We start from the raw sequence: 56807 nt of genomic DNA on the forward strand, positions 1-56807 counted from the left end.
TGTGCTTCCGCGGTCAGCGGCGGGCCCGGCGGCGCAGGACGACGCCGAGCGCGGCGAAGGCGACGGCCATGACGAGGCCGCCGATCAGGAAGGGGGTGCTGCCGATCGCGGTGCCCCAGGCGGCGAGAGCCGCCCAGAGCGCGGCGAGGACGAAGGCGGTCGGGGGAGTCATCGTCGTCCTCATTCGTCGATCCAACCCCCTCCGTCTTGGATTCGCGACGCCGGGCGCCATCGATCCGTCAGGAACGGCGGTGTTGGCGCGAGTCGGGCGACCATTGGTGACGGGTCGGCGCGGCGGGGCGGCGGTCAGCCGACCGTGACCGGGGCGGCCGACGGGCGGCGCCCCTCCTTCATCCAGACGAAGAAGCCGAGCAGGGTGAAGGCGCCGTAGAAGACGTACATCAGGCCGGAGGCGTAGTAGCCGGCCGAGAAGAGCAGCGGGACGCCGACGATGTCGACGGCGACCCAGATCAGCCAGAACTCGACCCAGCCCTTGGCCATGCCGTAGGTGGCGAGCAGCGAGCCGATGAAAATCCAGGCGTCGCTCCACACGGGCTCGTAGGAGCCGAGCGCGCGGAAGACCGGGGTGAGGATCGCGGTGCCGCCGACCATGCCGAGCACCAGCAGTCCGCGGGTGCGCCAGGAGGCCCAGCGCGGCGAGATCAGCGTGGTCGCGTCGCTGGGGCGGTGCGTCCAGCGGTACCAGCCGTAGATGCTGACGATGATGAACATGATCTGGCGGCCGGCCTGGCCGAGCAGGTTCACCGGGTTCGGGGTGTCGAACAGCGCGCCCATGAAGACGGTGAAGAGCAGCGCGTTGCCGAAGATGCCGACGGGCCAGGCCCAGACCTTGCGCCGCATGCCGCCGAGGGCGCTGAGGAGGCCGAAGACGTTGCCGATGACCTCGCGCCAGAGCACCGTCTGGTCGCCGATGACGATCTGCGCGTCGAACAGCCAGTCCACGATCTGCACGGGGGAGCCTCCATCGGGCGTGTCGGAGCCCACCCGTGCAACCTCCGGCGGGGCGCTGTCATTCCGCGTGGCGCCGATTCGACGGCTGCTGGTCCGTTGTGCAGGGTGCCGTCCGTTGTGCAGGTGATCCGGCGCGGGGCGCGCGTGCCGAGCGGGCCCCCGCGTATTCTGCGCGCGATCACCTGCAGACCGGACCGGGTCCCGTCCGCCGTGCGCGCTGTGGTCCGTTGTGCAGGTGATCTCGTACCGGGAGCGCCTGCCGGGTGGACGTCAGCGCGATGTGGGCGCGTTCGCCTGCAGATCGGACCTAGGGGCTGCTCGGGGTGGGTGGCGGTCCGTTGTGCAGGCGATCCGGCACGGGGCGCGCGTGCCGAGCGGGCTTCAGCACGTTGTGGGCGCGTTCGCCTGCAGATCGGACCTAGGGGCTGCTCGGTGTGGGTGGTGGTCCGTTGTGCAGGAGATCTTGTACCGGGAGCGGCTGCCGGGTGGGCGTCAGCGCGTAGTCGGCAGGATCGCCTGCAGATCGGACGCGGGTCGGCAGGACCTCCGCGGGCTACGCGGCGACGAGCGAGTGCTCCGCGAGCAGTGCGACCGAGCGCAGGCGGGCGGGCGTCGCGAGCGAGGCGTGGGCGACGATGACCTCGTCGGCCTCCGCCGAGCGCGCGAACTCGGCCACGTAGTCCGCGACCTGCTCGCCGGTGCCGACGCCGGTGTAGTGGGTCATGCTCGCGACGTGCGCGCCGACCGGGGCGGTCAGCAGGTGGTCGAGCTCCTCCTCGGAGAACTGCTGGTCGACGGGGATCTGGCCGCTCTGGCGCAGCAGCATCATCAGGCGGGCGCGCTTCATCTGCGCGAACTGCTCCTGCGCGTCCTCCTCGCTGTCGGCGGCGATGGCGTTCACTCCGGCGATCACGTAGGGGGCGTCGAGCTGCTCCGAGGGGCGGAAGCCGCGGCGGTACTCGGCGACGGCCTGGTGCAGCGCATCCGGCGCGAAGTGCGAGGCGAAGGCGTACGGCAGGCCGAGGGCGGCGGCCAGCTGGGCGCCGAAGAGCGACGAGCCGAGGATGTAGAGGGGGACGCGGGTGCCGGCGCCGGGCGTCGCGCTGACGCCGGGGATGCGCGACTCGCCGGCGAGGAAGCCCTGCAGCTCGAGGACGTCCTGCGGGAAGCGCTCGGACGAGTCGTGCTCGCGGCGGAGGGCGCGGAACGTGGCCTGGTCGCTGCCGGGGGCGCGGCCGAGGCCGAGGTCGATGCGGCCCGGGTGCAGCGTCTCGAGGGTGCCGAACTGCTCCGCGATGGTCAGCGGGGAGTGGTTGGGCAGCATGACGCCGCCGGAGCCGAGGCGGATGGTCGAGGTCTGCGAGGCGACGTGCGCGATCAGCACGGAGGTGGCGCTCGACGCGATCGAGGCCATGTTGTGGTGCTCGGCGTACCAGACCCGCCGGTACCCGCTCCGCTCGGCCTGCTGCGCCAGAGCGACGGAGGCGGCGAAGCTGTCGCGCGCGGTCTCTCCGGGGGCGATGGGGGCGAGGTCGAGGATCGAGAGGGGAACGGTCATGAGAGAGCCAACGCGGGCGGCGGCCTCCGTGTTCCCGCGGCGGCGGTATCGGGTGGTCGGTTGCCCGGGGAGTCGGCTCCGGCTCGTGGAACCGGCTCGGGCTCGCAGGATCAGCCTGTTCTGGCGTGCCGAAGGTGGCTTCGCGTGCCGGACGTGCCGGGGTGGCCGCCGGGCGACCTTCGGCTCGTGGTTTCGACTCGGGCTCGCGGGATCTGCGGTTTCGAGCGTGCCGGAGGTGGATTCGCGTGCCGGACGTGCCGGGGTGGCCGTCGGGCGACCTTCGGCTCGTGGTTTCGACTCGGGCTCGCGGGATCTGCGGTTTCGAGCGTGCCGGAGGTGGTTTCGCGTGCCGGAAGTTCGGGTGTGGCCGGTGGGTCGACCTTCGGCTCGCGATTCCCGCTCCGGCTCGCGGGATCTGCAGGTTTCGGCGTGCCGGGGGTGGTTCCGCGTGCCGGAGGCGCGGAGGCGGCAGGGGCGGCGGCGCGGGACTCGCGCAGAACATCAGCTGGGCGACGGTCTCATCTCCCATCAGCGATGAGACCGGCTCTCAGCTGATGTCGTGCGGAGGACCGCGGCCGCACCCCCGCGCGGATCCGCCCGGTCAGCCCTCGATCGGCAGCAGGATGCCCTTCACCGTCTCGTCGGTGGCCAGGAACTCCTGCACGGCCGGGTCCTGGAAGGCGGCGACGAGCTTCTCGATGTTGGCGGTGTCCTTGTACTTCGAGCCGATGGTGAGCTGGCCGGCGAAGTCGTCGGGGGCCTGGGGCGCGAAGATCTGCTTCTCGATCGGGATGTCGGCGGCGAGGTAGTACTCGGTGTAGCCGACGGCGGCATCGAGGTCGGGCAGGGCGCGGGACTGGGCGGCGAAGTCGAGCAGCGTGAACTGCAGGTTCTTCGGGTTCGAGGCGATGTCGTCCTGGGTCGCGGTGCCGGGCTCCGTGCCCTCCTTCAGCGTGATCAGGCCGGCCGACTGCAGCAGCCAGAGGCCCTGGGCCTCGTTCGCCGGGTCGGAGTAGAGCGAGATCGTGCCGCCGTCGGGGATCTCGGAGACGTCGCCGTACTTGTCGCTCCAGAGCCCGAAGCCCCAGCGGAAGACGGGGGTCGCCGCCTCCTCCTCGAAGTCGGGGTTGGCCTCGAGCACCTGGCCGAGCCAGAGCTCGTGCTGGTAGACCGTCGCGGCCACCTCGCCCTCGCTGACGGCGCGGTTGATCGTGTTGCTGTCCGAGAGGCCCTTGAAGGCGACCGTGATGCCGTAGCGCGGCGCCACCTCCTCCGCCACGAAGTCCACCAGGGCCTGCTCCGAGGCGTTGCCCTCGGCCGTCGCGACGTAGAGGGTCGCGCCCTCCTGCTCGTTCGCCGACACGGCGGGCGAGAGCAGCGGCACGGCGACGACGGCTCCGACGCCGACCACGACGACGGCGGCACCGGCGATCCAGGGCCAGCGGCGCTTCCTCTTCAGCTCGAAGCCGAGGTCCTCGGGCCCGGACTTCGCAGCGCCGGACTTCGCAGCGCCGGACTCCTCGGTGCCGGACTTCTCGGAGCGGGGGTTCTCAGGGCCGTGGTTCTCAGTGGACATGGCAGTGCCTTTCGAGCGGTCGCGGCCGGACTGCGGCGCGCGGGAGGGACGCCCGGGCGGAGGGCCCGGGGCGGGATCAGGGGAGCTGCGGCTAGACCGTGACGGCGACGCGCGGGGCCCGCCGGGACCGGGAGGCGCTCGGCGTGGTCGCGCGGACCAGGGCGTCGCCGGTGAGCTGCACGACGGCGACGGTCGCGACGAGGATGACGATCGTCGCGAGCATCACGGTGGTGTCGAAGCGCTGGTAACCGTAGGTGACGGCGACGTAGCCGATGCCGCCCGCGCCGATCGTGCCGGCGATGGCGGAGTACTCGATCATCGCGATGGTGTTGATCGTCAGACCGCCGAGGATCTGCGGCACCGCCTCGCTGAGCTGCGCCGAGCGGATCACCTGCAGCCGCGACGCTCCGGAGGCGCGGGCCACCCGGGTCAGCGCGAGCGGCACGCTGCGCAGCGCGTTCTCGACGATGCGGGTGAAGAAGGCGATGCCGGCGATCGACATCGGCACGACGGCCGCCGCGATGCCGATGTTGGTGCCGGTGATCAGCCGGGTGAACGGCATGATCGAGGCCATCAGGATGAGGAACGGCAGCGACCGGCCGATGCTGATGATCCAGCTGAGGCTCTGGTGCGCGGCGCGGTTCTCGAACAGGCCGCCCGGAGCGAGGTTGTGCACGGCGGCGCCGAGCGGGACGCCGACGAGCACGACGATCAGCATCACGATGCCGACCATGATCAGCGTCTCGCCGAGCGCGGGGAGGACGAGCGCGGGGATGTCGGCGAGCGGGACCTTGTTGTCGAGGCGCAGGGCACCGAGGGCCGCCGAGGAGATGAGCGCGCTCATGCCGCCGCCTCCTCGACGAGGGCGTCCGACCGGACCGCGCTCCGCCGCACCGACAGTCCGAGAGCGTCGGCGGCGTGCGCGAGCCGGCGCTCCTCGACCGGCCCGAGGCCGATAGTCGCGTGGCCGACGGCGCGTCCGTCGACGGTCTCGATGGCCGCGCCGAGCAGCGCGACCGGACCGACCGCGTCGGACAGCCGCGTCACCCAGTCGGCCGGCACTCCGTCGCGGGCGTAGCCGACGACCCACTCGTCGAGCCCCGCGCCCGGCAGCACCGACGGGCGCACCGGGTTGAGCGCGAGGCCGAGCGGCGAGGACGCGTCGCGCAGCAGGTCGACGAGGCGTCCCGACTCCACGATGCGTCCGTGATCGAGGCGCGCGACGGAGTCGGCGACCTGGCGGACCGTCTCCATCTCGTGGGTGATGAAGAGGATCGACAGGCCGAGGTCGTCGCGCAGCTCCTTGAGGAGCGTGGTGATCGCGGTGGTCGACGCGGGGTCGAGGCCCGAGGTCGCCTCGTCCGAGAGCAGGACGGAGGGGCGCAGGGCGAGGGCGCGGGCGATGCCAACGCGCTGGCGCTGGCCGCCGGAGAGCTGGTGCGGGTAGTAGCGGGCGCGGTCGCCGAGGCCGACGCGCTCCAGCAGCTCGGCGACGCGGCGCTTCGTCTCGGCCGCGGTGACGCCCAGGTATTCGAGCGGGAGGGCGACGTTCTGCTCCGCGGTCCGGCGGCTGAAGAGGCCGTCGGACTGGAAGACGGTGCCGATGCGGCGGCGGGCGACCCGCAGCTCCGCCTCGGACAGCTGGGAGAGCGCGTCGCCGTTGACGACGACGGTGCCGGAGGTGGGCCGCTCGAGCAGGTTGACGCAGGCGGCGAGCGTGCTCTTGCCGGCGCCGCTCGGCCCGACGACGGCGAAGATCTCGCCGGTGCCGACCGAGAAGTCGAGGCGGTCGAGCACGGTCACGGCGTCGGCGCCCTGCCCGTAGACCTTGGTGAGCTGCTCGAGGCGGATCATGGCGTCGGTCCTTCCGGGAGGGTGCGCGGGCGCGCCGGAGAGCGCCCGGTACGGGGTGGGAGAGGGGGCGCGGGGTGCTCGGAGACGGCGTCCGCGTCGGTGTGCTGATGATGATGGCGGGGTGCGGCGGGCGGGCGCGACGGCGGCCGACGCTCGCCGTAACAGAAGGCGCGCGCGGCGCCCGATCGGCGCCGATCCGCGGCTCTTCACCGACGGGTGTCGGCGAACGAGGGGGCGGAGCGGGGCGGACTCGCGCAGAACATCAGCTGAGAAGGGGAGGCCTCCTCTGTGGGGCGAGGCCCACCCGTCTCAGCTGATGTTGTGCGGCGGCGGCGCGTGGGCGGGCTCGCCGAGGGCGCCGGTCAGCGCAGTGCGTCGAGGACGGCCCGCTCGTCCCGAGGCTCCAGGCCGGACCGGCGGGGCCGGTCCAGTCCGCGGGCGCGCTCGTCGTCGAGGACGCGGCGCAGCGTCTCCACGGGCGGACGGTGGCGGCCGCCGGCGCGGAGGTACGAGGCGGTGCTGCGCCGGCTGAAGCCGACCGCCTCGGCGGGCAGCCACAGCGGGAGCGACCGCGGGCCGGCCCAGTAGCCGACCTCGTGCGCGAGCAGGGTCTCGTCGTCGGCGGGCACGACGTCGCCGCGGAAGGCGGCGAGCTCGGCGGCGGTCGCGAGGAGGTCGGACAGGGGCGCGGCCGGGCCGAGGGCGTCGACGGCTCCGGTCACTCCCGCCGAGCCCGCCGCGTGCAGCCAGTCGGCGAGGTCGTCGACGTCGATCGCCTGCGCGAAACGGCCGTCGGTCTCGGGCGCCAGGACCGTGCCGCCGCGGGCGAAGCGGGCCGGCCAGTACCCCAGCCGGTCGCTCGGGTCGCCGGGCCCGGCGATCAGGCCGGGGCGCGCGATCAGCAGCCGGCCGCCGAGGGCGTCGGCGGCGGCGCGCTCGGCCAGGACCTTCGCGTCCGCGTACTGCCCGGGGTCGGCCGGCTCGACCAGGGCGGCGGACTCGTCGGCGTCGGGCCGCTCCACGTCGGCGTACACGGAGACGGAGGAGACGAGCGTCCAGTGCGCGGCGGCCGGCGCGAGGCGGTCGAGGGCCGGCCCGACGAGCTCGGGAGCGTGGGCGAGCTCGACGACCTCGTCCCACTCGCCGCGCAGGCCGTCGTAGGCGCCCGGATCGCGCCGGTCGATGCGAAGATGCCGCGCGCCGCCCGGAACCGCTCCCGCCTCGCCGCGGGCCACGCAGGTGACCTCGTCCCCCGCCGCGACCGCCCGCTCCGCGAGACGGCGCCCCAGCCATCCGCTGCCACCCAGGATCAGGACTCTGCGCATGCCCCCACTGAACCGGATCACCGCTCCGCTCCGCAGCCGTGTCCGCCGGCAGCGGAACGGTTCAGCACACGAGCAGCGCGAACGTCATCCCTCTGCCTCCCCGTTCATCCAGCAGCGCGACGTTCTGCGCCAGATGAGCCGGTACCTCTCTCCCGTCGTCAGGATTCTCTCCCGAGAGCGCCGATCCGAGGTGCGAAGTCGTGCCCTCGAATTCAGCGCCACTTGATGCCGTTGACAAGCGGGGGTAGATTCCATGACCAAGCCGCAGAAGTATCGCGACGTGGCGAAGTTCCTCCGCTCGCAGGGCTGGGAACGGCTCCGCGATGCGAAGGGGTCCCACGAATGGTGGGGAGACCCGGACGGGAAGGGCCGGATCAGCATTCCAGCGCACGGCGAGGTGTCGGCGGGAGTGGTCCGGCAGATCGTCGCCGTCTTCCCCGCGACGCCGCCGAGCTGGCGATGACACGAGAACGAGGAGGTCGGTCGGCATGACCGAGGAGACGATCGCTGCCCGCGCACACCGGGAGGGCCGCTGGTGGGTGTTCACGATCCCCGCGCTGACGAGCGCCGGTCCGACCGGAGCGGAGATCGTCGCGATGGGACAGTCGCGCTCACTCAAGGATCTCGACGAGGACGTGCGCGACGTCGCCGCGCTCTGGCTGGATCTCGAGAGCTGGGACGGCGCAGTCGACGTCGTGATCGAACTGCCGGCCGAGGTGTCCGGGCTGCTCTCCGAGGCCGAGTCGGCGGAGCGCGAAGGGCGGGCGGCGATGGCCCGCAGCGCACGCCTCCGCCGGGAGGCCGCCCGGTCCCTGCTCGCCGATCACCGGCTGACGCAAGCGGAGGCGGCACGAGTGCTCCAGATCACCCCGCAGCGGATGAGCCAGCTCGTAGCGCCGCGGAAGACGTCGGACGAGTCCAGACGCTGAAGGCACCTCTGCCGCGGCGACGCTCAGCGCGCGAGCAGCTCGCCGTGGGGCATCGAGAGCCAGCCGTCCTCGTCGGCGGCCCAGGCGCGCCAGGCGGCGCTGATCGCCTCGAGCTCGGCCTGGGTGGCGAGGCCGCGCTCGAGGGCGACGGTGGCGAAGGAGGAGGAGACCGCCCGGTCCGCCCACATGCCGCCCCACCAGGCGCGGTCCTCCGCGTTCTCGAACACCCAGAGCGACGCGGTGACCTCGACGCTCTCGAAGCCGGCCACCCGCGCCCAGGCCTTCAGGCGCCGGCCTGCGTCGGGCTCGCCGGCCGAGGCGCGGTGCACCCGCTGGTAGAGCGCGGCCCAGGCCTGCAGGCCCTCGGTGAACGGGTGGATCAGCACGCCGGCGTAGTCGACGTCGCGGGCGGCGACGAGGCGGCCGACCCGGCCCCACTCGCGCAGCGCGTCGATCGGACGGGTGAGGTGCTGCAGGACCTGGTGCGCGTGCACGACGTCGAAGGAGTCGTCCGCGAACGGCAGCGCGTAGGCGTCGGCGACCGCGAACTCCGCGGGGGAGTCGAGGGCCGCCGCCTGCGCGATCACCTCGGCCGAGGCGTCCACGCCGAGCACCCGGCCGGGGGCGACCCGCTCGGCGAGGTCGACGGTGATCGTCCCCGGGCCGCAGCCCACGTCGAGGATCGAGACGCCGGGCGCGAGGTGCGGCAGCAGGTAGGCCGCGGAGTTCTCCACGGTGCGCCAGCGGTGCGAGCGGAGGACGCTCTCGTGGTGGCCGTGCGCGTAGCGGCCGGTCGCGGCCGGGGCGGCGTCGGGCGGGCTGGTCTCGGTCGAGGCCGGGCTGTTCTCGGGGTCCATGCCCGCCATTGTGCCCGCCGGCGCGCTGCCCACGCCGCGGACGCTCCTGCTGGCGACCGCGGCGAGCGACGCCACCACGATCACCGCCGCACAGCCGAGCAGGACGGCCCGCGTGCCGACGAGGTCCGCGAGCGGCCCGACGAGCGCCTCGCCGAGCGGAACGGCGAGGAACGAGCCGACCATGTCGTAGGAGTAGACCCGGGCCAGCGCCTCGCGCGGCACGTGGGTCTGCAGCGACTGGTCCCAGGCGATGGCGAACACCTCCAGCGCGACGCCGCCGAGCGCGAAGGCGACGATCAGGGCGGGGAGCGCGGGGACGACGCCGAGGACCGCGACCGGGACGGCCGTCACCGCCATCAGGGCGACCCCGATGGCCAGCGCCCGCCGCGGCCGCCAGCGCAGCGCGAGGACGGCGCCGATCGCCAGGCCGACGGTCTGCGCGGCGATCACCAGCCCCCAGGCCGCGCGGCCGAAGGACTGGTCGGCGATCACCGGCCCGAGCACCGTGGTCGCGCCGACGAACGCCGCGTTCAGCACCGTGAACTGGGCCACGACGATCCAGACCCAGCGCCGGCCGGAGAACTCCCGCCAGCCCTCGCGGAGGTCGGCGAGCACGGAGCCGGGGGCGCCCGCGCGAGTCGAGGCGGGCAGCCGCAGCCCGGAGTAGAGGAGAGCGGCGAGCGCGAACCCGGCCGCATCGATCGCGAGCCCCCACCCCGGCCCGACGAGCGCGACGACGGCCGCCCCGCCCGACGCGCCCACGATCGTCCCGGCGGTGAGGCCGAGGCGGAGCAGCGCGTTCGCGGGGCGCAGCTCGCCCACGGGGACGGTGTCCGGGACCAGGGCCGACGCGGCGGGCAGGCTCACGGCCGCGACGGCGCCGTTCAGAACGCCGAGCACGACGAGGGCGGGGATGCTCGCGGTCCCGCTGATCACCAGGGCGGCGACGACCGCCTGGGTGCCGGCGGCGGCGAGCGAGGTGCCGACCAGGATCACGGAGCGCGGCAGCCGGTCGGCGAGGACGCCGCCGAGCAGCAGCACGGCGACGTTGGCGAGCGAGCGCGCGGCGACGACCAGGCCGAGGTCGGTCGCCGAGCCGGTCAGGTCGAGGACGGCGAAGGCCAGGGCGATCGGCGCGACGGCGTTGCCGAGCACGGCGGTCGTCCGGGCGGCGAGCAGTCGGCGGAACGGGCGGTGCGCGAGGGGGCCGGGCCGGGGAGTCCCGCGCGGAGTCACGGCCGCCGCAGCGGGAACAGCGCGGTCGTCATCGACACCGGCACCGTGCCCGGGCACCGGGGCGGCCGGGCCGCCGCGTGCAGCAGCGCCGACGCCTCGCCGACGTGGCGGACGACCCGCCGCCAGGTCTCCGGGTCGACCCAGAGCTCGGCGTCCGTCGAGAGCTGCGGTCCGTCGGCGCGGGCCGCGGATCGGCGCCGCAGCTCCTCGATCAGCGCCTCCAGGTACAGCTGCCGGTCCTCCGCCGGCCCGGCCTCGACGGTCGCGGTCACGTCGAACGGCCGCCCGGAGGACTCGTGCCGGTAGCGCTTCGCCTCACCGCCGCGCAGCCGCACCGTCTCGACCACCCGCACCAGCCCGGCCCGCTCGAGGACCCGGAAGTGGTAGCTCGCGGTCGCCTGCGAGAGGCCCAGCTCGCGCGCGGCCTCGGCGGCGCTCGCCGCGGCGCCGGTCACCAGGGACAGCAGCCGGAGCCGGATCGGGTGGGCGGTGGCGCGCAGCTCCTCGAGAGTGGACATGCGGCCATCGTCACGCGGGGCCCCGCACACCGTCAAACGGGTCTTTGGGGGTCGCCGTGCCCCGCGGAGCCGGAGAGGGCTACTGCGAGAGCTCCCGGTCGAGCCGGTCGAGGAGCACCTCGAGCGAGATCTCGAACTCCTCGTCGCTGTGGTCCTCGCTGAGCAGGCCGCGCAGCCGCCGGACCTCGGGCGCGACGTCGAGGGAGACGTTCCCGTCGCCCTGCGGGATCGTCGCGTCGCCCTCGTCGAGCGGGAGGTCGGTCGGCGAGGTCTCGGCGCCCTGCACCACGGCCTGCAGCAGCAGCTGGCCGAGCAGGAAGCTGCTGAACGAGCGGTAGGCGCCGACGGCCTGCGCGTCGGTGAGCCCGCTGCCGGTGAGCGAGCGGAGGAAGGTGTTCACGGCCTCGATGCTGCGCAGCGGCGGGCGGAGCCAGGGCGCCGCTGGGTGCCGGGTCGCGACCAGCGGGAAGGCCCTCGGGTGGTCGGTCGCGATGCGCCGGACCTCGTGGGCGGCCGTCTGCAGGAACTCCTGCCAGTGCCGGCTCTCGGCCTCGTCCAGCCGCACGGTGAGCTCGCGCATCAGCAGCGCGATGACGCCCTCGAGGAGGTCCTCCTTGCCGTGCACGTAGCGGTAGAGCGACATCGCCTCGACGCCCAGCTCCTGCGCGAGGGTGCGCATGGAGAGCGCCTCGGGGCCGGTGCGGTCGATCATCGCGAGCGCGGTCTCCACGATGAGGTCCCGACTGAGCTTGCGGGCGGGGGAGCCGCTCCGCTTCGGCTTCTCGCTGTCGGTCATGCACCGCGCCTTCCTGCAGTGCCCGCCCGCCCGGATACCAGGTGCGGCGCCGCGAAGGCAAGCACCTCCACCGTAACAACGCTTACACCGTAAGCTCTGACCAGGCTTACGCTGTAAGTGTGCCGCTGCCGGACCGTGCTCCCTGCGATCCCCGCGCCGGTCCGCCTCCCCGAGGAGCGCGCACCACCCCGCAGAACCCGCTGCGCCGGTGGCCGCGCCCCGTTTCGCCTCCGCCCCGCACCAGCGACCCCGCGGCACCGTCCCGGGAGAGAAGAGAGAGCACCATGATCGACAGCAGCAGCATCGACAGCCTGATCGGCGCCGACGTGCACGGCAGCGACGACGCCAAGATCGGCACCGTCGGCCAGGTCTACGTCGAGGACAGCACGCAGACCCCGACCTGGGTCACCGTCCGCACCGGCCTGTTCGGCTCCTCGGAGTCGTTCGCGCCCCTCGCGGACGCGAGCTACGAGGGCGGCGTCCTCCGCGTCGGCTACGAGAAGGCCTTCGTCAAGGACGCCCCGCGCATCGAGGACGACGGACAGCTCTCCGCCGACGAGGAGCAGGCCCTCTACTCGTACTACGGGCTCGGCGGCACCGACGCGGCGCCGACCGAGGCGCCCCTCTACGACCAGGACGCCGACCGCGGCGCCGGCACGGACAGCGGCGTCGACCGCACTGCCGACAGCGCCGCCGACCGCGACCGCGGCACCGAGGGCCACGACACCTCGGGCCCGACGACCGACGACGCGATGACCCGCTCCGAGGAGCGCCTGCGCGTCGGCACCGAGCGGGTCGAGGCCGGCCGCGCCCGCCTGCGCAAGCACATCGTCACCGAGCAGGTCTCGAAGACGGTCCCGGTCAGCCACGACGAGGTCACCCTCACCCGCGAGCCGATCACCGACGCGAACGCCGGCGACGCGCTCGCCGGTCCCGACCTCAGCGAGGAGGAGCACGAGGTGATCCTCACCGAGGAGCGCGTCGTCACCGCGAAGGAGACGGTCCCCGTCGAGCGCGTGTCGCTCGGCACCGAGACCGTCACCGAGCAGCGCACTGTCGACGCCGACGTCTCGCACGAGGAGATCGAGCTCGTCGAGCCCGAGGCCACCGGCACCCGCACCTCCGCCGAGGAGACCGTCGCCGACCGCGACGCGCGCTCCTAGCGATCCCCGCGGCGGCCGCTGGGCAGCTCCGCCCACCGGCCGCCGCACCAGCACCATCCCGCACGACCCCCTGCACCACCCTCATCCGTCCTGCTCCGGACCGTGCCCGAAAGGCTCCCCCATGGATCTCCCCGCCGCTCTGCAGAACGGACTGGCCGCGGTCATCGCGTTCGTCCCGCTCGCGCTGCTGTTCCTGCTCATCCTCATCGTCGGCCTGATCGTCGCCAAGCTCATCGAGAAGGGCCTCTCGCGCCTGCTCACCAAGGTCGGCTTCGACCGCGCCGTCGAGCGCGGCGGCATCAAGAAGGCGCTCGCGAACTCGACGCTGGACGCCTCCGACATCGTGTCGAAGATCATCTACTACACGCTCGTGCTCTTCGTGCTGCAGTTCGCCTTCGGGGTCTTCGGCCCCAACCCGGTCAGCGACCTGCTGCAGGGCATCATCGGCTTCCTGCCGAAGATCATCGTGGCGATCATCATCGTCGTCCTCGCCGCCGCGATCGCCGCGGGTGCCAAGGGCCTGATCCAGAACACCCTGGGCGGTCTCTCCTACGGCAAGGCCCTCGGGAACATCGTCGCGGTGTTCATCCTCTTCCTCGGGGTCACCGCGGCTCTCAACCAGATCGAGGTCGCGACGACGGTCACCACGCCGATCCTCATCGCCGTCCTCGCGATCATCGCGGGCGTCATCATCGTCGGCGCCGGCGGCGGCCTGATCAAGCCGATGCAGCAGCGCTGGGAGGCGATCCTCACGAAGGCCGAGGAGGAGGCGCCGAAGATCCAGCAGGAGGCGCAGAACGCCCCCTCCGTCACCGAGCAGGCGAAGCGCGCCGCCGACCAGGCGAAGCAGGCCGCTCCGGCGACCACCGCGCGCCGCCCCCGCTAGGCGCACGACCGCACCACCCGCACCACCCGCGGCCGGCTCCGCTCGCTCCGAGCAGGGCCGGCCGCGTCCGCAGCAGATCGAGGGGACCGCATGAGCGCGACACCGACCGAGCCGACACCGACCGAGCCGACCGCGTCCGAGCCGGCGCCGACCGCCGAGGTGGTCCTGCACGAGGAGCGCCTCCTCGTCGGCACGCGCAGGCACGCCACCGAGCGCGTCCGGGTCAGGCGGGTCGTCGTGACCGAGCAGCGCACGATCACGGTCGAGGTCCGCCGCGAGGAGCTGCGCGTCACCCGCGAGCCGATCGCCGACGGCCCGCCGCTGCCCGACGCGATCGCGGCGGCCCCGCAGGAGCCGATCGTCGTGGTCCTGCACGAGGAGCGGATCGCCCTCACCCGGACCGTCGTCCCCGTCGAGCGCGTGACGGTGCGGGTCGAGTCCGTCGCCGGCGCCCGCGACGTCACCGCGTCGCTGCGCCACGAGGTCGCCGACGTCGAGTCGTCGACGGCGCGGGAGCAGGAGAGCTCCGACCTGTTCTGATGTCGGCCCCCGCCGCTACGGTCGAGCGATGACCTGGTCTCGCTCCGACTCTCCGGTTCCCGCTGTCTCCGCCGAGGAGTGGGCCGAGCTCCGCGAGCGCGTCCGCCGGACCCGCTGGTCGCCGGAGTGGCCGGTCGAGGGCTGGTCGGCGGGGACCGATCAGGCCGAGCTGCGGCGGCTGGCCCGGCGCTGGGCGGAGGAGTTCGACTGGTCGGCGCAGGAGCGGCGGATGCGCGAGCTGCCGTGGGCGCAGGCCGATCTCGACGGGACGCCGGTGGCCTATCTCCGCTTCGAGGCGGAGAAGTCCGGTCGCCTGCCGATCGTCCTGACGAACGGCTGGCCCAGCACCGCTCTCGAGCTGGTGGCGCTCGCCGAGCGGCTCGCCTCGCCGTCGCGGTTCGGCGGCGACCCGGCGGAGGCGGCCACCGTCGTCGTGCCCGCGCTTCCGGGCTTCCCGTTCTCGCCGCAGCGGCCGGGGCTGGACGAGCAGACGCACGAGCTCTGGCACCGGCTGATGACCGAGGAGCTCGGGTTCGCCCGCTACGCAGCGCACGGCGGCGACCTGGGTGCGGGCATCACCTCGCGGCTGGCCGAGAGCCACCCGGAGGCGGTGGCGGGGATCCATCTGCTCGCCGTCGCCTCGCCGCGGCACGTCGAGGACGACTCCCTCACCGCCGAGGAGCGCGAGCACCTCGAGGAGCAGCGCACCTGGTTCGCGGACGAGGGCGCCTACGAGCACCAGCAGCAGACCCGGCCGCTCACCCTCGCGCCCGCGCTGTCCGACTCGCCGGTCGGCCTGCTCGCCTGGATCCTGGAGAAGCACCGCGCCTGGAGCGACACCAGCGGCGACCTCGCGACCCGCTTCGACGACGACTACCTGCTCACCCTCGCCTCGCTCTACTGGTTCACCGACTCGATCGCCACGTCGCTCCGGCCCTACTGGGAGTACGCGACCGGGCGGACGGCGCGGGTCGGCCGGGTCGAGGTGCCGACCGCGCTCGCCGTCTTCCCCTTCGACCTCACGTACCCGCCGCGCAGCTGGGCCGAGCGCAGCTACGACGTCGTCCGGTACACCCGCATGCCCCGCGGCGGCCACTTCGCCCCGCACGAGGAGCCGGACCTGCTCGCCGCCGACATCCGCGCGCTGCTGGCGCTGGTGCAGTAGCGAAGAGACACCCTCCCTTGCGGCCGCCCCCGCACCGCGCGTACCGTCGACGCGTACCTCGTCGCGAGCCGCGACGTCGGGGCGGCCACCTCACCGGCCGGCCGATCGGCTCGCGGACACGGGGGCTCCCCGCAGGAAAGACGGTCTCGTGCGCACCAGCACCGGTACTGCGTCCACGACGCAGCAGCTGCCCTCGCACTGACGACCCCTGCTCCCGCCCGCTGAACCGGGCGGACGCGCGCTCCCGCCCCGGCGGAGAGCGGTGGTCGTCGTGCGCCGACGCGACCACCGGGAGCACCGTGCCCTTCTCTTCACCGACCCCTCCGTCCCTCGTCCTCACCGACTGCTCGTTCGCCTGGCCGGACGGCTCGGTCGTCCTCGACCACGTGACCGCCGCGTTCGGCCGCGGCCGCACCGCCCTCGTCGGAGCGAACGGCGCCGGCAAGTCCACGCTCGTGCGGCTCGTCGCCGGCGACCTCGTGCCGACGGGCGGGACCGTCACCGTGACCGGCGCGGTCGACCTGCTGCCGCAGCGCCTGCCGCGCGGCGCCGACGACACCGTCGCCGATCTGCTCGGGATCCGCGGCCGGCTCGACGCGCTGCACGCGATCCTGGCCGGCGACGCCGGGGCGGACCGGTTCGAGGCACTCGCCGACGACTGGGACGTCGAGGCCCGGGCCGTCGCCGCGCTGGGCGCAGCCGGACTCGACCTCGACACCGCCGATCTGCTCCGCCCCGTCTCGATGCTCTCCGGCGGGCAGGCGGTCCTCGCGGCCGTGACGGGGGTGGCGCTGCGCGGCCGGCCGATCGCGGTCCTCGACGAGCCGACGAACGACCTCGACCGGCGCTCCCGGCAGCTGCTGCTCGCGCTCGTCGACAGCTGGCGCGGCACCCTCGTCGTCGTCAGTCACGACCGGGAGCTGCTCGAGCACGTCGACGAGATCGCGGAGCTGCGCGACGGCGACCTGCGCACCTCGGCGGGCACGTTCTCCGACTTCGAGGAGCGGCTCGCCGTCGAGCGCGCGGCCGTCGAGCGCGACGTCCGCGTCGCCGAGCAGGTGCTGCGCGCCGAGAAGCGGCAGCGGATCGAGGCGCAGACGACGATCGCCCGGCGCGCGAAGGCGGGCGAGAAGTCGGGGCGGTCGATGCCGAAGGGCGCCTCCGACTTCCGCCGCGGCCGCGCGGAGGGGACCGCGGGACGACTCCGCTCCGGTCATGCCGAGGCCGAGGCGCGCGCGAAGGACCGGGTCGACGAGGCGTCCGGGCGGCGCCGCGACGACGACGCGGTGCGGCTCGACCTGCCCGATCCGGGCGTGCCGGCGACCCGGCGGCTCGCCGAGCTGACCGTCCGCGGCCGGACCACGGTGCTCCAGGGCCCGGAGCGCCTCGGCCTGATCGGCGCCAACGGCACCGGGAAGACCCTGCTGCTCGAGCGGCTCGTCGGCGCGGAGCCGGACCGCCCGCATCCCGTGCCCGGCACGGACGCGCGGGCGCTCACCGACCGCATCGGCTACCTCGCCCAGCACCGCGAGGACATGCTCGACGACGACCGCACCGTGCTCGAGCACGTGGCCCGGGCCGCGCCGGACCTGCCGATCCCGGCCCTGCGCGACGCGCTCGCGCGGCTGCTGCTGCGCGGCGCGATCGTCGACCGGCCCGTGTCGACGCTCTCGGGCGGGGAGCGCTTCCGGGTGGCGCTCGCCGGAGTGGTCCTCGCGCGCCCGGTGCCGCAGCTGCTCGTGCTCGACGAGCCGACGAACGACCTCGACCTGGCGACGGCCGACCACCTGGTCGAGGTGCTGCGGGCCTGGCGCGGCGGACTGCTTGTCGTCAGCCACGACGACGCGTTCCTCGATCGGCTGGAGCTGGACGGGCGGGTGGTGCTGGACGCGCCGGGGACGGTGGACGTGCCGTGAGCTCAGCCGGTGGGGGTGCCGAGGTCGAGCGCCGCGACGACCTCGGCGACCCGGGCGCGCGCCGGCGCGTCGAGGCCGCGGATCGGGCGGGGGAGGCAACCGGGAGCGACGAGGCCGAGCTGCTCGGCGATCGCGGCGATCACCCGGTAGCTGCCGCCGTGCACGGCGAAGAGGTCCCAGAGCGGCTGCAGCCGGGCGGACTCGGCCTCGGCGGCGGCACGGTCGCCGGACTGCGCGGCGCGCGCGATCGTCAGCGCGGGGCCGGGGAGCGTGCCGCCGATCACCGAGTACCAGGCGTCGCAGCCGACGAGCAGGCCGCGGGCCGCGGACGCGTCGCCGGAGACGCCGATCGTGACGCCCGCCGGGACTTGCGCTCGGATCGCGGCTACCCGCTCGGCCGCGGCGGCCCGATCGGCGGGGACGCCGGGGATCTTGATCGAGGCGACCCGGGGCAGCCGCGCGATCGCGCCGTACAGCTCGTCGGTCATCGTGACGTGCGTGGTGCCGGGGTTGTCGTAGACGACCAGCGGCACGGAGAGCTGCGCGGTGACGTCCTCGTAGAGGCCGAGGACGTCGTCGTCCGTCAACGGCTGGTAGCTCACCGGGGCGAGGAGCACCGCCGCGGCGCCCGCCTCCTGCGCGTCCTCGGCGAGGGCGAGCACCTGCGAGGTCCGCAGTGCGCTGATCCCGACGACGACCGGCACCTGGCCCGCGTGCCGCACCGCGAGCGAGGCGACCCGGCGGCGCTCCTCGCGGTCGAGGTAGGCCGCGGAGCCGGTCGAGCCGAGCGCCCCGATCGAGTCGACGCCGGCCGCGGCGAGGCGCTCGACGCGGGCGGCGAAGGCCGGCTCGTCGACGGCGTCGTCGCGGAGCGGGGTGAGCGGGAAGGCGCTGAGTCCGGTGAGCACGGTGATCCGTCCGAGGGGTCGTCGCGGGAGGGGGCCCGGCCAGTGTGCGTCGAGCGGGCGGGCGCCCGCGACTCCAGAAGCGCGGGCGGCCGCTGGTCCACGGCGGCGCCGGGTCATGCTGGTCGAGTAGCCCCGCCAGGGGCGTATCGAGACCCGCCGTTGTCAGCAGGGCGGGTCTGCAGACTCGCGTTCTGACTGTGGTGGATCCCGATACGCCCGCTCCGCGGGCTACTCGATCAGCATGAACGGCCCGCTCGATCGGCATCGTGAGAGGCCTCGCATCGTGAGCAGGCTTCGTCTCCGCCGCCTTGCTGATCTGCGCGGACTGCCGCGCCAGCACCTCACTCTCACCGTCGAGGCGGAATAGAATAAAATAAATACGATTCGGAGATCACGATGGCGGAGACAGCCCCCAGCCCGTTCACCCCGGGCTACGGGAAGAAGCCTGCCGTCTTCGGCGGCCACGGGGAAGCGCTCACGGAGCTCCGTGCCGTCTTCGAGACCTTGGACTTCGGCGAGAACCACTCCGTCCTGGTCTCGGGACTGCGCGGCGCCGGCAAGACCTCCTTCCTGACCACCCTCCAGGACGACGCTCGCGCCGCCGGGTGGCTGGTGATCAGCGAGGACGCCAGTGCCGGTCTCCTCGATCGGGTGATGGACTCCACGATCCCCGCCCTGATCAACGACATGGCCCCGGGCAGCCGCGCACGACTGACCTCGCTCGGGCTGTGGGAGTTCAGCGCCGAGATCGAGTACGTCGACCGGCACCGCAGCGTGAAGCCTCAGCTGCGGTACGACCTCGTCGCGCTGTCCTCCGCACTGGGCGGGGAGGGCGGCATCCTGATCACCATCGACGAGGTCTCCTCCGGCAAGGTCCGCCTGCGGGAGCTGAGCCGATTCGCGCTGCAGGTCTCGCACGCGCTTCAGGACGGTGCGCAGATCATGGTCGTCTTCGCCGGGGTGAAGGTCGGCCTCGACGCACTCCTCGCCGAGGAGCACACCACCTTCCTCCGGCGTTCCCGGGAGGTCGAGTTCGAGCGGCTGTCCGCGCCGGAGACCAGTCGAGTCTTCACGGAGACCGCCGGCCTCGGCGGACGGAGGATCGACGAGGAGGCGCTCGCCGTGCTCGTCTCCCTCTCGCAGGGCTATCCGTACCTGGTGCAGCTGGCCGGCGACTACGCCTGGCGGAACCGCTCCACTGCACCCACGATCAGCCTCGCCGACGCCACCGTCGCGCAGGACAGGGCCATCAAGGCGGTCGAGAGTCGAGTCATCAGCCGCGTCTACGGCGATCTCTCCGATGTCGACCAGAAGTTCCTCGACGCGATGGCCGAGGACGACGACCGCACGAAGATCGCCGACATCGCGAAGCGCATGGACGTCTCCGACGCGTACGTCCAGGTCTACAAGAAGCGCCTCATCGACAGCGGCTACGTCCATGCCGCGGGTCGCGGCCATGTGCAGTTCTCTCTTCCCTATCTCGGCGCCTACATCCGCCGCAGACTCGCCGCCGAGGCCAGCGATGATGCCGGCGACGGCGGCTGGGACGCCTACCCGGCGCCGGATCTGCCTTCCTGAGCCGCGGACTCCGCCGAGGCGACGAGGCGGAGTCCGCCGTCACGCGCCGGCCCTTCGCCGCCGGAGCCCGGTGAACGCGGAGGCTTCGGGCGCTGTCGGTAGATTCGGTCGCGCCGGTGTCGATCGACGCGGGCAGCCCCTCACCCTCAGGAGCCCGGGATGACCGCCGCCACCGTCCTCTTCGTCTGCATCCACAACGCCGGTCGCTCGCAGATGGCCGCCGGCTATCTGCGCGAGCTCTCGGGCGGTGCCGTCCAGGTGCGCTCCGGCGGCTCCGAGCCGGGCGAGAGCATCAACCCGGTCGCGGTCGCGGCGATGGCGGAGGAGGGCATCGACATCTCGCAGGCCGTGCCGCAGCTGATGACGACCGAGCAGGTGCAGGCGTCCGACGTCGTCATCACGATGGGCTGCGGCGACGTCTGCCCGGTCTTCCCCGGCAAGCGCTACGAGGACTGGGACCTCGCCGACCCGAAGGGCCGCCCCCTCGAGGAGGTCCGCCCGATCCGCGACGACATCCGCGCCCGCGTGCAGGCGCTGCTGGCGGAGCTGCAGCCCACGACGCCTGCGGAGTAGCCGCCCCCGCATGGTGGTCGAGTATGCGCCGGAGGCGGCGTATCGAGTGGCGAAGTCGTTTCGCGTCTCGGTGGTGAGGGAAAGGGACGCGGCTGCGCCGCCTCATGCTGGTCGAGTAGCCCCGCCAGGGGCGTATCGAGACCCGCCGTCGTCAGCAGGGTGGTCTGCAGACTCGCGTTCTGACGGTGGTGGATCTCGATACGCCCGCTCCGCGGGCTACTCGATCAGCATGGGGCTCCGCTCTGGGGGCTGCGCGATCAGCAGGGGTGGGGTCCGCTCCGCGGGCTCAGCGATCAGCGTGGGTGGGCTCCGCTCGGCGGGCTCAGCGATCAGCGTGGGTGGGGTCCGCTCCGCGGGCTGAGCGATCAGCGTGGGTGGGCTCCGCTCTGCGGGCTGCGCGATCAGCGTGGATCGTCGAACGGACCCGTGAGGGGCCTCGCGCCCCGAGTGGGCCCCGGTGCGTGTCCGGTCGGAGGCGGTGAGGCGCGCGAGGGGACGCGTTTCGGGGTCTGGCCCTGTGCCGGGCCCCGATTCGGGTCCACTCGCGGGCCGACACATGCTGGTCGAGTAGGCGCCGGAGGCGGCGTATCGAGACCCGGCGTACTGGGGGTGGGGGATCTCGATACGCCCGCTGCGCGGGCTACTCGATCAGCATGGGGCGGGGCGGGGCCGGCTCCGGGCGGTGGACGCCGCGCGGGCGGTAGCCGAGGGTGTCGGAGGCGCCGAGGAGGTCGGCGAGGTACCAGAGGACGGCGAGCCACATCTCGGTGCCCTGGAGGCCGGCGTCGGCGGCGTGCAGGCGGAAGGCGAAGCCGCGGCCGGGGCGCCACTGGCCGAGGACGTCCGCGAGCAGTGTCCTCGCCAGCGGTTCCACCTCGGCGGCGCGGTAGGTGCTGCCGCGGGTGAGCCAGAGCGGGTGGACGAGGTCGAGGGCGGCGCAGGCGTCGACGCGCTCGGGCCGGAACCAGCGGTCGTCGCGGGCGTGCCGGAGGACGGTGTCGCGGACGGCGTCGGGGTAGGGGAGCGGGCGGCCGTCCTGCACGAAGGTGCCGCGGGTCGCGCGGTACGCGCCGTTCACGAGCAGGAGCAGTCCGCGGTCGGCCGACGCCTCGCCCCACATGCCGCTGCGGGGATCGGCGCGGGTGAGCAGCCAGCCGTAGAGCGCCTCCTCGAGGCCGACCGGGACGGGATCGCCGCGGCGGCGCGTCCAGTGCAGCGCGGTGCCGAGCGCGTCGACGTGGTGGCCGGCGTTCCACGGGTCGTCGCGCCAGCGCAGCCCGTCGAGCCGCGCGACGAGGCCCTCCGGGGTCTCCTCGGTCACGGCGGTCAGCGGCCGGGCGAACTCCGACCCGAGCAGGTCGAGCGCGTAGCCCGCGCTCAGCACGCGGTACGCGGCCTCCGGATCGGTCCACAGGTCGGCCCCCGGGACCGGCAGCCCGCGGAGCCGCGCGACGACCGCGGCGGGATCGACGCCGGGAGGAGGCGAGCCGAGCAGGAGGTCGGCGAGCTCGACCGCGTCGCCGAGCGCGCGGTCGGTCGGGGCGGCGCCCGGCCGGTCGCGGAAGGCGGGCTCGTCGTGGAGTGCAGGTCCGTCCTGAGGCGCCGGCCCGCCGTCGACGAGCGCACCGCGCAGGATCCCCTCGATCTCCTCGCGCGCCCGATCCGCCAGGCGCGCGGCGTCCGAGACCTCCGCGGCGACGGGCGGCACCCGCCAGCGCAGCCGCCGCGCGGGGTTGCCGCCGACGACCGCACCGGCCGCCACGTCCTTCGTCACGACCGCGCCGGCGGCGAGCACCGCGTGGTCGCCCACCGTCACGCCGTCGAGCACGACCACGTGCGAGCCGATCCAGACGTCGTCGCCGATGCGGATGCCGCGCGAGCTCAGCGGCTGGCGGAACACCTCGGTGCCGGGCGTCATCGAGTGGTTGAAGCCGAGGATCGACGTGTGCGCGCCGACCCGGACGGCCGAGCCGAGGACGACGCTCCCGCGCACCACCGTGTAGGGGTTGAGCGAGCAGTCGGCGCCGATCTCGACGTCGCCCGTCAGGTACGCGCCGGCGGCGAGGTACGAGCGGTCGCCCAGCACGAGGCGCTCGGGGTCGACCGCGGCCGACTCCGCGACGAAGCAGTCGGCGCCGAGGCTCCAGCCGGGGTGCGCGGCCAGGAGCTCGCGCTGCAGCTCGAGCTGGCGGGACCGCTGCTCCGGCGAGGCCTCGGCCCAGAACGCCCACGGCGAGTGCTCGTGGCGGTCGATCACCGCGCGCCGTCCGGCTGCCCGTCCGCCGGGCGCCCGGGCGCCGCCGTCGAGGCCCGGACGATCAGGCTCGGGTTGAGCTGCACGCGGTGCACCGGCCGCTCCGGGTCCTCGATCCGCTGGACGAGCAGCCGGACCGCGGCCTCGCCGACGCCGGCGCGCGGCGGGCTCACCGCGGTCAGCGCGGGGGTGAAGAGCTGGGCGACCTCATCGTCGTAGGCGATCACCGAGAGGTCGCCGGGCACCGAGATGCCGCGGTTGAGCGCGAGGTCGACGAAGGCCATCGCCTCCGGGTCGGAGTGGACGAGCAGCGCGGTGACGCCGGTCTCGAGGGCCGTCTCCAGGGCCGCGTTGACCACCTCGGAGAAGTCGGCGCTGCCGCGGTCGGGCAGCGTCTCCTCGAAGTGGTCGGCGGGAGTGAGGCCGAGCGCCTCGCAGGCCGAGAGCCAGCCCGCGGCGATCTTGCGCGAGGTCGGCGAGTTCCGCGACAGGATCAGGCCGACCTTGCGGTGGCCGAGCTCGGCGAGGTGCCGGGCGGCGAGCACGGCGCCGAGCGCGTGGTCGGTGGTGACCGACTCGGCGGGCGTGCCCTCGGGCTCGAGGACCGCGTCGCGCTCGACCAGGACCGATGGGACGCCGCAGTCGGCGAGCCAGCGGAGGACGTCGCCCGAGTGCTCCGTGTCGGTGTTGGGAGCGACGATCAGCCCGCGCACGTCGCCGGAGCGCAGCAGGCGCTCGAGCACGGGGCGCTCGTCCTGCAGCTCGTAGGAGGCGCCGCGCAGGACGACGTCGTAGCCGAGGCTGCGGCCGGTCGCCTCCATCGCGTGCAGCACGCCGGGCCAGTAGTAGTTGAGCGAGGGGACCAGGACGGCGATCGAGCCGAGCTTGACCTCCTCCGGCTCCGGGGCGGGCGCCGTGTGACCGGCCGAGCCGGAGAGGACGACCGCGCCGCCGTGCACGCGGCTCAGCAGGCCCTCGCGCTCCATCTGCACCAGGTCGCGGCGGAGCGTGACCGTCGCCACGCCGAGCGCCTCGGTGAGCTGGGAGATGCGGACGGCGCCGTCGACGCCGAGGGCCGCGAGGATGTGCGCCCGTCGCTCGGCGGCGAGGGGTGGGGACTGGGTCTGGTCGCTCATCGTTGCTCTCCGATCGGTGGGTCCAGGTCTATCGCGATCCGCAGCTCCCTGCGCGCCGTGGCGTCGATCTCCAGCAGCGTCAGCCGCTCGCCCCAGACGCTCGTGAGCATCGGATCGTCCAGCTCCCGAACGACGGTGCGGTGCTCGCAGGACGGATCCCAGGCGATCCGGAGCGGCCGCGCGCCGCCGAGCGGGCGGACCCGGGCGGCTCCGCGCTCGGTCACGACGTCTCCCGCGAGGAGCAGTCGGATCGCGGTGCCGGGCTCATCGTCCTGATCGTCCCACGGGGCGAGGTCCCAGCGGTCCTCGAGGACGACCCTTGCGGACGGGCGGTCGAGGGAGACGGTGCGGCGCCAGGAGCGCAGGCCCGTGCCGGGGTAGGCGGCGGCGAGCTCCGCGGAGAACGCGGCGGACGCGTCGCTCAGCGCGACCGAGACGTCCGCCGCGGCCGCCTCCCGCCCGGGCGGCTGCCCCCGGCCGCGGACGACGGGCAGGTTGTGCCACTCGCTCCGCATCGTCCAGATGCCGTAGCGCTCCGGGCCGAAGGTGGCGGCGGTGTAGGTGGGGCGGCCGGCGTCGACGACGACGGGCACGCCGTCGCTCGCCACCTGGAACGCGCCGACGTCGTTGTGGTTGTGGTGCTCGGCGTTGTGCCCGCCCTTGGCGACGAGGGTCAGGCCGGCCGGCGATCCCTCGACGGTGCGGGCCAGGAGCACCTGCACGGACTCGAGCCAGACCTCGCGGGGGAGTGGCGGGAGCGCCGCGGGGGCGGAGGTCCAGAGCGGGTCCGTCGCTCCGCGCAGCAGGCGGCCGAGTCCCTCCTTCTCGGAGGCGGCGGGCTCGCCGGGGGAGCGCTGCGCCGCGGCGTGCGCCATCGCCGCGGTGTCGCCGACCCGGCGGCCGGCCCGGTGCACCGCGTGCCAGGGCTGGTCGCGCGACTGCAGCGCCTGGCCGTCGGCGTGCGCGACGTACCAGTCGCCGCCGAGGTGCGAGCGGTGCGGGAAGGCGACGGTCGCGCGCAGGGCGGGCACGGCCGAGGCGTCCCAGGCGCCGCCGGTCGCGTGCGTGAGGACGTCGAGCGCCTCGAGGGCGCGGCAGGCGCCGTTCCACCAGTAGGCGTAGCCCTCGTCGATCGCGCCGTCCTCGGGGAGCACGGCGACGTAGCGGTCCAGGGCGGCGACCGCGCGGGTGACGACGGCGGCGCGCTCCTCCTCCTCGCCCGGAGCGTCGAGCAGGCGCAGGGCGGCGACCAGCACGTTGCCGGTGATCCAGGGGTTCCAGTTGTGCACGTCGCCGTCCAGGCCCAGCCAGTGCCAGTCGTCGCGGGTCAGGAACGGGGCGAGCACGCGCTCGCGGGTCTCACGGCGGATCCTGCGGCGCAGCCCCGGGTAGCGGTCGTCGAGGCGCTCGCCGAGGACGTGGTCGAGCCAGGCGAGCTGGCCGGCGACCTCGCCCGCGCCGAGGTCGAGGAAGGGGTCGGCGACGTCGGCGAGCACCGAGCCGTGGCGGCGCAGCGCGTCGTCGTGGGCCGGCCAGCACCAGGAGCTCTGCTCGCAGAGCAGCTGCACGCCGTCGGCGACCTGATCGAGCCAGAAGTCTGCTGAGCCGTCTGCTGTGCCGCCGCTCGTGCTCGCGGCCAGCAGCACCGCGCGGCTCAGGCGCCGCTGCCGCTCGAACGCCCGCTGCTCCCAGCCGTCCCGGTTCCCGTCGCGGTGCACGCGCACGGCCTGGCTCGCGAGCGGCTGCGGCCACGGCACGAGCAGATCGGCGGCGGCGCGCTCGGCGACCGCGGCGAGGGTCGGAGCATCGGCCGCGGCCCACGCGTCCCGGTCGGCGGCGGTCGGCACCGGCAGCGACTGCTCGGGGGAGAGGAGGACCCCGCGCGCCGAGAGCGGTCGGTCGGGCGAGAACGCGGCCGCGAGCGGGCCGCGGAAGGACTCGATCACGCCCGGCGACGATGCCGGGACGGGGTGCTTTGGCATGCAACTGATCATAATCAATCATTTTGCTCCAACCAAAACATTGAGGTGATCGATTTCCGTATGTATAGTCCTGTTCTGTTCAGTGCCGCTCACGTCAGCGTGGGCCGCTCACGTCAGCGTGGGACAGAGCGTGGACATCACGATTCAAAGGAGAACCGCCGTGAACGAGGGGAACCTCCGCGCCGACTGGACGCGCGAGCACTGGCTCGCCGTCGCGGACGCGCTCCTCGCCGCGGTGGCCCCCCACGCCAGCGCCGGTCACGGGCGGATCACCCTCCCCGGCGCCGAGGGCGGCTACGGCCGCGCGGTCGACGGCCTCGAGGGCTTCGCCCGCACCTTCCTGCTCGCCGGCTTCCGCATCGCCGGAGCGCGCGGCGAGGGCGTCGACGACCTGATCGACTTCTACCGCCGCGGCGTCGAGACCGGCGTCGACCCCGACGCGGAGGACCGCTGGGTCCGGATCGACGAGCACGCCCAGGCCAAGGTCGAGGCGGCGTCGATCGCGCTGGTGCTCGACCTCACGCGCCCCTGGATCTGGGACCGCCTCGACGCGCGGACCCAGCAGCGCGTCGTCGACTACCTCGCCCCCGTCGTCGGCGACGACAGCTACCCGCAGACCAACTGGGTCTGGTTCCGCCTGGTCGTCGAGACCTTCCTCCGCTCGGTCGGCGGCCCGTGGTCGGCGGAGGACGTCGCCGCGGACCTCGCCCGCCACGACTCCTTCGTCCGCGAGGACGGCTGGCTCGCCGACGGCGCGGAGCGCGCCTTCGACCACTACGTCGGCTGGGCGCTGCACGTCTACCCCGTGCTCTGGGCGCGGATGTCCGGCGCGGCCGAGCTGGCCGCCCCGCGCGCCGCCGCCGACGTCGCCCGGCTCGACCGCTATCTCGACGACGCGCTGGCGCTGGTCGGCGGCGACGGCTCGCCGCTGCTGCAGGGCCGCAGCCTGATCTACCGCTTCGCCGCCGCCGCGCCGTTCTGGGCCGGCGTGATCGCCGAGGTCCCCTCGCACTCCCCGGGCCGGCTCCGCCGCGCCGCGAGCGCGATCGTCGGGCACTTCGCCGAGAACGGCGCGCCCGGCGAGGACGGCCTGCTCTCGATGGGCTGGCACGACCCGTGGCGCGAGCTCGCGCAGTCCTACTCCGGCCCCGGCTCGCCGTACTGGGCGGTCAAGGGCATGCTCGGCATCCTGCTCCCGGCCGAGCACCCGGTCTGGTCCGCGGCCTCCGAGCCGCTGCCGATCGAGCAGGGCGACGACCTCCGCGCGATCGTCTCGCCCGGCTGGATCGTCTCCGGCACGCGGGCTGACGGCATCGTCCGCGTCGTCAACCACGGCACCGACAAGGCGCTGCCCGGCACGACGACCGGCGACTCCCCGCTCTACGCGCGGCTGGGCTACTCCACCGCCACCGCGCCGCTGCTCGACGAGCGCGGCTGGGCGGAGGCGCTCGAGCAGAGCGTCGCGCTGGTCGACGCCGCGGGCGACGCGACCCACCGCACCGGCATGACGCTGACCGAGGTCCGCCTCGACGCGGACGGCCGGGTCGGCGTGGCCGGCTCGAGCGGGGACGCGCACTGGATCACTCCGGAGCGCAGCAGCCACCGCCACGGCGAGGGCCTGCGCGGAGCCGTCCGCGCCGCCGGCCGGATCAGCGTGCACTCGCTGGTGCGCGGCCCGTGGGAGCTGCGCCTCGTCCGGATCGACGAGCTCGCCGAGGGCGTGCGGGCGGAGGAGATCTCCCTGCGCATCGGCGGCTGGGCCATCGCCGGCGAGCGGATCGACGCGACCGCGGACGGCGCGACGGCTCGGGCGACCGCGGGGGTCCTCACGAGCACCCTGACCTCCCTCACCCCTGGCGCCGCCCTCGAGGTCGTCGCCCGCGACGGTGCGAGCCCGCTCGGCCCCGCGGTCGGCGTGCCGACGATCACCCTCCCGGCGGAGGTCGACGCTCTCGTCGTCGCGCTGATCGGCCTCACCGGTGAAGAAGCAGCCGGAGCGGAGGCCCCTTCCGCGGGCCCCGCCCACGTCGACGTCGGCGACGCCCTCGACGGCGACGCCCTGTCCGTGACGGCGACCTGGCCCGACGGCCTCGTCACCGAGCACCGACTCCCAGATTCCGGACGCGCCGCTCGGCAGCTCCGGTACCCGAGGACCCGAGGTGGAGTCCCGGACGCAGATGCAAAGGAGCAGCACGCATGAAGAGAAGACTGACCGCAGCCGGAGTGGCCCTGGTCGCCGCCCTGTCCCTCACCGCCTGCTCGGCGGGAGGCGGCGGTGACGCCCCCGCGGCCGACGGCCCGATCACGCTCAGCCTCTCCGGCTGGAGCCTGAGCACGACGCCGGAGTTCCAGGCGCTCGCCGACGCGTTCCACGAGAAGGACCCCGACGTCACGATCGAGGTCAAGGAGTACGACGCGACCAACTACGACACCCTGATGACCGCGGACCTCGCGGCCGGCAGCGGTCCGGACATCGTCACGCAGAAGAACGTCAAGAACGTCGTCACCTACCAGGCCGGCGGCCAGCTGCTCGACGTCTCCGACATCGAGCTGCCCGACGACCTCGGCGGCGTGGAGGCCTACCAGGTCGACGACAAGCAGTGGGCGGCGCCCTACCGCCAGGACTCCTGGGTCCTCTTCTACAACAAGGCCCTCTTCGACCAGGCCGGCGTCGCCTACCCCGACGGCTCCTGGACCTGGGACGACTACGAGGCCACCGCCGAGCAGCTGACCACCGCGCTCGCCGCGGCCGGCAGCAGCGCCGCCGGCACCTACGAGCACAGCTGGCAGTCGACGGTGCAGGGCTTCGCGAGCGCGCAGACCCCGGACATCGACATCCTCGACGCCGAATACGGCTACCTCGAGCCCTACTACGAGCGCGCCCTCGCGCTCCAGGACGCGGGTGCGCAGGCGGAGTACAACACGATCGTCGCGAACAAGCTGACCTACCAGGCCGAGTTCGGCAAGCAGAACGCCGCGATGATGCCGATGGGCACCTGGTTCGTCGCGTCGCTGATCGCCCAGCAGGCGTCCGGCGACTCGGACACCTTCGACTGGGGCTTCGCACCGATCCCGCAGTTCGACGAGTCGACGACCGGCATGGACCAGACCCCCGTGACCTTCGGCGACCCGACCGGCTTCGGCATCAACGCCGGCATCGACTCGGGCAAGCAGGCCGCCGCGAAGGAGTTCCTCGAGTTCGCGTCGAGCGAGGAGGGCGCGGAGGTCGTCGCCTCCCTCGGCATCACCCCCGCCCTCACCAGCGACGCGGTCGCCGAGACCTACTTCGCGGTCGACAGCGCGCCGACCGACGAGGTCTCGAAGTTCGCCTGGTCGTCGCACGACACCAAGCCGGAGAACCCGACCTCGGCCAAGACGGCCGCCGTCCAGAACGTGCTCCTCGACCTGCACACCGCCGTCATGTCGGGCTCGACGAGCCTCGACGACGCCGTGAAGACCGCTGAGGACCGCGTGAAGAACGAAGTCGGCACGAACTGACTCCCCGCGGTGGCCGGCCCCGCACGGGCCGGCCACCGCCCCCCTCTTCTTCCCCCTCGGACCCTGGAGGTCTCATGACGACCCTCGCCGCCGCGGACGCCGGCCCGTCGACTCCGCCGACGCCGTCGCCCCTGCCGCCCCGACGACGACGCTCCGCGTACGCCGTCCGGAACATGCTGATCGGCTGGACCTTCATCCTCCCGAACTTCCTGGGCTTCGCCGCGCTCACGCTCGTGCCGGTGATCACCCTCTTCTACATGTCGATGACCGACTGGAACGTCTTCGGCCAGGCGAACTGGGTCGGCATCGCGAACTTCCAGCGCCTGATCGGCGACGCGAGCTTCCGCATCGCGCTGCTGAACACGCTCTACTACGCCGCGCTGCACATCCCGCTGACACTCGTCGTCTCGCTCGGGCTCGCGCTGCTGCTCAACAACAAGCTCCGCGGCGTCGCGTTCTTCCGCACGGCCGCGTTCTTCCCCTACATCACCTCGATCGTCGCGATCGCCGTGGTCTGGAACCTGCTCTTCAGCCCGGAGTACGGCCCGATCAACCAGCTGCTCGGCCTGATCGGCATCTCCGACCCGCCCGGCTGGCTGACCTCGTCCGAGTGGGCGATGCCCGCGGTCGTGATCATCAGCACCTGGCGGGACATGGGCTACTACATGATCCTGTTCCTCGCCGGGCTGCAGACCGTGCCGCGCGAGCTGCACGAGGCCGCCCGCGTCGACGGCGCCTCGGTCTGGCAGCGCTTCGTCAACGTGACGATCCCGTGCCTGCGGCCGACCACCTTCTTCGTGACGGTGATGCTCACCATCAACTCGTTCAAGATCTTCGACCTGATCCTCGTGATGACGCAGGGCGGCCCGGGTCAGGCGACCCTCGTGCTCTCGCAGTTCATCTACCAGAAGGGCTTCCAGGAGAACCAGTTCGGCTACGCGTCGGCGGTCTCGGTCGTGCTCTTCCTGCTCTGCATCCTCGTGACGCTGGCCCAGTTCTTCCTCAACCGAAGGAGCGAGTCCCGATGACCGGACTTCTCATCCCCGACGGCGCTCCCACCGTCGTCGGCGTGAACGAGCCGCTGCCGCCGCGCCGCAAGGAGGCCGGCCGCTCCCCGGCGCGCAGGGCGGGCCGCGTCCTCGGCTACGCGGTGATGATCATCGCCGCCGCGGCGCTGCTGCTGCCGTTCTTCTGGATGATCACGAGCTCGGTGAAGACGCCGAACGAGGTCTTCTCGGTGCCGGTGAAGTGGTTCCCGGAGACCTGGGTCTGGAGCAACTACGTCCAGATCTGGACCCAGTCGGGCATGCTCACCTGGATCCGGAACACGCTGCTGCTCGCGGTCGTCGTCACGATCCTGCAGGTGGTCACCGGCTCGTTCGCGGCCTACGGCTTCTCGCGGATGCGCTTCCCCGGCCGCGACGTGCTGTTCCTGGTCTACATCGGCACGATCGCGGTGCCGTGGCAGTCGTACATGATCCCGCAGTTCATCCTGCTGTCGAACCTCAAGGTCTCGAACACCCTCTGGGCGATCATCCTGATCCAGGCCTTCGGCGCCTTCGGCGTGTTCCTGATGAAGCAGTTCTACGAGACGATCCCGGAGGAGCTCTCCGAGGCCGCGCGGATCGACGGCCTGAGCGAGTACGGCATCTGGGCGCGGATCATGGTGCCGCTGTCGATCCCCGCGATCGCGAGCCTCACGCTGCTGACCTTCGTCGCCACCTGGAACGACTACCTCGGACCGCTGATCTACCTGCGGAACCCGGACCTCTGGACGATCCAGCTGGGCCTGCAGAGCTTCGTCAGCACGCTCTACGACGCCAACTACGCGCTGCTGTTCGCCGGCCTCGTGATCTCGGTGGTCCCGATCGCCGTGATCTTCCTCCTCGGCCAGAAGTACTTCGTCGAGGGCATCGCGACCAGCGGACTGAAGGGCTGATCGTGCGCCGCATCCCGAACGGCCTCTACGCCTCGCTCTTCGGCGTCGCCTACCTGATCCTGGTGACGAACGTGCTGCTCCTGGTCGCCTGCCTGCCACTCGTGCTGCTGCTGGTGACGACGGATCCGGTGCTCTCCTGGCCGCTGCTCGCGGTGGCGCTGCCGCTCTGCGCGCCGGCCCTGATGGGCGCCGCCGCGGTCTTCGCGGCGCACTCGCGCGGCGAGACCGCGGTCGTGCGGACGTTCTGGCGGGCGTGGCGCGCGAGCTGGCGCCGCCCCGTGTGGCTGCTGACCGCCGCCACCGCGGTCGTCGTGCTGGTGCTCGTCGACGTGCGGTTCCTCGCGCCGATGCAGATCGGCGTGGTCGTCATCCCGTTCCTCGCGATCATCGCCCTCCTCGTCGTCGGCTGCGTCCCCGTGGCGCTGGTCGCCCTCGCGGAGGCGGGCACCTCGACGCTGCGGCAGGCCGTCAAGGCGGCGGTGTTCCTCGCCGCCCGCCGCTGGCACCTGTCGGTGGTCTCACTGCTGGTCCTCGCGTTCCAGGCGTACCTCTTCACCGCCTCGCCCGCGCTCGCCCTCGGCGTCTCGGCCGCTCCCGCCCTCTACCTGGTCTGGGCGAACGCCCGGTTCACCCTCCGCCCCGCGCTCGCCGCCGACCAGCCGGTCGCGGCCTGACCTCCCACGAAGGACTCTCCCCATGACGACCACTCCACCCACCACGGGGAGGACGACCACCGAGCAGGCCGTGGCGGACGCCCTCGAGGTCGTCCGCCGGATGATCGGGGCCTTCGGCTCCGCCTACCCCGACGACACCACCACGGACGGCCGCTACCCGATCCGCCCCGCGGCACAGGGCTTCGCGGCCGGCGCCAACCGCGGCTGGACGACGAGCTTCTGGCCGGGCATGCAGTGGATCGCCTGGGAGGCGACCGGCGAGGACGTCTTCCTCGACGCCGCCCGCGGCCACCTGCACGACTTCGCCCGCCGCGTGCGGGAGGGCGAGGACCTGGAGACCCACGACCTCGGCTTCCTCTACACGCTCTCCTGCGTCGCGCCCTTCCGGCTCCTCGGCGACGAGCTCGGCCGCACCGCGGCGCTCGAGGCCGCCGAGCACCTGATGACGCGGTTCCTGCCGACGGCCGGCATCGTCCAGGCCTGGGGCGACCTCCGCGACCCGAAGCAGCGCGGCCGCACGATCATCGACTCGCTGATGAACATGCCGCTGCTGACCTGGGCCGGCGAGCAGACCGGCGACCCGCGCTACGCCGAGGCCGTCGCGCGCCACATCGAGGCGCTGCGGGTGAACATCCTCCGCCCCGACTCCTCCACCTTCCACACCTTCTACTGGGACGCCGAGACCGGCGAGCCGCTGCGCGGCGGCACCGAGCAGGGCGCGTTCGACGACTCCTGCTGGGCGCGCGGGCAGGCCTGGGGCGTCTACGGCTTCGCGATGGGCTTCCGCGTGCTCGGCGACGAGGCGCTGCTGGAGGCGTCGCGGGCCTGCGCCGAGTACTTCCTCGCGCACCTGCCGCGCGACCTCGTGCCCTACTGGGACCTCGTCTACGCCGAGGGCAGCGATGCGCCCCGGGACAGCTCGGCGGCGGCGATCGCGGTCTGCGGACTGCTCGAGCTGGCCCTGGTCGAGACCGACGCCGAGTGCGCCGCGCGCTGGCGCGACGCCGCGCACCGGATCCTCGCGGCGCTGATCCGGGAGTGCGCTCCCGAGAGCCCCGAGGCCGCGGACACCGTCCTGCTGCACAGCGTCTACGACCTGCCGAAGAACGTCGGCGTCGACGAGGGCACGCTCTGGGGCGACTACTTCTACCTGGAGGCGCTGATGCGCGTCTCGCGACCGGAATGGCGGCCCTACTGGTGAGACTCGTCCGATTCGAGAGTGCCGAGGGCGCTCGGACCGGAGTCGTGCTGGACGGCGACGGCGACCGCGACGGTGACCGCGTGCTCGATCTGGGTGCCGCGACCGTCACGGAGCTGCTCGCCGACCGCGCGCTGCTGACCGCGGCCCGGGCGGTCGGCGCTGCGACGGTGCCGCTCGACTCGCTCCGCCTCCTGCCGCCGGTCGCGCCGGGGAAGATCCTCTGCATCGGCTACAACTACCGCGGGCACGTGCCCGCCGGCGGCGAGGACCGGCCCGTGCCGACGACCCCCGACGTGTTCGTCAAGACGCCGAACACGCTCGGCGCCCCCGGCGATCCGGTGACGCTGCCGCTGACGGCGACCGACGTCGACTACGAGGGCGAGATCGCGCTCGTCATCGGCCACGGCGGGCGGGACATCCCGCTCGAGGAGGCGGCCTCGCACATCGCCGGCTACACCGTGATCAACGACGTCTCCGAGCGCAGCTGGCAGGGCCGCTCCAGCCAGTGGACGCTCGGCAAGTGCTCCGACGGCTTCGCCCCGCTCGGTCCGTGGCTCGTGACGCCCGACGAGATCGCGGACACCGGCGACCTCCGCGTCGAGGTGGTCCGCGACGGCGTCGTCACCGTCTCGCAGAGCACCGCCGACCTGGTCTTCAGCATGGCGGCGCTCGTCCACCACCTCAGCGAGGGGATGACACTCGAGCCGGGCGACGTGATCGCCACGGGCAGCCCGCAGAAGCTGCCGGAGGCGCTCGCGGTGCACCGCCCGCTGGCCGACGGCGACGCGGTCACGATCCGCGTCGACGGGATCGGCTCCCTCACCACGACCTTCCGAAAGGGACGACCATGACCGCCGACGTGCCCACACCCGCCGCCGCCTTCACCCTCGACGCCTTCCGGCTCGACGGCCGGGTCGCCGCCGTCACCGGGACCAGCCGGGGCATCGGCCGCGGCGCCGCGCTGGCGCTCGCCGAGGTCGGCGCCGACATCGCGCTGATCGACCGGGGCGACGCGAGCGAGACCGCCGAGCTGGTCCGCGGGCTGGGCCGCCGGGCGCACCTGATCCGCCGCGACTTCGCGACCGCGACGCCCGGGGAGCTGCACTCCGCGATCGACGAGGTCGTCGCCGAGCTCGGCCGGATCGATGTGCTGGTCAACAACGCCGGCACGATCAAGCGCACCCCCGCGGCCGAGCACAGCGCCGCGGACTGGGACGAGGTGCTGAAGGTGAACCTCGACTCGGTCTTCCACCTCACCCAGGCGGCCGGCCGGCGGATGATCGCGCAGGGCTCCGGGCGGATCATCACCGTCGCCTCGATGCTGTCCTTCCAGGGCGGGATCACGGTGCCCGGCTACACCGCGTCGAAGCACGCGGTCGCGGGGCTGACCAAGGCGTTCGCCAACGAGTGGGCCGCCTCCGGAGTGACCGTCAACGCGATCGCCCCCGGCTACCTCGCCACCGACAACACCGCGGCGATCCGCGCCGACGAGGCCCGCGAGGCGTCGATCGTCGCGCGCATCCCCGCCGGTCGCTGGGGCACCCCCGCCGACCTGCAGGGCGCCTTCGTGTTCCTCGCCTCGGACGCCGCCGCCTACGTCACGGGGACGATCCTCCCCGTCGACGGCGGCTGGCTCGTGCGCTGACGCCGACCGCCTCCCCGAACCCTCCCGACCAGAACCGACCGACAGGAGTCTCCGCATGGAGCAGCGCTACGCCACCAACCCCTCGCAGATCCCGGGCATGACCACGGAGGATCTGCGCCGCGAGTACCTCGTCCCCGAGGTGTTCGTCGCCGGCGAGATCCGGCTGGTCTACACGCACCACGACCGCATCGTGCTCGGCGGCGCCGTCCCCGCGGGGCAGCGGCTCGAGCTGACCGGCTACGAGGAGATCCGCAGCGAGACGTTCCTCGAGCACCGCGAGCTCGGGATCGTCAACGTCGGCGGCACCGGCACGGTGACCGCGGACGGCGAGACGTACACGCTCGTCCCGGGCGCCTGCCTGTACCTCGGCCGCGGGATCGAGGCGGTGGCGTTCGAGGACGCGGGCTCGGGTGACTCCGGCGCGCAGTTCTACCTCTTCTCCGCCCCCGCGCACACGAGCTACCCGTCGGTGCTCGTCGCGCCCGGCGAGGGCACCGTCCGCGAGCTCGGCGAGCAGGCGACGAGCAACCGCCGCACGCTCAACCAGTACATCCACGAGAACGGCGTGCGCAGCTGCCAGATCGTGATGGGCGTGACGACCCTGCACGAGGGCTCGATGTGGAACACCATGCCCGCGCACACCCACGACCGCCGCACCGAGTGCTACCTCTACTTCGACCTGCCAGAGGACGCCCGCGTGATCCACCTGCTCGGGGAGCGCCAGGAGACCCGGCACCTCGTCGTGGCCGACCGCCAGGCGATCCTCTCGCCGAGCTGGTCGCTGCACTCCGGCGTCGGTACCGCCGCGTACTCCTTCGTCTGGGCGATGGCGGGCGAGAACCAGGCGTTCGACGACATGGATGCGGCGCCGGTGAAGGACCTGGCGTGACGTCCGGATCCGCTGTCGGCGGCGTGCTGCTGGCCATGGGGGAGACCATGGCCGTGCTGGTGCCCTGCGGCGGCTCGGTCGCCGACGCGGACGACTTCCTCGTCGACGCGGGCGGTGCGGAGTCGAACGTGCTCGCGCACGCGGCGGCGCTGGGCGTCCCCGTGCGCTGGCACAGCCGGCTCGGCGCCGACGCGCTCGGCGAGCGGGTGCTCCGGCAGCTCGCGGCGCGGCGGATCGACGTCTCGTGCGTCGTCCGCGACCCCGGTCATCCCACCGGCGTCTACGTGAAGGACCCCGGCCGCGGAGTCTCCTACTACCGGGCGGGCTCGGCCGCCGCGTACCTCGACACCGCCGACGCCGATGCCGCGCCGTTCGACGACGTGGCGCTGCTGCACCTGTCCGGGATCACCGCGGCGCTCTCGGAGCCGGCCGACCGGTTCCTCCGTCGCGCGGCCCTGCGCGCCCGCGAGCTGGGCATTCCGGTGAGCCTCGACGTCAACTACCGCGCCGCGCTCTGGAGCGTCGATCGGGCGGCGCCGGTCCTCGCCGAGCTGGTCCGGCTGGCCGACGTGGTCTTCGTCGGCCGCGACGAGGCGGAGACCCTGTGGGGCACCCGCACCGCCGAGGACGTCCGGGCGCTGTTCCCGGACGTCGCCGAGCTGGTCGTCAAGGACGGCCACATCGGCGCGACGGTGTTCTGCGCCGATGCCGACGCTGCCGGCGGGGTCTTCGAGCCCTCGCACGAGGTGGAGGTGCTCGATGCGGTCGGCGCAGGCGACGCCTTCGCCGGCGGCTACCTGGCCGCCCTGCTCCAGGGCGCGGATCACGGCGCGCGCCTGCGCCGCGGCCACGACCGCGCCGCCCTCACCCTCGCCGTGGCGGGCGACTCCCTCGACGAGAGAACGGCACGACGATGACTGCGTTCACCACCACCACCACCGCGACCACCCCGACCACCCCGACCGCGAGCCCCTTCGACGAGGTCTTCGCGGGCGCCCCGCTGATGGCGATCCTGCGCGGGATGGGCGTGGAGCGCTCGATCGCCCTCGCGACGACCGCCTGGGACCTCGGCATCGACTCGGTCGAGGTGCCGCTGCAGACCGCGGAGGACGAGGTCGCCCTCCGCGAGGTCGCGCGCCTGGGCGCCGAGCGTGGCAAGACCGTCGGAGCGGGCACCATCGTCCGCCCCGAGCAGGTCGCGCTCGCTCGCGAGGCCGGCGCCGGCTACCTCGTCTCGCCGGGCCTCGACCAGCGCATCCTCGCCGCGGCCGGCGCCGTCGACCTCCCGCTGCTGCCCGGAGTCGCGACCCCCTCGGAGGTGCAGCTCGCCGCCTCGCTCGGCCTCACCTGGCTGAAGGCCTTCCCCGCGACCTGGCTCGGCGCCGGCTGGTTCAAGCACATCCGCGGCCCCTTCCCCGGCATCCGCTTCGTCGCGACCGGCGGCCTCGACGCCGCCAACGTCTCCGACTTCCTCGACGCCGGCGTCCGCGTCGCCGCCGTCGGCTCCGCCCTCGAGGACCCGGCCCAGCTCGACCGCCTCGGCGCCCTGCTCGCCGCCGCCCGCGCCTGACCGCCGCCCGCGCCTGACCGCCGCCCGCGCCTGAGCGCCGCCCTGCCTGACCCCCCGCCCTGCCTGACCCCCGCCCTGCCTGACCCCTGCCCCGCCGGACCGCCGGGCTGTCGGTTCCCCTGCATGCTGATCGAGTAGGCCACGGTGCCGGCCCTCCATGCTGATCGAGCAGCCCACGGTGCGGGCCCTCCATGCTGATCGAGCAGCCCGCCTCGCGGGCGTATCGAGATCCACCGTCTGCCGGGCCCGGGTCTCGATACGCGCTGCGCGCTACTCGACCAGCATGAAGGCGGTCCGCGGTCCGCATGCGCGCTGCCCGGCCAGGCCGCAAGGGCGCACGCAAGCTGATCGAGCAGCGCGCCTCGCACGCGCTGCATGCTGATCGAGTAGCCCGCGAAGCGGGCACACCATGCTGATCGAGTAGCCCGCGAAGCGGGCGTATCGAGATCCACCACCGTCAGAACGGCGCGGGCACGTTGTCGAACCGGGGCCCCGGCGGCCGGTCCGGCGGCCGCCCGGGCAGAGGCGGTGGCCGGTTGCTGATCCGCCGGCCGGTCGGGCTCGTCCACTCGATGGTCCCGTGGTCGTCGATCCGGTCGTAGCTCCACTGCTCTCCGTGCCGGACGTGGTGGTGGCTCGTGCAGAGCATGACGAGGTTCTCGAGCGAGGTCTCGCCGCCGTTGCGCCACTCGATCGTGTGGTCGGCCTCGGCTGTGGAGGCCGTGCGGGTGCAGCCGGGGAAGCGGCAGGTCTGATCGCGGAGCTGGAGGTGGAGGCGCATCTGCGCTGGTGGGACGCGCCAGGTGCGGCCGACGGAAACGACGGCTCCGGTGTCCTGATCAGTGAGGACGCGGGTGAAGGACGCCGCCGTGCGGATCAGCTCGCGAGCGACGTCGGCGGGGACCGGTCCGTAGCCGTCGAGGTCCGCGGGTGCGTCGTCGAGACCCGCGGCGGTGGACGCGGCGAGGGTGAGGCGCACCTCGGCGCGGACGCCGGGGACGAAGGTCGGGTCCGGCCGGTTCTTGGAATCGGGGGTCGTGCCGGCGACGTCGCCGTCGCAGAGCAGGTCGATGGCGGCGTCGGCGCTGAGTTGCTGAAGGGTGCGGGGGTCGCCGTCGTCGCGGAGGGTGCGGGCGATGCGCCGCAACCGGTCGTAGGCGCCGGAGACGACCGGTGCAGGAGCGTGAAGGCAGAGCGTCGCCATCCCGTCGACGTCCGGGGTGACCCAGACGGCGCGGTCCTCCCGGGCGCGGGCGTGCCGCTCGGCGAGGGGCTGCTCGTGCAGCTCCTCGCGCCAGCGACCGAGGGCTCGGCGCAGCTGCGTCGTCGTCATCGTGACGGCGGCGTCGGCGGCGCGCTCGTCGAGCGCCTCTCGGGACGCCTCCGGGAGACTGCTGGCCGTCCTGCAGATGACTTCGCCCGCATCCCACAGGATCCGGCCGTCGCGCAGCAGCGCGCGGGTGAGGGGCAGGTGCTCCATCAGCATCTGCGCGGTCTCGAGGCGGCGTGAGACCTCCCGCTCGGAGACGCCGAACGTGGTCGCGAGCTCGGCTCGGATGGAGCGCTCGACGAGGTCGCGGGTCTCGCTGCGGGACGTTCCGCGGGCGAACGCCTCGGGGACGCTGAGCGCGAGCCGGTACCCGCGGTTCATCCGCTCCGCCGCCCTCAGGCGCGTCGGGGAGGCGGCGCGCTCGGCGGCCGCGGCGTCGTGGAAGCAGTCGCGCACCTTCGCGAGTGCTGCCGCATCCTCATCTTCTGACATACAAGTATTGAATCAGGGACCACCGACATCGGGGCGGGGGCAGAGGCCGATCGGGGAGAGCGCAGGCGGATCGGGCGCTGGGGAGGAGGCTCGCTCCCGGATGTCTCGGCGAGGGTGGGTCTCGATACGCCGCCGGAGGCGGCTACTCGACCAGCATGAATCGACCTGCGGCTTGCGCGACCCGCAGGGAGTGCCCTGCGGGCTGCGCGACCGGCATGAGGCGGTCGGCCAGGCACCCTGGCCGCGGACTGCGCCCCCCATGCTGATCGAGTAGCCCGCGCAGCGGGCGTATTGAGATCCACCCGGGCCGAGACCGGAGCCGGCAGACCACCGAGCGGGCGGTGGTGGGTCTCGATACGCCCTTCGGGCTACTCGACCAGCATGGGCAGCCCCTGCGGGGCTACTCGACCAGCAATCTGCGGGCATCTCCCGCGAGCAGATCCGGGGTCAGCGGCGGCGGCGCAGCAGGGCGTCGACCGAGAGGCGGCCTGCTCCGGTGAGCGCGAGCGCCACCGCGCCGGCGGCCAGCACCAGGACGAACTCGATGCCGCCGGTGGCCGCGAAGAATCCGCTCGGCAGGTGGACGACGACGAGCGCGACGACCGCGGTGATCGCGAGGCCGGCGGCGGCGATCCGGGTCAGCAGGCCGACGATGATCGCGGCGCCGCCGAGCAGCTCGGTGAAGGCGGCGACCGGGGCGAGGACGGCCGCGAACGGGATCCCCATCGCTCCGAAGCCCTCGGTCGTCGCCGCGAGGCCGTCGACGGCGATCTTCTGCCAGCCGTGCGCGAGGAACACGGCGCCCAGCGCGAGGCGGAGGACGAGCAGCCCGGCGGAGGTCCCCGGCAGCGCGCCGCGGCGGGCCGTGGAGGAGGTGGTCGGGCGGTCGAGCGTGGTGGTCATGGCGTGCCTTCCGGTCGGAGCGGATCTCGAGGGGGAGTGCCGCACGCCGTCGTGCTCGTGGTCGACCGTAGGCGCGACCGCCGCCCGCACGAGCGCCGTGGAGTGGACACTGAGAACTCGCACAGGCTCACCCCAGGCTCCAGCCCCCGCACACGCCGGAGCCGACGCCGCCCTCCTCACGAAGGCGACGCCGGCTCCCGCACCGGTCCTCAGCAGCTCGCGGCCGGATACTCCTCGCTCTGCTCCCGCGTCGCGTCCTCCCCGTCGACGGTGCCCGTCACGGTCAGGTCGACCGCGTCGGCCGGCACCGTCTTGGCCCGGGTGGTGAAGGAGTGGAACACGCTCTTGCCGGGCGCGACGGCGGTGAACGCTTTCTCGCCGTAGGCCGTCGTCATCGTGATCCCCACCGGCACGTCGGCCGTGTTGACCGCGGTGACGCCCAGCTGCACCTTGCCCGCCACGCACCGGCTCTGCACCGTCACGTCCAGGTCCGGCAGTGCCGGCGCGGCGGGGGCGACCGCCGCGACTCCGAGCCACGAGATCACCGGCTTCTCGCCGCCCGCGCCCTCGTTCGTCACCCGGTACTCCACCGTGGTCGGCGCCGCAAGGGTGAAGGTCAGCGCCCCGGTCAGCGGCGTGCTCGTGCCCGACAGCGGGATGTTGCCCTTGGCCAGCTCCACGCCCCCGGCCGAGACCGTGTGGTTCATCGTCCGGCTGAGGTTCCACCACTCGGTGAACCCGCCCGTCAGCGTGTACGTCCCGGCGGCCAGCGGCAGCCGGTAGATCAGCTGCGTCGTGTCCTGGTAGAGACCGGTCGAGAACTTGTCGTTGACGTCCGTCCCGGTCTTCACCTTCATGCCCTCGGGCGCGAAGCCCCACTGGTCGGCGGCGGTCGAGGCCCGGTCCGACACGGCGTTGAGCAGCGACGGGACGGCCGCCTGCACCGCGCCGTACTGCGGCGAGGAGGTCGCCGCGGTGCCGGAGTCGATGTAGTAGACGAGCCCCTCGGGCACGATCTCGTAGCGCGCGGTCACCTTCGCGCCGTTCGCGAGCGTCCCGCGCAGGGTCACCGGCGCGTAGTCGGTGCGGGTCTGGGCCGCGGAGTCCGCGTCCCAGGTGACGCCGGTCGAGGCACCGTCGACCGTCACGGTGGTCGGCAGCGCGGCGCTCGCGGTGAGCGCGCCCTGGTAGCCGAGGTCGCGGGTGACGCTCTGGACGTAGACGAGGGCGAGCCGTGCGTTGTAGCCGCTCGTCCCGTCGGTCCCGAAGGACACGTCCACGACGCCCGGCGCCGCGAGGGTCACCTGCTGGCGCACCGGCGTCGCCGCCCCGGTCGAGACCGCGGTGGCCCGCTTCGTCGTGCCGGCCGCGGTGACGGTCGAGACGACGTTGGTGGTCAGGCCGGCCCGCGGCGCCTGCACGGCGACGATGTCGTAGGTGCCGGCGGGCAGGGTCAGGTGCGTCACGACGGGCTTGCCGAAGTCGGCCGGCACGTACGAGGAGCTCCAGTCCGCGGGGTTGCCGGGCGCGACGGCGCCGGTCGATGTGGTCGAGTAGCCCCACGTGCTCCCCGCGGAGACGCCGTCCCACTTCCGGTCGGCGGCGTCGTTGAGGACGCCCGGCTGGCTCGCCTTCACGGCCGCGTAGGCGGATCCGGCTGCCGAGCCGCTCGACCCCGAGTCGACGAAGTAGCGCAGGTCGGCCGGAGTGACGAGCAGCGGTACCGAGAAGCGCTGGAACACTCCGGTCGAGGCGACCTTCTCGGTGGTCCGGCCGGTCAGCCGCACCGTGCCGAGCTCGGCCGTCCCGGCGAGGGCCTGCGCGGCTCCCGCGTCCCAGGTGACGGCGCGCTCGGCGCCCTCGAGGGTCACGGTCTTCGGCAGTCCGGCGGAGGCGGTCCCGGCGATCAGGCCGAGGTCGCGGACGTCGGTGCTCACGCCCTCGGGCACGAGCTCCGCTGCGGTCCGGCTGAGGCGCGCCACCAGAGCGGCGGCCCCCTCCGCGTCGAGTCCGTAGCCGGCCGGGTCGGCCAGCGCCGATCGGGCGGAACCCACGACGCTCGTGAACGGAGCCCAGGAGGAGGCGCTCCACTCCGCCTCGACGAACCGCTCGGCCGTCGCCAGCGCCGCCGCGAGGACGGCCGTGTCGACCGCGGACGAGTCCGCGTTCGCGACGACCACGCCGACCGCGTCGACGTTGAGCACGCCGTCGTTCGCCGTCTCCAGCACCACCGTGTGCTCGCCGTCCGCGAGACCGCGGAGCTGGAACGCCGTGCGCTCGCTGCCTGCGGCCCAGGTCGGCGCGTTCGTCGCCACCCGGACGCCGTCCACGGTGACGTTCAGCGTCGCCGCCCCGGTGTTGCTGCCGAGGACGTCGAGTCCGGTCCCGGTGAAGGAGTAGCTCAGCGCCGCGCCCTTCCCGGTGCTCTTCGACGCCGTGCGCTGCCACTCGAACATGCCCTGGCCGTTGACGTGCGTCCACTGCTCGTCGAACTCGAGGATCGGCGTCGAGCCGTCGCTCCAGCTGGTCTGGTGCATGCCGTCGACGACGGTGGAGTAGTAGGGAGTGAAGCCGGGCACCTGCTCGACGACGAGGTCGTCGAACTGCGTGAACGTGAAGGCCGAGCCGAGCTGCACGCGCCCCGCGGCCTGCGGCGCGGGGTCGGTGTAGGCCGCGACCTGCACGCCGTTGAGGTACGCGGTGTAGCGGTCGCCCGCCACCTGCACGGCGATCCGGTTCCACACTCCGGTGCCGGTGCGGAACGCCGTGCCGGGGGTGGCGGAGGCGGTGCCGGACGCGACGGAGGTGCCGTAGCGCAGCAGGCTCCAGGCGCCCGTCGCGTCGACCCGCAGCTCGGCCGCGGAGACGTTCTGGCCGTTGGGCGTCCCGCCCTGCTCGCGGGCGCCGAGGGTCGCGTACGGGGTGCCGCCGTTCTCGAAGAGCACGTCGACCGAGGCGCGATAGTTCGCCCAGCGGTAGTCGCCGATCGTCGTCTTCGGGTCGCCGCCGTTCCAGGCCGAGCCGTTCATGCCCGGGCCGACCTGCTGGCGCAGCACGCGGTCGCGCGCGGCATCGCCGGTGGCCACGGACTCGAAGGCGCCGTTGGTGTCGTTCGTGTAGCGCGGGATCGCGCCGTCGTCCTCCGGCTGCACCGCGGGGGTGCCGGCGGGCTTCGCCTTCGCGCCACGGCTGTCGAGGAACGACTCGCCGGAGTCGCTCAGCGCGCCGGTCGCCGGGTCGTAGGAGCGGATGTCTGCCGCCTCGGCGTAGTCGAAGTCGTCCGCGTAGAGGACGGAGTCGGTGGTGACGCCGTTGACGTCGCCGCTCGCGTCGGTGTCGAGCACGTCGCGGCCGCCGTCGGCGTCGGTGTACTCGGGCGAGGTCGGCAGGGTCGAGCCGTAGCCCTCGCGCGGAGTGAGGACACCGCCGGCGCTCGCCGCGTGGTCGAGCGTGGTCGCGGTCGCCGTCGACCAGGGCTTCACCGTCACCGTGTAGACGCCGCCCTGGGCGGACAGCTCCGACACGGGCACGACGTAGTTCGCGTCGTAGGCCTCACCGGCGTCGGCCGCGCGGGTCTCCCAGACCTCCATCGTGCGGTCGTCGCCCAGGTCGAGGTCCTCCGCGGAGATCGCGTAGGTCTTCTCGAACGGGCTGTCGTTGACGATCACCGTGGAGAAGTCCGAGCCGTCGGGCGCGGCGAGCGTCGTGTACGACACCGCGCCGGTCGACGCTCCGCTGGGCGGGTTGCCGCCGCCGAGCGCGCTGCCGGAGGCCTGCGGGATGCCGCGCCAGACGCCGGCGGTGTTGTCCTCGTTCTCCCAGCCGAGCTGCGCGAACTGCGTGTACTGCTCGACCGCGGCCAGGCCGCCGTCGTAGTACAGCCAGCCCGACCACGGGTCGCGAGCGCTGACGAGCTCCTTCGAGGAGTACTGGAAGCCGTCGTAGAAGGAGCCGATCGCCGGCTGGAAGATGTTCAGGGTCCGGAGCGACTTCGCGAAGCCGGAGGTGACCCAGTTGCTCATCTCGAGCGCGCTGTTGGTGCCGCCGAACTCCGTCCCGGTGCCGCCCTGGCCGTCGGGGTTGGTGTTGTTCGGGCGGTCGGCGGAGTTGGAGAAGGTCGCCTGGCCCTCGGAGTTCCAGATCTCCTTGTCGTAGGTCTGCGCGAACTTCTTGAGGTTCCCGTTCGCGTCGTCCGAGGTGGCGTAGTGGAAGCCGACGACGTCGACGGCGTCGCGGAGCGACGGGTCGGTGGTCGAGTTCAGCTGGTCGCCGAAGGAGGTCGGGGGAGTGCCGACCGTGTCCGCCGCGACCGTGCGGATCGCGCGGTAGCGCTCGCCCTCGTCCGCCGAGGCGAAGCCGTTGTTCGGATCCTGCGCGCTCGCGCCCTCGTAGCCCTTGGTGTCGGTGCGGAGCCAGGTGGAGAACTTCTTGTAGAGCGCGGCGTTCGGGCTCGTGGTCTCGTTGGTGTCCGGGTTGATCGAGTCGACCATGATCCCGTACTCGCGCTCCGCGGCCAGGACGGTGTTCTTGAACCAGATGTACTGGTCCTCGTCGCTGGTCACCCAGGTGGGGCGGCTCCAGCGCAGGATGCTGACGTGCACGTCGCCCTCGGCGACCTTCTGGGCGTCCGCGGCCAGCTGGAAGCCGGGCTCGCGCTGCACGTTCGGGTACTCGTCGCGCGAGCGCATCGTCGCGACGTTCGGCCCGGTCGAGGTGTTGCGGTCGTTGCCCATCTCGATCTTGATGGTGGTCATGATCGGGTGCTCGCCGCCGAAGAGCGTCTCGATCAGCTCCCAGTACTTCTCGGGGTGCTGCGACTTGTAGTCGAGCAGCAGGGCGCTGGTCGAGTTCGCGGAGAGGATGCCGAAGCCCTTGAAGGTCAGCGCGTTGACGCTCTCCGCCGCGGCGGCGACGTCGGCCGCGGTGACGGCGACGGCCTGCACGTCCGACGGCGCGGCCTGGGCGGCCGGCACCTGGGCGAGCCCCGCGGCGAGCAGGGCGCCGAGCGCGGTCGCCGCGACGAGGGTCCGCCCCCTCCCCTCCTTCCTGCGGTGCGGCCTGCTGTGCGAGGGGGGCTCGGGCTGCGAGCCTCGAGCGTGCCGGGGAGAGCGGTTGAGCATGAGTGCGCCTCGTCGTCGAGTCGAATGGGATGAGCGATCCGCCAACTCCGATCATTTCAGAACATGCGGAGAGCGATCGCTGTGGTCACCGTATCCGAGCGGTTTCGCGGGCGCAACGGCTCTAAGCGGCGCGCGAGCAGGGTCTTTCTTCCTGGAGCGACCACGGGATAGTCTGCTCGGCAGCGCGGAACGCTCTTTCTCGATGATCGATAATGATCGAAAGAGAGGGTCGGGGCGTGCGACGACGAGTCGGCGACGAGGCCGACCGGAGAACGGAGAACCCCCGCCATGACCACCCGCTCCACACGGATCCGCCCCCTTCTCACCCGCGGCGCCGCCGGCATCGCCGGTGGCCTGCTCCTGCTCGGCGTCGCCGGCACCGCCTTCGCCGACGAGCAGCAGGGCGCCGACGACGTCGACGTGAACGTGCAGATCGCGCCGCTGACCACGCCCGGCTCGCTCTCGATGACGGTCGCGAGCGACTCCACCGCGCTGACCGAGAACGGCTCGACGGGCGTGGTCCGCCAGTTCACCGGCACGCTGCCGACCGTGACGGTGACCGACACCCGCGATCCGGCCGACATCCCCGCCGAGGCCGGCTGGTACGTGCTCGGCACCGCCAGTGACTTCACCTCGTCGACCGGCGACACGATCGGCGCGGAGAACCTCGGCTGGGCGCCGAACCTGATCGACGGCGGCGACTCCGGCCTCGTCGCGGAGGGCGACGTCGTCGACACCGCCATCGACGGCGGCCCGGACGGCGTCGGCCTCGTCGATCAGGAGCTGCTGGCGATCACCAACGACTCCGCGGGTGTCGCCGAGGAGGGCTCCTGGACCGCCGACGCGGCCCTGACCCTCAAGACCCCCACCACCGTCGACGCCGGCGACTACAGCTCGACGCTCACCCTCTCCCTCTTCGAGTGAGCCCCGTCATGCTGGTCGAGTAGCCGCCGCAGGCGGCGTATCGAGACCCGGCGTGCCGGACACGGTGGATCTACTCTGAAGAGACGCCCGCAGCCATGCTGGTCGAGTAGCCCCGCAGGGGCGTATCGAGACCCACCACCGCAAGGACGTCGGTCTCTTCCCCGCCCTGCGATGGCGCCGGAGGCGCCCCCTCCGCTCGATACGCCCGCTGCGCGGCCTACTCGATCAGCATGAAGCGCGCCCGCCGCCCGGGCTGCCCGACCAGCATGAAGCGCGCCCGCCTGTGGGTAGGCCGCTCAGCATGAAGCGGGCCGGCCGTGCGGGAGGTCACGCGTCCGGCACATGCTGGTCGAGTAGCCGCCTCCGGCGGCGTATCGAGACCCGCCCTCCTGGGCACAGTGGATCTCGAGACGCCCGCTCCGCGGCCCACTCGATCAGCATGAGTCCTCGAGTGGACCCGCGACGGGCCTCGTGTCGCGAGCAGGCCCCTGCACGCGTCCACTCGGCGGGGCCGGCTCGCGCGAGTCGACGCGCGTCGGGCCCTGCGCCCGTGCCGGGGCCCGTTCCGGGTCCACTCGCGCGCTCGCCCCATGCTGGTCGATGAGCCGCCGCCGGCGGCGTATCGCGACCCGGGCTGCTGGGGACGGTGGATCTACTGGGAAGAGACGCCCGCACACATGCTGGTCGAGTAGCACCGCAGGGGCGTATCGAGACCCACCACCGCATGCACGTCGGTCGCGTCCCCGCCCTGTGCTGGCGCCGAAGGCGCCCCCTCCGCTCGATACGCCCGCGATGCGGGCTGTTCGATCACCATGAAGGGGCTGCTCGATCGACAGGGGTCGATGGGGCAGGCGGGTGCGGTGCCCGCAGGCGTTCGGTATCGTGGCGCGCTCCGAGACCCGAGGGGGCATCGTGAACCGTCCGCACGTCACCGCAGGAGCCGCCGGGGTCCTCCTGCTCGCGCTCGCCGGCTGCACGCCGCCCGCGCCGGAGGCGACCGGCGGCGGGCTCGACCTCGCCGTCTCCTCTGTCTGCGAGGCGGGCGCGGATCCGCAGTGCACCGCGGTCGGCGGCCAGGACGTGCTCGTCGACCCGGCGGCGTTCACCCGGGCGGGTGTCGCCTCGGTCGAGGTGTTCGGCACCGGCGACGCCCGGACCGTCGATGTGCGCTTCGACGAGGACGGCGCCGCGCTCTTCCAGGACGCGACGGCGGAGGCGGCGGGCGCCGGCCCGGACGCGCGCCTGCTGCTGCGGGCCGGCGACGTGGTCGTCTCGGCCGTGGCGGTGATGCAGGCGATCGAGGGCGACTCGGTGCAGATCCTCCCCGGCGACGAGGACGCGCGGGCGCTCGCCGACCGCATCCGCGCGGGCTGACCCGGGCGGTCAGGACGCCGGCGGCTCCTCCACGCCGAGCTGCACGGCCAGCTCCATGCATCGCACGCGGGCGGGGGAGAAGTCGTAGGGCAGGCTCCGGATGACGTCCGCCGCGCTCTTGGCGCGCGGATCGGCCGCGGATGCGGGCGTCTCGGCGTCCTCGGGCGGGTGCCGCTCGTCCCAGGCGTCGGCGAGAGCGTCGTCCTCCTCCAGCTGACCGGACTCCGTGCAGACGCGCAGCAGCTCCGTCTCGAAGGCGTGCCGCTCGGCCGCCACCTGCGCGACGCGGGGGTCGTCGACGGCGACGGAATCGTCCAGGGCCTCCTCGGCCGCGTCGACCCGGTCGGACGCGGCGCGCAGGTCGGGGTGCGCAGCGAGCGCGGCGAAGCGGCCGGCCTGGATCGCGGCGCCGAGCGGGCCGAACACCCGCTCGGTGACCAGCAGGACGTCCAGGTCGTCCTGGCGCAGCGAGCCCTCGGGCGCGCCCTCGAGGCGGCCGGAGACGAGGTCGTCGAGCAGGCCCAGCCGGCTGCCGAGCGTGCGCATGCGCTCCACCGACGCCCGCTGCCGCTGCAGCTCGGCCTCCTGCGCGGCGAGGGTCTCCTCCAGCCGGGCGAGGACGGCGGCGACCTCGTCCTCGTCGTCCGCGGCGAGCGATTCCGCGCCGGCGAACGCGTCGCGGATGTCGTCGAGGGCGATCCCGGCGTCGGCCGTGCGGCGGATCCAGAGCAGCCGGACGATCTCCGCGTGCCCGTACCGGCGGCGCCCGTCGCCGCCCCGCTCGCGCTCGGGGAGCAGGCCGATCTGGTGGTAGTGGCGGATCGTCCGGGGCGTGACGCCGACGAACGCCGCGGCGTCGCCGATCAGGACCTCACGGGGCGGGGTCGGGAACGGATGCATGGCGGGCCTCTCGAAGCGGGACGGGACGTGCTTCGAGCAGATCACATGACGCTGCGGCAGGAGCAAGCCGTGCTCGATCGGCACGCGCGGGACCCGCTGCGCAGGCTGGTCGATCAGCATGCAGACGGACCAGCGTGCGGCATTCATGCTGGTCGAGTAGCCGCCGCAGGCGGCGTATCGAGACCCACCCGGCGGGGGACGGTGGATCTCGATACGCCCGCTGCGCGGGCTACTCGATCAGCATGAAAGGTAGGCCCGCGGAGCGGTCTGCTCGATCAGCGTGTGCTCGGCACGCGCGACCGGCCCGCGCGCTACGACGTGTAACCCGCCTGGATGGTGTCGAGGACCTGGTCGGTGCTCGAGCCGTCGATCCAGTCGACCATGCCCTTGAAGAAGCTGTCGGAGCCGACGGCCTTGGGCATCAGGTCGGAGGCGTCGAAGCGGAACGTGGTGCCCGGGTCCTGCAGGATCGAGATGGAGCTGCGCAGCAGGTCGCTGCTCGCGTTCGCCGGGTCGAGGCCGGTGTTCGCCGAGATGACGCCGCCGAGCTTCACGCGGCTGTTCGCCCAGTCGGCGCTGGCCAGGTACTCCTGCACCTTCGCGGTGTCCGCGTCGTCCGCGAAAGCGGCGACGAACTCGCCGCCGCCGGTGACGGCCTGGTCGTCGTCCGCCTTGATCGGCGGGGTGAGGAACGCCCAGACGTCGCCGTCCTCCGCCACGGTCGCGTCCGCTCCGGTGAGGAAGCCCTCGAAGAAGGACGCCTGGTGGGTCAGCGCGCAGGAGCCGTTGGCGATGTTCTGCGCGACGTCGCCGAAGGCCGTCGAGTTGATCGAGGACACGTCGCCGTAGCCCGCGTTCACGAGCGTCGGGTCGAGCAGGATCGAGCCGACCGAGTCGAACGCGGCCTTGATCTTCGGGTCGGTGAACGGGGTGTCGCCCGCGACCCACGAGTCGTAGACGTCCGGGCCGGACTCGCGGAGCACCGCGTCCTCGATCCAGTCCGTGCCCGGCCAGCCCGAGGCGGCGTCCGAGGCGAAGCCTGCGCACCAGGACGGTCCGCCCGACTTCTCGGCGATGGTCTTCCCCAGCGCCTCCATCTCGTCCCACGTCGTCGGGACCGAGACGCCCCACTCCTTGAACTTCGCCGGCGAGTACCAGACGTAGCCCTTCACGCTCGCCATCAGCGGCGCGCCGTACTGGGTGCCGTCGACCTGGCCGTACTTCTGCCAGTCCTCCGACCAGTTCTGCTTCACGTTCGCGAGGGCGCCCTCGGGCAGCTCCTTCACCTTGCCCGAGGCGACGGTATCGGCGAGCAGTCCCGGCTGCGGGAAGATCGCGAGATCCGGGACGTCACCGCCCTGCACCTTGATGCCGATCTGCTGCTCGAAGCCCTTGTCGCCGGTGTACTTGATGTCGATGCCCGACTCCTTCTCCCAGTCCGCCCAGGACTGCTCGAGCAGGGTCGCCTCGTCGCCGTTGATGGTGCCGTAGACGGTGACGGAGCCGTCGCCCGCGGCGCCGCCGGAGCTCGCGCCGCCGCCGGCGTTCGGGTCGTTGGGGTCGCTGCTGCTGGAGCAGCCCGCGAGGGCGATCCCGGCGGCCGCGAGTACGGCGACCGGAAGGGTGAGACGACGGTGCAGGGATGACCGCATGGTTCCTCCTCGTTGAGTGATGGAGCGACGAGGGGGAGTAGCCCCCCAGCTGCGTCTGCCCAGAGTACGTCCTGAGAGAGCGCTCTCTCGGTAACGATCCGGCGTCGGATCGGCGACGAGCGGCCAGGAACGTCCCCGCCCCGGTCACGTCGGCATCGGAAGTCCGGAGCCGCACAGCGCATTACCACGAATCGTTGCCGAATCGACCCCCTGGCGCGTTCTGCTTCCGGTACCGTCGTTCTGCTCGGCATTCCCGGTCCACCCGCCCGGCGTCCCCCTCTTCCCCGATCCTGGCGGGGGAGCTGCAGGACCCTCGCGGACCCGGGCTCGGCCCGTCCCCGGACGCGCCCCGTCGCCGGCTCCCGCGTACCCGACGCGGGAACGACCCCCGAAAGGCGTCCCCGATGGACCCCGCCCCCGCTCCGCGCATCCCCCTGACGCCGCGGCTCCTCCCGCCGACCCGCCGGGGCCGCCTCCGCGCGTCGCTCCTCGCGATCGCCGCCGCAGCAGCCCTCGTCGTGGTCGGCCTCGTCGTGCCCACCGCGAGCGCCGACACCGCCTGCGCACCCGGGCAGAACCCCATCGTCTGCGAGAACGCGAAGCCCGGCACCGACCCGTCGGTCTGGGACATCACCGGAGCCGGCGACCCGTCCATCCAGGGCTACTCCACCGACATCAGCGTCAACGTCGGTCAGCGCATCGACTTCAAGATCGACACCGACGCCGCGGCGTACTCCATCGACGTCTACCGCACCGGCTGGTACGCCGGGAAGGGCGCCCGCCTGATCACCTCGGTGACCCCGAGCGCGGCCCTCCCGCAGCTCCAGCCCGAGTGCCTCTCCGACGTCACCACCGAGCTCTACGACTGCGGCACCTGGGCCGTCTCGGCGGGCTGGGACGTGCCGAGCACCGCCGTCTCCGGCGTCTACGTCGCCCTGCTCACCCGCGCCGACACGGGCGGCCGGAGCCAGATCACCTTCGTCGTGCGCGACACCGCCAGCACCTCGGCCGTGCTCTTCCAGACCTCCGACCCCACCTGGCAGGCCTACAACACCTACGGCGGCTCGAACTTCTACAGCGGCGGCGCCAACGGCCGCGCCTACAAGCTCAGCTACAACCGGCCCGTCACCACCCGCGGCGACAACCAGGGCCGCGACTTCTACTTCGCCAACGAGTTCCCGCTGGTGCGCTTCCTCGAGCGCAACGGCTACGACGTCAGCTACTTCAGCGGCGTCGACACCGACCGCTTCGGCTCGGCGCTGAAGCAGCACCGCACCTTCCTCTCCGTCGGCCACGACGAGTACTGGTCCGGCGCCCAGCGCGCGAACGTCACCGCAGCGCGCGACGCCGGCGTGAACCTCCAGTTCCTCTCCGGCAACGAGAACTACTGGCGCACCCGCTACGAGCCCTCGCCGACCGCGGGCGGCAAGGACTACCGCACCGTCGTCACCTACAAGGAGACCTGGGCGAACGCCAAGACCGACCCGTCGCCCGAGTCCACCGGCACCTGGCGCGACCCGCGCTTCGCCTCGGTGGCGAACGGCGGCGGCCGGCCCGAGAACTCCCTCGCGGGCACGCTCTACATGGTGAACTACTCGGATCTGCCGGTGACCGTCAGCGCCGCGGAGGGGAAGCTGCGGCTCTGGCGCAACACCTCGCTCACCGGCCTCGCCACCGGGAGCAGCGCAGCGCTGGCGCCGCACACCATCGGCTACGAGTCCAACGAGGACGTCGACAACGGCGCCCGGCCGCCCGGCCTGATCCGCCTCTCGACGACGACCGGCGCCGTCCCCGAGTACCTGCAGGACTTCGGCACCACCGTCGCCGCGGGCACCACCCGGCACAACCTCACCCTGTACAAGGCGGCGAGCGGCGCGCTCGTCTTCTCGGCCGGCTCCGTGCAGTGGACCTGGGGCCTCGACCAGCAGCACGACGGCGACGGAGCAGCCGCCGACGTCCGGATGCAGCAGGCGCAGGTGAACCTCTTCGCCGACATGGGCGTGCAGCCCACCACGCTGATGAGCGGCCTGGTCGCCGCCACCAAGAGCACCGACACCGCGGGCCCGACCGTCGCGGTCTCGAACCCCTCGGGCGCGACGAGCAAGGCCAACGGCAGCACGGTGTCGGTCTCGGGCACAGCGACCGACGCCGCGGGCAAGGTCGCCGGCGTCGAGGTCTCGACCGACGGCGCCACCTGGCACCCGGCGACCGGCACGACGTCCTGGTCGTACAGCTACGTCCAGCACGGCGCCGGCACCGGCTCGATCCGGGTGCGCGCCGTCGACGACAGCGCCAACATCGGCGCCGTCACCAGCCGCGCCGTCACCATCACCGGCACCGCCACCGTGTTCGGCGCCGAGGTGCCGAAGACCGCCGACTCCGGCGACGTCGATCCGGCCACCCTCGGCCTGCGCTTCACCCCGAGCACCGACGGCTTCATCCAGGGCGTGCGCTTCTACAAGAGCGCGGCCAACACCGGCCCGCACACCGGCGCCCTCTGGAGCGTCGACGGCCGGCAGCTGGCCACCGTCGCCTTCGCGAACGAGTCGGCGAGCGGCTGGCAGACCGCCACGTTCGGCGCCCCCGTCGCCGTCACCGCCGGCACCACCTACGTCGTCTCGTACACGACCACGACCGGCCACTACTCGTCCGCGGACTGGTTCTGGTCGAGCACCGGCTACGCCGCCGCCCCGCTGACGGTCGCCGGCGGCTTCGGAGCGACGCCCGCCGGGGTCTACAGCACCACCGGCGGCTTCCCGACCGACAGCTACCGCGCGAACAACTACTACGTCGACGCCGTCTACAGCACGGTCGACGCCACGCCGCTGAGCGTCGGGTCGCAGGCGCCGCTGGCCGGCTCCTCGAGCGTCGCACCGTCGACGAAGGTCTCGGCCGTCTTCTCGAAGGCGGTCACGGCGAGCACCGTCGCGATGACCCTGAAGACCGCCGCCGGCGCGAGCGTCGCGGGCAGCACCGCGTACAACGCCACCACCCGCACCGCCGTGTTCACGCCCACCGCCCCGCTCGCCGCGTCGACCGGGTACACCGCGACCCTCGCCGGCACCGCGACCGGCGGCGGCACCGTCACCGCAGGCGGCAGCTGGACCTTCACCACCCAGGCGCCGGACGCCGTCGCGGGAGCCTGCCCCTGCCGGCTCTTCGACGACTCGACGACCCCGGGCATCGCGCAGGTCGCCGAGGGCACGCCCGTCACCCTGGGCACGCGCTTCGCCCCGCTGGTCGACGGCACGATCACATCGCTCCGCTTCTACAAGGGCCCCGGCAACACCGGCACGCACGTCGGCACGCTCTCGAACGCCGACACCGGCGCCGAGATCGGCCGGGCGACCTTCACCGCCGAGAGCACTGCCGGCTGGCAGCAGGTAACGTTCGCCACTCCGGTGGCCGTGACCGGCGGCACCGACTACGTCGCCGCCTACACGACGACCACCGGCAACTACTCGGCCACGATCAACGGCTTCGGCTCCGGATCCACGCGCGGCCCGCTCGTCACCGCGAGCGACTCCGGCGCGTACACCTACTCCGGCGGCTTCGCGGGGCAGCGCTCGACCACGAACTACCTGGTCGACGTCTCGTTCACGCCGTCGGCGACACCCACGCCCACTCCGACCCCGACGCCGACCACCCCGTCGGGCACGCGCCTCTTCGCGGATGCGACCCCCGCGACCGCCTCCGCCGAGGACTCGTCCTCGGTCGAGGTCGGGATGTCCTTCACCGCGTCGACGGCGGGCAGCGCCACCGGCATCGCCTTCTACAAGGGCTCCCGCAACACGGGCACCCACGTCGGCTCGCTGTGGGACGCCTCCGGCACGCGGATCGCGCAGGTGACCTTCACCGGCGAGACCGCGACCGGCTGGCAGAGCGCCGCGTTCGCCTCGCCCGTCGAGCTCGTGCCGGGCGCGCGCTACACGGTGTCGTACCTCGCGCCCGCGGGCTACTACGCCGCCACGGGAGCCGGGCTGGCGTCGCCGGTCACGAACGGCGCGCTGACCTCGGCCGCCGGCGACAACGGCGTCTACCGCTACGGATCCGGCGGGGTCATGCCGTCGTCGTCGTACAACTCCACGAACTACTTCGTGGACGTGTACTTCCAGGCGAAGGGGTAGGGGCGGGGGAGCAGTGCGTCGAGATCCTCCTCCGGGCGGCTAGTCGACGTACGCCCCCTCGACGCCGAGCGCTTCGATGTCCAGGCCGGTCCCGGACTCGATCATGTCGCCCGAGGGGCCGTCGACGACGACCGTGTACACGTCCCAGGTCTTCGCCACCGTGCCGGAGATCGCGCCGTAGTTCTGGACGGTGTCGTGCACCGTCAGGACCCAGACGGGGCGGTCCGCTGCGATCTGCAGGTCGGAGCCCAAGCCCGGAGCGATCCTCCGCAGATCTCCGTAGGCCAGGGCGGCGGCGAAGACGGGGATCTTCTCGGCGCCGTCGTCGCTGCCCGCTCGCAGGGAGCCGACGAGCTCGGAGACCGGCACCAGGGGCTCGGTCGTGTCATACGGCTGCAGAGCCGGGAAGTCCGCCACCCGCTCCGCGACGGCCTCCTCCGGGGAGATCGTGGGCTCGCCGCCCGCGGCGTCGTGGTGGGCGATCTGCTCGGGGCCGCGTGCGGCGTCTTCGCCGGCTCTCACGGCGGAGACGCTCGTCGTCGTCGCCGCGACCACGCCTGCCGCGAGCAGCACGCCGGCGATGCCCAGCGCGATCCGCGTGCTTCTCATCGGAAACCCCGTCTCGAGTCCGTCCCGGATGTCGTGAGCGTAGCGGCGGAGTAGCTCGTCTCCTAGGGGTCCGACAGGACGACGAGGTCTCACGGCCCGTACGACGACAGCACGCGGGCGACCCTCTCGGCCGCTGCTGCTCCCTCGAAGACCTCGCCGTCAGCGGCGGGCTCGTACCGTCCGGCTTCGATCCGCTCCGCCCAGGCGGAGTACGCGCGCTGCTCGTCGTCGCTGACCGGTCCGCCGATCAGCGGGTCCGTCTGTGGGGTGCTGCTCATGGCGGGGTCCTCCGTTCCTCGGTGGTCTCCCGTGCCCGCTCGTCCACGATTCAAGCGTGAGGCCGCAGCGCAGGAACGCGGCGAACACGATCGAGATCCTTGAGAGCGAGCGCTGCCCCGGGATTGATGCCGCGCAACAGCAGGGTCGTGTCCTTGAGCCGCCGCGCGTGTTGAACGCGAAAGGTCTGCTCGTGATGACCGACTCTGTTTCGGAGGCGACGCAGACGCTCCAGCGCGAGGCCGACCGCGTACCCGTCTTCCACAGCCGTAGGCAGACCCGACGGCAGGTGGGGCTGCCAACTCTTCGTCACATCAGGTGTGAGCCCGGGGAAGGCGGCAGCGATTCCGTGGATCCACAAGTTCTCGCGTCCGCTCAGTCCGGATCCGCGCAGGGCTCTCCGAGCCGGTGGGTCCACGGGGAAGAGGTGGACGAGGCTTCCGAATTCCAGTTGCGCAACGCGATCGTCGAACGTGACCGGGGCTCCATGGCGCGGATGCGTGCTCGCGCGACGCAGGCTCGCTTGGTTCGCTCGGTACGACGTGGCGCCTGCCGTCTTCTTGACCAGACCGGACAGCGGAGTGGCGGCGTCGTCGAGCCAGTTCTCTGATCGACCCTGACGCAGATTCCACTCGCGAAGGGCGCGATCCACAGCGTTCCGGACGACTGCTTCGGTGTAGGCCAGGGTTTCGTACCAGGCGGAGCTCAGCGAGACCTGCCACGCGTAGAGAGCAGCGATCGCGGGTCGGCTGACATCTGCTGGCGCAAGACTCGCTGCCCGCGCCCACTCATCGACGTAGGTCGCCAGACGTGCGTCGTTCATTGCGGCAATCAACCTCTGCGGCATCGCGTCCCCCGGAAACTGCAAAAGCCCCACATGACGTGGGGCTTTCACACTAGTAACGAGCAGATCCTGTCTGCCATTGTTCTCGACGAGATTAGCATTCGACGTCGTCTCCCTGATCGAACTACCGCCACCGGCTGAGGTCTCCGCGATCAGCGCGCCGGCCACGGATGGTCGACGTGCACCGCTCTCCGCGGGCTCATGCGGGCGTCGCCGGGCTCCCGCGCCGCTGATGCGCGAGGATCGGCCGCAGAGACGGTGAAGATGCCGACGCTCCAATGGCGCTTCGAGCGGCGTCCTGGCGCTTCGCGAGGGTGTCGTCGCGGAAGTGCCGCGCAGGAGCGGGACCGGAGGACGACGTTTCACGGCCCGTACGACGACAGCACGCGGGCGACGTCGTAGAGCTCCCGCTGGAGCCAGCGCACGAGCCGCGCGCCCTCGCGCAGCCACTCAGTGGTATCGACGCTCCCGTCCCACCCGTCGAAGACGTCGCGGTGCGTGAGTCAGACGTCGATCCAGGCCTGCAGATCGGTCGTGAAGGCGGAGGACACCCCGAAGTCGCTCGGCTCCCGTGGACCCTCGTCGTCCCACAGTGCGCCGTCGTGCCCGGGCCCCAGGAAGAAGCGGACGTCGACGAGCTCACCCGCGTCGGCGCGGCGCGCGTGCTCGACGACCCGCTCGGGGCTGATCCCCTCCGGCACCGGCCACTCCACCTGGGTCACCGGATCCACGACCCACTCGCCGGTCGGCCACTCCGCGACGCTCTCCACGCCACCAGCATGACCGACACCGATCGCCGCCCCGGGTGTGCAGAGCTGTATGACGCGCCACGGAACGCGCACGCCACCGTCGCAGCCTGGCTCGAATGCGAAGGTGATGCCTTCGACGTCGACCACGACGCCGCCTTTCGCAGGGGGAAGCCCCCCGCCGCCCGATGTCTCTTCACTGATTCATCCGATCCCGACCCACGTTCCTCTCGGCCGATCCGCGTCTGCATCGAGCGAGAGCGTCTCGCGGGTCCGATCGGCGGGCCACCGACTCACGCACGGGGAGAACATGACTTCGCTATCGAGACGACTGGTCGTCGCGGGGGCCGCCGGAGGCCTGTCGCTCCTGACGGTGGAGCACCTGTTCGGCCCGGCAGCGGCCGCTCGCGCCGCTTCCCCTCCGGAGAGCAA

Annotated in this window: 47 protein-coding genes and 1 pseudogene (1 of these 48 only partly in view); 24 read left to right on the forward strand and 24 right to left on the reverse strand. The window is 73.0% G+C overall.

Features of this window, described 5'->3' with window-relative positions; genetic code table 11:
- Positions 1-13 precede the first annotated feature (13 nt).
- From EDF45_RS21250 to EDF45_RS11375, 7 genes are all read right to left on the reverse strand, one after another.
- Positions 14-172 (reverse strand): hypothetical protein, encoded by a 159-nt coding sequence (locus EDF45_RS21250; protein WP_185020152.1) that lies wholly within the window; start codon positions 170-172, stop codon positions 14-16.
- A 134-nt stretch (positions 173-306) separates the two neighbouring features.
- Positions 307-972 (reverse strand): nicotinamide riboside transporter PnuC, encoded by a 666-nt coding sequence (gene pnuC, locus EDF45_RS11350; RefSeq protein ID WP_123736108.1) that lies wholly within the window; start codon positions 970-972, stop codon positions 307-309.
- A gap of 553 nt (positions 973-1525) precedes the next feature.
- Positions 1526-2530 (reverse strand): LLM class flavin-dependent oxidoreductase, encoded by a 1005-nt coding sequence (locus tag EDF45_RS11355; protein WP_123736107.1) that lies wholly within the window; start codon positions 2528-2530, stop codon positions 1526-1528.
- Positions 2531-3131: 601 nt separating this feature from the next.
- The gene (locus EDF45_RS11360) at positions 3132-4106 is read right to left on the reverse strand and encodes a MetQ/NlpA family ABC transporter substrate-binding protein (protein WP_123736106.1); all 975 of its coding nucleotides are present in this window, start codon (positions 4104-4106) and stop codon (positions 3132-3134) included.
- A 91-nt stretch (positions 4107-4197) separates the two neighbouring features.
- On the reverse strand, positions 4198-4950 hold the full coding sequence (locus EDF45_RS11365; RefSeq protein ID WP_123736105.1) for a methionine ABC transporter permease: 753 nt from the start codon (positions 4948-4950) through the stop codon (positions 4198-4200).
- On the reverse strand, positions 4947-5960 hold the full coding sequence (locus EDF45_RS11370; protein ID WP_123736104.1) for a methionine ABC transporter ATP-binding protein: 1014 nt from the start codon (positions 5958-5960) through the stop codon (positions 4947-4949). Before EDF45_RS11370 ends, EDF45_RS11365 begins: the two co-directional genes overlap by 4 nt.
- A gap of 362 nt (positions 5961-6322) precedes the next feature.
- On the reverse strand, positions 6323-7285 hold the full coding sequence (locus EDF45_RS11375; RefSeq protein WP_123736103.1) for a reductase: 963 nt from the start codon (positions 7283-7285) through the stop codon (positions 6323-6325).
- Between the two features lie 253 nt (positions 7286-7538).
- On the opposite strand from EDF45_RS11375, the gene EDF45_RS11380 reads away from it, so the two are divergent.
- Together EDF45_RS11380 and EDF45_RS11385 are read left to right on the forward strand one after the other, a co-directional pair.
- Complete coding sequence (locus EDF45_RS11380) at positions 7539-7748, forward strand: type II toxin-antitoxin system HicA family toxin (RefSeq protein WP_123736102.1); 210 nt, start codon at positions 7539-7541, stop codon at positions 7746-7748.
- Positions 7749-7773: 25 nt separating this feature from the next.
- A complete protein-coding gene (locus tag EDF45_RS11385; protein WP_123736101.1) occupies positions 7774-8214 on the forward strand; it encodes a hypothetical protein in 441 nt (146 codons plus the stop codon).
- 23 nt (positions 8215-8237) lie between these two features.
- On the opposite strand, the gene EDF45_RS21590 is transcribed toward EDF45_RS11385, so the two are convergent.
- The 4 genes and pseudogenes from EDF45_RS21590 to EDF45_RS11400 form a co-directional block, all read right to left on the reverse strand.
- On the reverse strand, positions 8238-9071 hold the full coding sequence (locus EDF45_RS21590) for a methyltransferase domain-containing protein (protein WP_221181113.1): 834 nt from the start codon (positions 9069-9071) through the stop codon (positions 8238-8240).
- Positions 9072-9131: 60 nt separating this feature from the next.
- A pseudogene (locus EDF45_RS21595) lies at positions 9132-10364 on the reverse strand (MFS transporter); the annotation flags it as partial.
- Complete coding sequence (locus EDF45_RS11395; RefSeq protein ID WP_123736099.1) at positions 10304-10825, reverse strand: helix-turn-helix domain-containing protein; 522 nt, start codon at positions 10823-10825, stop codon at positions 10304-10306. The pseudogene EDF45_RS21595 and the gene EDF45_RS11395, both read right to left, overlap by 61 nt.
- Positions 10826-10904: 79 nt before the next feature.
- Positions 10905-11621, reverse strand: coding sequence for a TetR/AcrR family transcriptional regulator C-terminal domain-containing protein (locus EDF45_RS11400; protein ID WP_123706181.1), 717 nt, complete (start codon positions 11619-11621; stop codon positions 10905-10907).
- Between the two features lie 284 nt (positions 11622-11905).
- Here EDF45_RS11400 and EDF45_RS11405 point away from each other — a divergent pair, with 284 nt between their 5' ends.
- The 5 genes from EDF45_RS11405 to EDF45_RS11425 all read left to right on the forward strand — a co-directional run bounded on the left by EDF45_RS11405 (position 11906) and on the right by EDF45_RS11425 (position 17291).
- Positions 11906-12784, forward strand: coding sequence for a DUF2382 domain-containing protein (locus tag EDF45_RS11405; RefSeq protein ID WP_123736098.1), 879 nt, complete (start codon positions 11906-11908; stop codon positions 12782-12784).
- 121 nt (positions 12785-12905) lie between these two features.
- The gene (locus tag EDF45_RS11410) at positions 12906-13670 is read left to right on the forward strand and encodes a mechanosensitive ion channel family protein (RefSeq protein ID WP_123447332.1); all 765 of its coding nucleotides are present in this window, start codon (positions 12906-12908) and stop codon (positions 13668-13670) included.
- A 90-nt stretch (positions 13671-13760) separates the two neighbouring features.
- The gene (locus EDF45_RS11415; RefSeq protein ID WP_123736097.1) at positions 13761-14210 is read left to right on the forward strand and encodes a YsnF/AvaK domain-containing protein; all 450 of its coding nucleotides are present in this window, start codon (positions 13761-13763) and stop codon (positions 14208-14210) included.
- 28 nt (positions 14211-14238) lie between these two features.
- Positions 14239-15375, forward strand: a complete 1137-nt coding sequence (locus EDF45_RS11420; protein ID WP_123736096.1) for an epoxide hydrolase family protein — start codon at positions 14239-14241, stop codon at positions 15373-15375.
- A gap of 299 nt (positions 15376-15674) precedes the next feature.
- Positions 15675-17291 carry an ATP-binding cassette domain-containing protein gene (locus EDF45_RS11425; RefSeq protein WP_123736095.1) on the forward strand — a complete coding sequence of 539 codons (1617 nt, stop codon included), beginning with the start codon at positions 15675-15677 and terminating at the stop codon, positions 17289-17291.
- A 2-nt stretch (positions 17292-17293) separates the two neighbouring features.
- Here EDF45_RS11425 and EDF45_RS11430 read toward each other — a convergent pair whose 3' ends face one another.
- Positions 17294-18199 (reverse strand): dihydrodipicolinate synthase family protein, encoded by a 906-nt coding sequence (locus EDF45_RS11430; RefSeq protein ID WP_123736094.1) that lies wholly within the window; start codon positions 18197-18199, stop codon positions 17294-17296.
- 396 nt (positions 18200-18595) lie between these two features.
- Between EDF45_RS11430 and EDF45_RS11435 the strand changes: the two genes are divergently transcribed.
- Positions 18596-19777, forward strand: a complete 1182-nt coding sequence (locus tag EDF45_RS11435; RefSeq protein WP_123736093.1) for an AAA family ATPase — start codon at positions 18596-18598, stop codon at positions 19775-19777.
- Between the two features lie 159 nt (positions 19778-19936).
- Positions 19937-20350 (forward strand): arsenate reductase ArsC, encoded by a 414-nt coding sequence (locus EDF45_RS11440; protein ID WP_123736092.1) that lies wholly within the window; start codon positions 19937-19939, stop codon positions 20348-20350.
- A gap of 640 nt (positions 20351-20990) precedes the next feature.
- Here the strand turns inward: EDF45_RS11440 and EDF45_RS21900 are convergent.
- The 3 genes from EDF45_RS21900 to EDF45_RS11455 are packed head-to-tail and all read right to left on the reverse strand — an operon-like array spanning position 20991 to position 25722.
- Complete coding sequence (locus EDF45_RS21900) at positions 20991-22607, reverse strand: DapH/DapD/GlmU-related protein (RefSeq protein WP_123736091.1); 1617 nt, start codon at positions 22605-22607, stop codon at positions 20991-20993.
- On the reverse strand, positions 22604-23740 hold the full coding sequence (locus EDF45_RS11450) for a substrate-binding domain-containing protein (RefSeq protein WP_123447339.1): 1137 nt from the start codon (positions 23738-23740) through the stop codon (positions 22604-22606). The genes EDF45_RS21900 and EDF45_RS11450 overlap by 4 nt, the downstream gene beginning before the upstream one ends.
- A complete protein-coding gene (locus EDF45_RS11455) occupies positions 23737-25722 on the reverse strand; it encodes a heparinase II/III family protein (protein WP_123736090.1) in 1986 nt (661 codons plus the stop codon). Before EDF45_RS11455 ends, EDF45_RS11450 begins: the two co-directional genes overlap by 4 nt.
- A gap of 160 nt (positions 25723-25882) precedes the next feature.
- Here EDF45_RS11455 and EDF45_RS11460 point away from each other — a divergent pair, with 160 nt between their 5' ends.
- From EDF45_RS11460 to EDF45_RS11510, 11 genes are all read left to right on the forward strand, one after another.
- A complete protein-coding gene (locus EDF45_RS11460) occupies positions 25883-27922 on the forward strand; it encodes a DUF2264 domain-containing protein (RefSeq protein WP_123736089.1) in 2040 nt (679 codons plus the stop codon).
- Positions 27919-29220: an extracellular solute-binding protein gene (locus tag EDF45_RS11465; RefSeq protein WP_123736088.1), complete on the forward strand. Its 1302-nt coding sequence runs from the start codon at positions 27919-27921 to the stop codon at positions 29218-29220. The genes EDF45_RS11460 and EDF45_RS11465 overlap by 4 nt, the downstream gene beginning before the upstream one ends.
- 74 nt (positions 29221-29294) lie before the next feature.
- Positions 29295-30248, forward strand: a complete 954-nt coding sequence (locus tag EDF45_RS11470; RefSeq protein WP_123447343.1) for a carbohydrate ABC transporter permease — start codon at positions 29295-29297, stop codon at positions 30246-30248.
- Positions 30245-31159, forward strand: coding sequence for a carbohydrate ABC transporter permease (locus EDF45_RS11475; protein WP_123736087.1), 915 nt, complete (start codon positions 30245-30247; stop codon positions 31157-31159). The genes EDF45_RS11470 and EDF45_RS11475 overlap by 4 nt, the downstream gene beginning before the upstream one ends.
- 2 nt (positions 31160-31161) lie before the next feature.
- On the forward strand, positions 31162-31833 hold the full coding sequence (locus EDF45_RS11480) for a ferredoxin-NADPH reductase (RefSeq protein ID WP_123736086.1): 672 nt from the start codon (positions 31162-31164) through the stop codon (positions 31831-31833).
- 22 nt (positions 31834-31855) lie between these two features.
- Positions 31856-33034, forward strand: coding sequence for a glycoside hydrolase family 88 protein (locus EDF45_RS11485; RefSeq protein WP_123736085.1), 1179 nt, complete (start codon positions 31856-31858; stop codon positions 33032-33034).
- On the forward strand, positions 33031-33885 hold the full coding sequence (locus EDF45_RS11490) for a fumarylacetoacetate hydrolase family protein (protein ID WP_260312165.1): 855 nt from the start codon (positions 33031-33033) through the stop codon (positions 33883-33885). Before EDF45_RS11485 ends, EDF45_RS11490 begins: the two co-directional genes overlap by 4 nt.
- Positions 33882-34679: a 2-dehydro-3-deoxy-D-gluconate 5-dehydrogenase KduD gene (gene kduD / locus EDF45_RS11495; protein ID WP_123736083.1), complete on the forward strand. Its 798-nt coding sequence runs from the start codon at positions 33882-33884 to the stop codon at positions 34677-34679. Before EDF45_RS11490 ends, kduD begins: the two co-directional genes overlap by 4 nt.
- A gap of 55 nt (positions 34680-34734) precedes the next feature.
- Positions 34735-35568 carry a 5-dehydro-4-deoxy-D-glucuronate isomerase gene (kduI, locus tag EDF45_RS11500; RefSeq protein ID WP_123736082.1) on the forward strand — a complete coding sequence of 278 codons (834 nt, stop codon included), beginning with the start codon at positions 34735-34737 and terminating at the stop codon, positions 35566-35568.
- The gene (locus tag EDF45_RS11505; protein ID WP_260312164.1) at positions 35565-36485 is read left to right on the forward strand and encodes a sugar kinase; all 921 of its coding nucleotides are present in this window, start codon (positions 35565-35567) and stop codon (positions 36483-36485) included. The genes kduI and EDF45_RS11505 overlap by 4 nt, the downstream gene beginning before the upstream one ends.
- Positions 36482-37138, forward strand: coding sequence for a bifunctional 4-hydroxy-2-oxoglutarate aldolase/2-dehydro-3-deoxy-phosphogluconate aldolase (locus EDF45_RS11510; protein ID WP_123736081.1), 657 nt, complete (start codon positions 36482-36484; stop codon positions 37136-37138). Before EDF45_RS11505 ends, EDF45_RS11510 begins: the two co-directional genes overlap by 4 nt.
- A 457-nt stretch (positions 37139-37595) precedes the next feature.
- Here EDF45_RS11510 and EDF45_RS11515 read toward each other — a convergent pair whose 3' ends face one another.
- From EDF45_RS11515 to EDF45_RS11525, 3 genes are all read right to left on the reverse strand, one after another.
- On the reverse strand, positions 37596-38900 hold the full coding sequence (locus EDF45_RS11515) for an HNH endonuclease signature motif containing protein (RefSeq protein ID WP_123736080.1): 1305 nt from the start codon (positions 38898-38900) through the stop codon (positions 37596-37598).
- Positions 38901-39347: 447 nt separating this feature from the next.
- Positions 39348-39803: a DoxX family protein gene (locus EDF45_RS11520; RefSeq protein ID WP_123736079.1), complete on the reverse strand. Its 456-nt coding sequence runs from the start codon at positions 39801-39803 to the stop codon at positions 39348-39350.
- 209 nt (positions 39804-40012) lie between these two features.
- The gene (locus tag EDF45_RS11525; RefSeq protein WP_123736078.1) at positions 40013-44923 is read right to left on the reverse strand and encodes a hypothetical protein; all 4911 of its coding nucleotides are present in this window, start codon (positions 44921-44923) and stop codon (positions 40013-40015) included.
- Positions 44924-45211: 288 nt separating this feature from the next.
- Between EDF45_RS11525 and EDF45_RS11530 the strand changes: the two genes are divergently transcribed.
- Positions 45212-45847 carry a hypothetical protein gene (locus tag EDF45_RS11530; RefSeq protein ID WP_123736077.1) on the forward strand — a complete coding sequence of 212 codons (636 nt, stop codon included), beginning with the start codon at positions 45212-45214 and terminating at the stop codon, positions 45845-45847.
- Positions 45848-46759: 912 nt separating this feature from the next.
- Positions 46760-47221, forward strand: coding sequence for a SecDF P1 head subdomain-containing protein (locus EDF45_RS11535; RefSeq protein ID WP_123736076.1), 462 nt, complete (start codon positions 46760-46762; stop codon positions 47219-47221).
- Between the two features lie 9 nt (positions 47222-47230).
- On the opposite strand, the gene EDF45_RS11540 is transcribed toward EDF45_RS11535, so the two are convergent.
- Together EDF45_RS11540 and EDF45_RS11545 are read right to left on the reverse strand one after the other, a co-directional pair.
- Positions 47231-48268, reverse strand: a complete 1038-nt coding sequence (locus EDF45_RS11540; RefSeq protein ID WP_260312163.1) for a MerR family transcriptional regulator — start codon at positions 48266-48268, stop codon at positions 47231-47233.
- Between the two features lie 164 nt (positions 48269-48432).
- Entirely contained in the window at positions 48433-49773 is a 1341-nt protein-coding gene (locus EDF45_RS11545) for an ABC transporter substrate-binding protein (protein WP_123736075.1), read from the reverse strand.
- A 404-nt stretch (positions 49774-50177) separates the two neighbouring features.
- On the opposite strand from EDF45_RS11545, the gene EDF45_RS11550 reads away from it, so the two are divergent.
- Positions 50178-53900, forward strand: coding sequence for a DUF4082 domain-containing protein (locus tag EDF45_RS11550; RefSeq protein ID WP_123736074.1), 3723 nt, complete (start codon positions 50178-50180; stop codon positions 53898-53900).
- A 39-nt stretch (positions 53901-53939) separates the two neighbouring features.
- Here EDF45_RS11550 and EDF45_RS11555 read toward each other — a convergent pair whose 3' ends face one another.
- From EDF45_RS11555 to EDF45_RS11570, 4 genes are all read right to left on the reverse strand, one after another.
- Entirely contained in the window at positions 53940-54509 is a 570-nt protein-coding gene (locus EDF45_RS11555; RefSeq protein WP_123736073.1) for a hypothetical protein, read from the reverse strand.
- An 89-nt stretch (positions 54510-54598) separates the two neighbouring features.
- The gene (locus EDF45_RS11560; RefSeq protein WP_123736072.1) at positions 54599-54787 is read right to left on the reverse strand and encodes a hypothetical protein; all 189 of its coding nucleotides are present in this window, start codon (positions 54785-54787) and stop codon (positions 54599-54601) included.
- 50 nt (positions 54788-54837) lie between these two features.
- Positions 54838-55797, reverse strand: coding sequence for a hypothetical protein (locus EDF45_RS21035; protein ID WP_148060263.1), 960 nt, complete (start codon positions 55795-55797; stop codon positions 54838-54840).
- A gap of 335 nt (positions 55798-56132) precedes the next feature.
- Positions 56133-56399 carry a hypothetical protein gene (locus EDF45_RS11570; RefSeq protein WP_123736070.1) on the reverse strand — a complete coding sequence of 89 codons (267 nt, stop codon included), beginning with the start codon at positions 56397-56399 and terminating at the stop codon, positions 56133-56135.
- 106 nt (positions 56400-56505) lie between these two features.
- Here EDF45_RS11570 and EDF45_RS11575 point away from each other — a divergent pair, with 106 nt between their 5' ends.
- On the forward strand, positions 56506-56807 hold the 5' portion of the coding sequence (locus EDF45_RS11575) for a M15 family metallopeptidase (RefSeq protein WP_260312175.1). Its footprint extends 619 nt past the window's final position; 302 of the gene's 921 nt are visible here — the first part of the coding sequence; its start codon is at positions 56506-56508; the stop codon falls past the right edge of the window.

The organism is Rathayibacter sp. PhB186, from assembly GCF_003751825.1.
Taxonomy (GTDB): Bacteria; Actinomycetota; Actinomycetes; order Actinomycetales; family Microbacteriaceae; genus Rathayibacter; species Rathayibacter festucae.

What these genes read in the sequence shown, in the direction of transcription:
- EDF45_RS21250 (WP_185020152.1), bottom strand. Translation starts at nt 172, where the DNA reads ATGACTCCCCCGACCGCCTTCGTCCTCGCCGCGCTCTGGGCGGCTCTC.
- EDF45_RS11355 (WP_123736107.1), bottom strand. Translation starts at nt 2,530, where the DNA reads ATGACCGTTCCCCTCTCGATCCTCGACCTCGCCCCCATCGCCCCCGGA.
- EDF45_RS11360 (WP_123736106.1), bottom strand. Translation starts at nt 4,106, where the DNA reads ATGTCCACTGAGAACCACGGCCCTGAGAACCCCCGCTCCGAGAAGTCC.
- EDF45_RS11365 (WP_123736105.1), bottom strand. Translation starts at nt 4,950, where the DNA reads ATGAGCGCGCTCATCTCCTCGGCGGCCCTCGGTGCCCTGCGCCTCGAC.
- EDF45_RS11370 (WP_123736104.1), bottom strand. Translation starts at nt 5,960, where the DNA reads ATGATCCGCCTCGAGCAGCTCACCAAGGTCTACGGGCAGGGCGCCGAC.
- EDF45_RS11375 (WP_123736103.1), bottom strand. Translation starts at nt 7,285, where the DNA reads ATGCGCAGAGTCCTGATCCTGGGTGGCAGCGGATGGCTGGGGCGCCGT.
- EDF45_RS11380 (WP_123736102.1), top strand. Translation starts at nt 7,539, where the DNA reads ATGACCAAGCCGCAGAAGTATCGCGACGTGGCGAAGTTCCTCCGCTCG.
- EDF45_RS11385 (WP_123736101.1), top strand. Translation starts at nt 7,774, where the DNA reads ATGACCGAGGAGACGATCGCTGCCCGCGCACACCGGGAGGGCCGCTGG.
- EDF45_RS21590 (WP_221181113.1), bottom strand. Translation starts at nt 9,071, where the DNA reads ATGGACCCCGAGAACAGCCCGGCCTCGACCGAGACCAGCCCGCCCGAC.
- EDF45_RS11395 (WP_123736099.1), bottom strand. Translation starts at nt 10,825, where the DNA reads ATGTCCACTCTCGAGGAGCTGCGCGCCACCGCCCACCCGATCCGGCTC.
- EDF45_RS11400 (WP_123706181.1), bottom strand. Translation starts at nt 11,621, where the DNA reads ATGACCGACAGCGAGAAGCCGAAGCGGAGCGGCTCCCCCGCCCGCAAG.
- EDF45_RS11405 (WP_123736098.1), top strand. Translation starts at nt 11,906, where the DNA reads ATGATCGACAGCAGCAGCATCGACAGCCTGATCGGCGCCGACGTGCAC.
- EDF45_RS11410 (WP_123447332.1), top strand. Translation starts at nt 12,906, where the DNA reads ATGGATCTCCCCGCCGCTCTGCAGAACGGACTGGCCGCGGTCATCGCG.
- EDF45_RS11415 (WP_123736097.1), top strand. Translation starts at nt 13,761, where the DNA reads ATGAGCGCGACACCGACCGAGCCGACACCGACCGAGCCGACCGCGTCC.
- EDF45_RS11420 (WP_123736096.1), top strand. Translation starts at nt 14,239, where the DNA reads ATGACCTGGTCTCGCTCCGACTCTCCGGTTCCCGCTGTCTCCGCCGAG.
- EDF45_RS11435 (WP_123736093.1), top strand. Translation starts at nt 18,596, where the DNA reads ATGGCGGAGACAGCCCCCAGCCCGTTCACCCCGGGCTACGGGAAGAAG.
- EDF45_RS11440 (WP_123736092.1), top strand. Translation starts at nt 19,937, where the DNA reads ATGACCGCCGCCACCGTCCTCTTCGTCTGCATCCACAACGCCGGTCGC.
- EDF45_RS11450 (WP_123447339.1), bottom strand. Translation starts at nt 23,740, where the DNA reads ATGAGCGACCAGACCCAGTCCCCACCCCTCGCCGCCGAGCGACGGGCG.
- EDF45_RS11455 (WP_123736090.1), bottom strand. Translation starts at nt 25,722, where the DNA reads ATGCCAAAGCACCCCGTCCCGGCATCGTCGCCGGGCGTGATCGAGTCC.
- EDF45_RS11465 (WP_123736088.1), top strand. Translation starts at nt 27,919, where the DNA reads ATGAAGAGAAGACTGACCGCAGCCGGAGTGGCCCTGGTCGCCGCCCTG.
- EDF45_RS11470 (WP_123447343.1), top strand. Translation starts at nt 29,295, where the DNA reads ATGACGACCCTCGCCGCCGCGGACGCCGGCCCGTCGACTCCGCCGACG.
- EDF45_RS11475 (WP_123736087.1), top strand. Translation starts at nt 30,245, where the DNA reads ATGACCGGACTTCTCATCCCCGACGGCGCTCCCACCGTCGTCGGCGTG.
- EDF45_RS11485 (WP_123736085.1), top strand. Translation starts at nt 31,856, where the DNA reads ATGACGACCACTCCACCCACCACGGGGAGGACGACCACCGAGCAGGCC.
- kduD (WP_123736083.1), top strand. Translation starts at nt 33,882, where the DNA reads ATGACCGCCGACGTGCCCACACCCGCCGCCGCCTTCACCCTCGACGCC.
- kduI (WP_123736082.1), top strand. Translation starts at nt 34,735, where the DNA reads ATGGAGCAGCGCTACGCCACCAACCCCTCGCAGATCCCGGGCATGACC.
- EDF45_RS11510 (WP_123736081.1), top strand. Translation starts at nt 36,482, where the DNA reads ATGACTGCGTTCACCACCACCACCACCGCGACCACCCCGACCACCCCG.
- EDF45_RS11515 (WP_123736080.1), bottom strand. Translation starts at nt 38,900, where the DNA reads ATGTCAGAAGATGAGGATGCGGCAGCACTCGCGAAGGTGCGCGACTGC.
- EDF45_RS11520 (WP_123736079.1), bottom strand. Translation starts at nt 39,803, where the DNA reads ATGACCACCACGCTCGACCGCCCGACCACCTCCTCCACGGCCCGCCGC.
- EDF45_RS11525 (WP_123736078.1), bottom strand. Translation starts at nt 44,923, where the DNA reads ATGCTCAACCGCTCTCCCCGGCACGCTCGAGGCTCGCAGCCCGAGCCC.
- EDF45_RS11530 (WP_123736077.1), top strand. Translation starts at nt 45,212, where the DNA reads ATGACCACCCGCTCCACACGGATCCGCCCCCTTCTCACCCGCGGCGCC.
- EDF45_RS11540 (WP_260312163.1), bottom strand. Translation starts at nt 48,268, where the DNA reads ATGAATGCCGCACGCTGGTCCGTCTGCATGCTGATCGACCAGCCTGCG.
- EDF45_RS11545 (WP_123736075.1), bottom strand. Translation starts at nt 49,773, where the DNA reads ATGCGGTCATCCCTGCACCGTCGTCTCACCCTTCCGGTCGCCGTACTC.
- EDF45_RS11550 (WP_123736074.1), top strand. Translation starts at nt 50,178, where the DNA reads ATGGACCCCGCCCCCGCTCCGCGCATCCCCCTGACGCCGCGGCTCCTC.
- EDF45_RS11555 (WP_123736073.1), bottom strand. Translation starts at nt 54,509, where the DNA reads ATGAGAAGCACGCGGATCGCGCTGGGCATCGCCGGCGTGCTGCTCGCG.
- EDF45_RS11560 (WP_123736072.1), bottom strand. Translation starts at nt 54,787, where the DNA reads ATGAGCAGCACCCCACAGACGGACCCGCTGATCGGCGGACCGGTCAGC.